This is a genomic window from Deinococcus marmoris DSM 12784, assembly GCF_000701405.1.
In the GTDB taxonomy this organism is placed as follows: domain Bacteria; phylum Deinococcota; class Deinococci; order Deinococcales; family Deinococcaceae; genus Deinococcus; species Deinococcus marmoris.
Genome location: NZ_JNIV01000039.1, coordinates 1 through 41,005 on the forward strand (window position 1 = coordinate 1; position 41,005 = coordinate 41,005).

Annotated in this window: 30 protein-coding genes and 1 pseudogene; 20 read left to right on the forward strand and 11 right to left on the reverse strand. The window is 63.5% G+C overall.

The window, feature by feature from the left end; all coding sequences use genetic code 11:
• Positions 1-1,350 (forward strand): UDP-glucose dehydrogenase family protein (locus Q319_RS0111000; protein WP_051655301.1); only part of this gene is annotated, 1,350 nt, incomplete at its 5' end.
• 50 nt (positions 1,351-1,400) lie between these two features.
• Here the strand turns inward: Q319_RS0111000 and Q319_RS0111005 are convergent.
• The 5 genes from Q319_RS0111005 to Q319_RS27075 all read right to left on the reverse strand — a co-directional run bounded on the left by Q319_RS0111005 (position 1,401) and on the right by Q319_RS27075 (position 8,855).
• Positions 1,401-2,603, reverse strand: a complete 1,203-nt coding sequence (locus Q319_RS0111005; RefSeq protein WP_029482552.1) for an MFS transporter — start codon at positions 2,601-2,603, stop codon at positions 1,401-1,403.
• Positions 2,604-2,687: 84 nt separating this feature from the next.
• Complete coding sequence (locus Q319_RS25540) at positions 2,688-4,199, reverse strand: 3-keto-disaccharide hydrolase (protein ID WP_051655302.1); 1,512 nt, start codon at positions 4,197-4,199, stop codon at positions 2,688-2,690.
• A gap of 197 nt (positions 4,200-4,396) precedes the next feature.
• Positions 4,397-5,794 (reverse strand): FAD-binding oxidoreductase, encoded by a 1,398-nt coding sequence (locus Q319_RS0111015; protein ID WP_081845995.1) that lies wholly within the window; start codon positions 5,792-5,794, stop codon positions 4,397-4,399.
• 201 nt (positions 5,795-5,995) lie between these two features.
• Positions 5,996-8,542, reverse strand: coding sequence for a DNA mismatch repair protein MutS (gene mutS, locus Q319_RS0111020; protein WP_034414719.1), 2,547 nt, complete (start codon positions 8,540-8,542; stop codon positions 5,996-5,998).
• A 142-nt stretch (positions 8,543-8,684) separates the two neighbouring features.
• Entirely contained in the window at positions 8,685-8,855 is a 171-nt protein-coding gene (locus tag Q319_RS27075) for a hypothetical protein (RefSeq protein WP_156039296.1), read from the reverse strand.
• A gap of 191 nt (positions 8,856-9,046) precedes the next feature.
• Between Q319_RS27075 and Q319_RS24465 the strand changes: the two genes are divergently transcribed.
• From Q319_RS24465 to Q319_RS0111045, 4 genes are all read left to right on the forward strand, one after another.
• Positions 9,047-9,388, forward strand: coding sequence for a 4a-hydroxytetrahydrobiopterin dehydratase (locus tag Q319_RS24465; protein WP_029482556.1), 342 nt, complete (start codon positions 9,047-9,049; stop codon positions 9,386-9,388).
• A complete protein-coding gene (locus tag Q319_RS0111035) occupies positions 9,385-9,882 on the forward strand; it encodes an acyl-CoA thioesterase (protein WP_029482557.1) in 498 nt (165 codons plus the stop codon). Before Q319_RS24465 ends, Q319_RS0111035 begins: the two co-directional genes overlap by 4 nt.
• Before the next feature lie 182 nt (positions 9,883-10,064).
• Positions 10,065-12,464 carry a hypothetical protein gene (locus tag Q319_RS0111040; protein WP_029482558.1) on the forward strand — a complete coding sequence of 800 codons (2,400 nt, stop codon included), beginning with the start codon at positions 10,065-10,067 and terminating at the stop codon, positions 12,462-12,464.
• A 57-nt stretch (positions 12,465-12,521) separates the two neighbouring features.
• Positions 12,522-14,132, forward strand: coding sequence for a S8/S53 family peptidase (locus tag Q319_RS0111045; RefSeq protein ID WP_029482559.1), 1,611 nt, complete (start codon positions 12,522-12,524; stop codon positions 14,130-14,132).
• Positions 14,133-14,198: 66 nt separating this feature from the next.
• Here Q319_RS0111045 and Q319_RS0111050 read toward each other — a convergent pair whose 3' ends face one another.
• From Q319_RS0111050 to pdxY, 4 genes are all read right to left on the reverse strand, one after another.
• On the reverse strand, positions 14,199-16,232 hold the full coding sequence (locus Q319_RS0111050) for a DNA topoisomerase subunit B (RefSeq protein ID WP_051655303.1): 2,034 nt from the start codon (positions 16,230-16,232) through the stop codon (positions 14,199-14,201).
• Positions 16,233-16,577: 345 nt separating this feature from the next.
• Entirely contained in the window at positions 16,578-20,783 is a 4,206-nt protein-coding gene (gene rnr, locus Q319_RS0111055) for a ribonuclease R (RefSeq protein WP_081845996.1), read from the reverse strand.
• 337 nt (positions 20,784-21,120) lie between these two features.
• Positions 21,121-21,789, reverse strand: coding sequence for a hypothetical protein (locus tag Q319_RS27080; RefSeq protein WP_029482562.1), 669 nt, complete (start codon positions 21,787-21,789; stop codon positions 21,121-21,123).
• Between the two features lie 117 nt (positions 21,790-21,906).
• Positions 21,907-22,815: a pyridoxal kinase PdxY gene (gene pdxY, locus Q319_RS0111065; protein ID WP_029482563.1), complete on the reverse strand. Its 909-nt coding sequence runs from the start codon at positions 22,813-22,815 to the stop codon at positions 21,907-21,909.
• Positions 22,816-23,125: 310 nt separating this feature from the next.
• Here pdxY and Q319_RS0111070 point away from each other — a divergent pair, with 310 nt between their 5' ends.
• The 13 genes from Q319_RS0111070 to Q319_RS0111130 all read left to right on the forward strand — a co-directional run bounded on the left by Q319_RS0111070 (position 23,126) and on the right by Q319_RS0111130 (position 37,936).
• Entirely contained in the window at positions 23,126-24,631 is a 1,506-nt protein-coding gene (locus Q319_RS0111070; protein WP_034414722.1) for a SulP family inorganic anion transporter, read from the forward strand.
• A 227-nt stretch (positions 24,632-24,858) separates the two neighbouring features.
• Positions 24,859-26,214, forward strand: a complete 1,356-nt coding sequence (locus Q319_RS0111075) for an ArsB/NhaD family transporter (protein ID WP_029482565.1) — start codon at positions 24,859-24,861, stop codon at positions 26,212-26,214.
• A gap of 149 nt (positions 26,215-26,363) precedes the next feature.
• Entirely contained in the window at positions 26,364-27,647 is a 1,284-nt protein-coding gene (locus Q319_RS0111080; protein ID WP_029482566.1) for a cation:proton antiporter, read from the forward strand.
• A gap of 263 nt (positions 27,648-27,910) precedes the next feature.
• Positions 27,911-28,951 carry a polysaccharide biosynthesis protein gene (locus tag Q319_RS0111085; protein WP_029482567.1) on the forward strand — a complete coding sequence of 347 codons (1,041 nt, stop codon included), beginning with the start codon at positions 27,911-27,913 and terminating at the stop codon, positions 28,949-28,951.
• Positions 28,952-28,962: 11 nt separating this feature from the next.
• A complete protein-coding gene (locus Q319_RS26215) occupies positions 28,963-30,177 on the forward strand; it encodes a glycosyltransferase (RefSeq protein WP_156039297.1) in 1,215 nt (404 codons plus the stop codon).
• Between the two features lie 49 nt (positions 30,178-30,226).
• On the forward strand, positions 30,227-31,342 hold the full coding sequence (locus Q319_RS0111095) for a polysaccharide biosynthesis C-terminal domain-containing protein (protein ID WP_029482569.1): 1,116 nt from the start codon (positions 30,227-30,229) through the stop codon (positions 31,340-31,342).
• Positions 31,339-32,505, forward strand: a complete 1,167-nt coding sequence (gene wecB / locus Q319_RS0111100; RefSeq protein ID WP_245619129.1) for a non-hydrolyzing UDP-N-acetylglucosamine 2-epimerase — start codon at positions 31,339-31,341, stop codon at positions 32,503-32,505. The genes Q319_RS0111095 and wecB overlap by 4 nt, the downstream gene beginning before the upstream one ends.
• A gap of 9 nt (positions 32,506-32,514) precedes the next feature.
• Positions 32,515-33,855, forward strand: coding sequence for a glycosyltransferase family 4 protein (locus Q319_RS0111105; protein ID WP_081845999.1), 1,341 nt, complete (start codon positions 32,515-32,517; stop codon positions 33,853-33,855).
• A gap of 13 nt (positions 33,856-33,868) precedes the next feature.
• Positions 33,869-34,447, forward strand: a complete 579-nt coding sequence (locus tag Q319_RS0111110) for a sugar transferase (RefSeq protein ID WP_211252351.1) — start codon at positions 33,869-33,871, stop codon at positions 34,445-34,447.
• Between the two features lie 20 nt (positions 34,448-34,467).
• Complete coding sequence (locus Q319_RS0111115; RefSeq protein WP_162178646.1) at positions 34,468-35,406, forward strand: methionyl-tRNA formyltransferase; 939 nt, start codon at positions 34,468-34,470, stop codon at positions 35,404-35,406.
• Positions 35,399-36,076, forward strand: a complete 678-nt coding sequence (locus Q319_RS0111120) for a PIG-L deacetylase family protein (RefSeq protein ID WP_029482574.1) — start codon at positions 35,399-35,401, stop codon at positions 36,074-36,076. Before Q319_RS0111115 ends, Q319_RS0111120 begins: the two co-directional genes overlap by 8 nt.
• Before the next feature lie 34 nt (positions 36,077-36,110).
• Positions 36,111-36,734 carry an acetyltransferase gene (locus Q319_RS0111125; protein ID WP_029482575.1) on the forward strand — a complete coding sequence of 208 codons (624 nt, stop codon included), beginning with the start codon at positions 36,111-36,113 and terminating at the stop codon, positions 36,732-36,734.
• Complete coding sequence (locus Q319_RS0111130) at positions 36,731-37,936, forward strand: DegT/DnrJ/EryC1/StrS family aminotransferase (protein WP_029482576.1); 1,206 nt, start codon at positions 36,731-36,733, stop codon at positions 37,934-37,936. Before Q319_RS0111125 ends, Q319_RS0111130 begins: the two co-directional genes overlap by 4 nt.
• A 39-nt stretch (positions 37,937-37,975) precedes the next feature.
• On the opposite strand, the gene Q319_RS0111135 is transcribed toward Q319_RS0111130, so the two are convergent.
• Positions 37,976-39,082: an LptF/LptG family permease gene (locus Q319_RS0111135; RefSeq protein WP_029482577.1), complete on the reverse strand. Its 1,107-nt coding sequence runs from the start codon at positions 39,080-39,082 to the stop codon at positions 37,976-37,978.
• A 151-nt stretch (positions 39,083-39,233) separates the two neighbouring features.
• Complete coding sequence (locus Q319_RS0111140) at positions 39,234-40,280, reverse strand: LptF/LptG family permease (RefSeq protein WP_029482578.1); 1,047 nt, start codon at positions 40,278-40,280, stop codon at positions 39,234-39,236.
• A gap of 118 nt (positions 40,281-40,398) precedes the next feature.
• Between Q319_RS0111140 and Q319_RS0111145 the strand changes: the two genes are divergently transcribed.
• Together Q319_RS0111145 and Q319_RS27085 are read left to right on the forward strand one after the other, a co-directional pair.
• Positions 40,399-40,656, forward strand: a complete 258-nt coding sequence (locus tag Q319_RS0111145) for a transposase (protein WP_029482579.1) — start codon at positions 40,399-40,401, stop codon at positions 40,654-40,656.
• A 59-nt stretch (positions 40,657-40,715) separates the two neighbouring features.
• A pseudogene (locus Q319_RS27085) lies at positions 40,716-41,005 on the forward strand (hypothetical protein); the annotation flags it as partial.

Below are 41,005 nucleotides of genomic sequence, written 5' to 3' on the forward strand. Positions count from 1 at the left end.
GCCGCCCTGCTCGCCTATTTCGGTCATCAGGTGATGGGTCTGGACATCGATCAGGGCAAGGTGGACATGCTGGTGCGCGGCGAACTGCCGATCTACGAGCCGGGGCTGGGCGAACTGATGGCCGAGTGCGGGGACCGCTTGCAGTGGACCACCGACTACTCGGCGGCCATTCCGGGTGCCGACGTGATCTTTATCTGCGTGGGCACGCCGCCGCTGCCGGGCGGACAGCCGGACCTGCGCTATCTGGCAGCGGCGGCGCAGGATGTGGCGCGGCACCTGAACGGCAAGATGCAGGTGGTAGTCAACAAGAGTACGGTGCCGGTGGGCACAGGGGACTGGGTGGCGCGGATCATCGAGGAGAACGCCCCGGATTACAAGCAGCACCAGTACAACGTGGTCAGCAACCCTGAATTCCTGCGGGAAGGCACGGCGCTGTTCGACAGCCTGTACCCGGACCGTCTGGTGCTGGGTGGCAACGACGGGACCGGCGTGGCGCGGTTGCTGGAGCTGTACGCCCCACTGATCGAGCAGAATTTTCAGGCCCCGGCGCATGTGCCCCGGCCCGTGGGCTACACCCGCCCGGAAGTGGTGGCCACCAGCCTGAGCAGCGCCGAGATGATCAAGTACGCCGCCAACGCCTTTCTGGCCCTCAAGATCAGCTTCGCCAACGAGATTGCCGGGCTGTGCGAGCGGGTGGACGCCGATATCGAGGAAGTGGCGCGCGGCATCGGCAGCGACGCGCGCATCGGGCGGCAGTTCCTGTCGGCTGGGGCGGGCTGGGGCGGCTCGTGCTTTGGTAAAGACACTTCCGCGCTGATCAGCACCGGCGAGGAATACGGCTACGACATGCCCATTCTGCGCGCCGCCGTGGCGGTCAACCAGCGCCAGCGGCAACTGGTGATCGCCAAGCTGCAAAAGCATCTGCACCGGCTTCAGGGCAAGCGCGTGGCCGTGCTGGGCATGGCCTTTAAGCCCAACACCGACGATCTGCGCGACGCCCCGGCCCATGACGCCATTGCCCGCCTGAACGAGCTGGGCGCGACGGTGGTGGCGCATGACCCGGTGGCGATGCCGCGCGCCCGCCGCGAGTGGGGCCACCTCAAGTACACCGAGGCCAACTCTGCCGCAGACGCCCTGATCGGCGCGGACGCCGTGCTGCTGATGACCGAGTGGAAGGACTACACCGAGCTGGACTGGAACGGCGCGGTGCGGACCATGCGCCAGCCGCTGGTGATCGACACCCGCAATGCCCTGCGCTGTGCCCTGCCCACCGCCACTCTGGAGCAGATCGGACGGCGCGGCCAAGGCCAGATGGGCCAGAACCAGACTATGGTGCAGATGATGGAATGATACGGACTGTCAGTTTAGAGTGATGGCTCGGTTTAGAAGGATGGGCCAGTTCAAGCAGCAGTCCGCATTTGTTTGCCCGTGAAGCTGAAGGCCAGCAACGCCGCACCCACCACCAGCGCCGCGCCTGCGCCCCACACGAAGCCATTGGCCGGGTGATCGGCGGGTGCGCTCAGCAGCAGCGGGCTGAGGAACTGCCCCAGAAACACGGCGCTGCTCATGCCTGCCACGATACGCCCGCGCCACGTGGACGGCGTGATGTCGGCCAGCCAGGTGTACAGGTTGGGCAGTACCAGTCCGCCGCCCAGCCCGGCCACGATCAGGCCCGGCACCACGGCGGCGACGCTTGGCCCCTGCGACACGATGGCCCAGCCCCCTGCCACCAGCCCGAAGCCCAGCGCCGCTGCCCTGCGCGCATCGAAACGGCCCGAGAACCGCGAGTAGGTCAGCGAGGTGATGGCCGCCGTCAGCGTGAACGCGCCCAGCAGCAGGCCAGTGGCGGCGGGCGAGGCCCCCAGGAATTTCATCAGGAATGGCCCCTGCGCGGGCATCAGGTAAAAGATGACCATGTAGGCCAGGGCCAGCGCGTAGACCAGCCCGATGGCGCCCCAGGCGGTCTTGCCCTCTGGCTCGTGGCTGATTTCTGCCACATGTCTGCCTCTGGGCAACCGCAAGACCAGCGGCAGGATCAGCAGCGCGATGAAATAGATGGCAAATGGCGCACGCCAGCCCACCCCCGCCAGCAGGCCGCCCAGCGGCAGCAGCACCGCGCCGCCGAAACTGGTAAAGGCCGCCTGCTGGCTCAGAAATTGACCACGCGCGGGGCCAGTGAACAGGTCATTGACCAGCGCTCCGCCCGCCGTCATGGTTCCGGCCACCGCCAGTCCCAGAATGACCCGGCCCACCAGCAGCGCCCCCAGCGAGGACACGATCAACCCGCTGGCCCCGCCCAGCGCGTACAGCAGCAGCGAGCCGATCAGCACCGGCCTGCGCCCGAAACGGTCCGCCAGCACACCGCTCAGGGGGGCAGACAGGGCAATCGCCAGCCCCACGATGGTCAGCGCCAGTTTGACCAGAAGTTCGGCGTTCGGCTGATCAGCAAAGTGCGCCTGCATGGCGGGCAGCGCGGGCGCGATGGTGGCCCCGGACATGATGGTCAGGGCGGCCAGCAGCAGCAGCGTCAGGCGGGTGGAGAAGTCAGGTGGGGCCGCGCCTGACACGGAAGGTGGCGCAGAGGCAGGGGCGACGCGGGTCATGGGCGTGACTATAACTTCAAAAAGTCAAGCGGTGTGTCGATTGAAGTTGAAATTGGCACTGCCGATCAGGGGAACAGTTCTGGCTCACGGAGCTGCTGGCGGCTGTGGAGGCAGCTCCGCCCCTGGCAGCACCCAGACGTTCCTGAAACTGACCTTGCTGCCGTGGTCCTGCAACACGATGGGTCCGGGCGAATCGGCCTCGGGATCGCCCAGCAGGGTGGAGGCGCTCAGGGCCACGTCGTCCTGCACCTTCTCGCCGTTGAGGTACACCGTGGCGCGGGCGTCCGCCGTCTTCTGTCCATTCTCCCAGCGCGCGGCACGGAAGTTGATGTCGTAGCTCTGCCATGTCCCGGACGGCAGGGCGGCGTTGCTGCTGGCGTCGTGCTGGCCGTAGACGGCCCCCAGATCATTCTGGCCCTCCAACTTCGTCCCAAAGGAATCGAGAATCTGCACCTCGTAGCGGCCCTGGAGGTACACGCCGCTGTTGCCCCGGTCCTGCTCGGCCAGACCCGCGCGGCTGGCGGGCACCCGGAATTCCAGATGCAGCCGGAAGTCCCCGAAGTTGCCGCGCGTGCGGATGTCATTGGTGTCCTGGGGGTCGCTGCTGGGCTGAACGGTCAGAGTGCCGTCCTGCACGGGCCACCTCACGTCGCCCCCGCGCCGGTCCTGCCAGTCGCTGTTGACACTCTGTGCCCCCAGCAGCACCTGCGCGTCCGGGGGCGGGAGCAGGTACGCCAGCGGGCGCAGTTCGATGTCGCGGTAGGACACGGCTGCGCCCTCGGCCTGCAATGCGATGCGGCCTGCGCTCAGGGCCGAGCCGTCCGGCGCGCGCAGGTTCGTGGCCTGCGCGGCGAGTTGCCCGTTGACGATCTGCGTGGCCTCGTCGCCGGACACCACCAGCTCCAGCGTGTTCCAGTCCGGCAGCTCCTGCACGCCGCCTGCGCGGATCATGCGCCGGTAGCTGTCGGCCCCGTTGCGGGTGGTCACGGGCTGGCCGAAGGGGTCATATTGCAACTCCTGCGCCCCGGGATCGCGGACGGTGGAAGTCAGGTTGGTGCCGCTCAGTTGCCACAGGTCCCCGGTGCCCCCTTCCAGAATCTGGAACTCCGCGCTGGCGGGCCAGACCTTGTCGGGGCCAGCGACGTGGTACAGCACGCCCGAATCCCGTGCGTCAGCCGCACGCGGAGCGAACTTCTGCTGGTCCCAGCGGTATTGCAGCCGCAGCCGGTAGTTGGCGTAGCGTTGATTGGTCAGCAGGTAGCCGAACTCCCGCTCCCCGGCGGTGGGTGCAACGTCCAGCACACGAAGCTCGCCGCCCTGGACCTTGAACACGCCTTCTGGATCATTGCCCGCGCCGCGCGACGGCAGCCAGGTGGACCAGCCGCTCAGGTCCGTGCCGTTGAACAGCGGGGTCCAGGCGGTCTGGGGCTGAAGGGCGGGGGCCAGGGCATCTGCCGACTCGGGAAGTGCTGCCGTCCCCGACACCCCGGCGCAGGCCGAGAGTGTTCCGCCCAGCAGCAGGCCCAGGCCAATGCGGCGAATGGTCGGCCAGGGCTGGCAGCGGACCGGGGCGGGTGGAGGGCAGGCGTTGGACATGGAACTCCTTGTCTGGGACTGGATGTCTGGGAGGGGGCATGTGGGAATGGGCGGATGGCGTGGAAAGTGGACCGGCGGGTGCGACTGCCCGTCCATGATTTCCCACGTTGGTGAGAGGCGCGGCCCAGTGCGGCTCAGACCGCGTTGATCTCCCGGTCATCTTTTCCCCCAGGCATCTTTCGCCCCACCCCTGAAACTCAGGGCAGAATTTTCCCCGGATTCAGCAGCCCTGCCGGGTCCAGCAGCGCCTTGATGCCACGCATCAGCCCCAGCGTGTCGGCGTGTTCGCGGGCCAGATAGGCGCGTTTGTGCAGCCCGACGCCGTGTTCGCCCGTGCAGGTGCCGCCGCGTGCCAATGTTTCGGTGATCATGGAGTCATAGACGGCATTGACCCTGGCCCACGTCTCCGTATCGTCCGGCAACGCGTGGAACAGCACATGAAAATTGCCGTCCCCGACATGCCCCACGATGCTGGCGTCCAGTCCCGCCGCGTCCGCCTCTCGCCGGGTGAATTCCACCACTTCTGGCAGTTGATGCAGCGGCACGCACAGATCCGTGGTCATGTTGATGTGGCCGGGATTCAGCGCGGTGATGGCGTAGTAGGCGTGGTGACGGGCCTCCCACAGTTTCGCGCGTTCCTCGGCGCTGTGGGCGGCGTGCAGGCCGACGCCTCCGCCGTCCGTGACCAGTTCACGGCACAGCTCCAGCGCCTCGGCCAGCGCCGCCGAACTTGGAGAGGCCAGCTCAATCCACAGCGTCGGCGCTTCGGGAAAGTCGGTTCCCTTGTGGACGTTGACCGCGTGAATCTGGCGCTCGTCAATCAATTCCAGCCGCTCGGGTTGCAGCGCCGCGCCCATGATATCCACCGCGCAACGGGCGGCGGCCCCCAGCGAAGCAAAATTGGCCCGCAGCACCACCAGATTCGCGGGCAACGGCCACAGCTTGACCGTCAGTTCGGTGATCACACCCAGCGTGCCCTCCGCGCCGATAAACAGGTTCTTGAGGTCATACCCGGCGCTGGTTTTCCTGGCCTTGCTGCCCACCCGGATCACCTCGCCGGAGACGAGGGCCACCCGCAACTCCAGCACGTTGTCGCGCATGGTGCCGTAACGCACCGCCGCCGTGCCGCTGGCGTTGGTGGACGCCATGCCGCCCAGACTGGCCTCCGCGCCGGGATCGACGGGAAAGAATAGGCCCAGATGGCGTATCTGGCGGTTCAGTTCCGGGTAGGTCAGGCCCGGCTGCACGGTGGCCTGAAAGCCCCCTGCCGCCACCTCCAGCACGGCCTTCATGCCGCTCACGTCCAGCGACAGCCCGCCGTTTACCGGCACCACCTGTCCTTCCAGGCTGCTGCCCACCGCGAACGGCACCACCGGAAAGCCGTGTTCGGAGGCTAGCTTTAGCGCGTCCACCACATCCGTTTCATTCTGCGCGAACAGGACGGCGTGCGGCAGGGCAGATTCCTGCCGGCTCTCGTCGCGGCCATGCGCGTCCAGCACGGCCTGTGCGGTGCTGAGCTGTTCACCGAAACGGGCTTGCAGGGCGGTCAGGGCAGTGGGGGACAGGGTGTCGGGGCGGGGGAGAGTGGGAATCATGGTCGGCTCCTTTGGACGAGGGCTATTTTGTTCTGGGGCGCTGTGAAGGCGTTTGCGGTTCCCCCTCTGCTAGCGCAGCTCTACAAGTTCCAGCCTCCCCCGCAAGCTAAAAATTACGCTCGTCGGCGTCGCTGTCTTGATTTCAAGAGTAAGGCAAAAACCCTGTTCCACCCTGCATTTTGGCCCTTATTCTCTTGACCCTTAGACCTTCTCCGCCCCCACAACGTCCCGCTGCCAACTGTTCAATAGCTCCAGCGCCTGCATGGGCGTGACTCGGCCCAGGTCCAGCGCGGCCAGTTCGCGGGTCAATCGTCCATCGTCGCTGCCGGTGTTCAGGGCGGTCAGCAGGCGGGCGGCGCGGGCGGTCACGGGGGCGGGAAGGCCCGCCAGCCGCGCGACTTCCACGCCGTAGCTCTGGCGGGCCGCACCGGGAATCACCTGATGATAGAAGGTCAGGCCGCCGCGGCCATCGTGGGCGCTGGCATCCTCTTCAGCGGCGACATGCAGGTTGATCAGGCCGGGATGCTCGCCCTCCAGCCGCGTCAGCTCAAAGTAGTGGGTGGCGAACAGCGTATGCGCGCCCGTGGCGTGCAGATGTTCCAGCGCTGCCTGCGCGATGGCGAGGCCGTCCAGGGTGGAGGTGCCGCGCCCCACCTCGTCCAGAATCACCAGACTGCGGGCCGTGACGCCGTGCAGGATGGCGGCCAGCTCCGACATCTCCACCATGAAGGTGCTGCGCCCCCCCGCCAGATCGTCCGACGCGCCGATGCGGGTATGAATGGCGTCGTACACGGGCAAGTCGGCCCCATCCGCAGGTACAAACGAGCCGATCTGGTGCAGCAGCGCGCAGATGGCGACGGTTCGCAGGTAGGTGGACTTGCCCGCCATGTTCGGTCCGGTCAGCAGCAGGGTGGTGCGGCCCGCGCCCAGGGTGGCGTCGTTGGGAACGAACTTGCCGCCCGTGGCCTGTTCCACCACCGGATGCCGCGCCTGAACCAGTCTGGCCCCGCCGTCCGCCGTGTGCGGGCGTGTCCAGCCGCAGTCCACGGCGATCTCGGCCAGGGCCGCCAGCACGTCCAGCTCGGCCAGCGCCCCCGCTGCCTCGGAAAGCGCTTCGGCGTGCGCGGCCAGACCGTCGCGCAGTTCGGTAAAGACTTCCAGTTCCAGCCGCCCCGCCGCCGCTTCCAGCCGGGCGATCTCGCGCTCGCGTTCGCGCAGATCGGGGCGCGTGAAGCGGGCGCGGTCCTTGAGTGTGGCAATCTGGCGGTAATCGGAGGGAACCTTGCTCAGGTGTGGCCCGGTCACTTCCAGGAAATAGCCGAAGACGTTGTTGAAGCCGACTTTCAGGTTGCCGATGCCGGTGCGCACCCGCTCTGAAATCTCCAGTTCGGCCAGCCAGGCGCGGTGGCCCACGGCCCCGTTTCTCAGCTCGTCCAGTCCACCGTGGAAGCCGTCACGGATGAGTCCACCGTCCCCGGCGCGGATAGGCGGATCGTCCACCAGTGCGGCGCGGATGCGGGTCACGACTTCGGGCAGTCCGGCCAGGCGGGCACGCACGCCGCCCAGCAGCCCGTCCAGTCCGTCCAGCAAACGCACCGCTTCCGGCAGCAGCTCCAGCGTGCGGGCCAGCGAGGCGACTTCGCGGGGGGTGGCGCGGCGGGTGGCCACCCTTGCCGAGAGGCGTTCCAGATCGTGCGCGCGGTACAGCAGCGAACGCACACCGTTTCGCAGATCAGCAGCGCGGGTCAGGGTTTCCACGCTGTCCAGGCGGGCGCGGATGCTCAATTCGTCCAGCAGCGGGGCGCGCAGCCACGCCCGCAACCGTCGCCGTCCCCCCGCCGTGCGCGTCTGAGACAGCACATCCATCAGCGTGACGCCCCCCGGAGCCTGCGCCGTGAACAGCTCCAGCGCCCGCACCGCTGCCTCGGGCAGGCGCATGTGCGCCCCCGGCTCAAAGCGCACCGCGCGGCGGACCATGCCCAGCTCGCCCTGTTGCGTCACCCGCGCGTAGCCCAGCACGGCTCCGCAGGCCCGCCGCAGCGCCGCCGAGGTCAGGCTGCCCGGAATCTCGCCCAGCACGGCCTTCAGCTCGTCGCAACAGCCCGCCTCCTCAAAATTGGCGGGGGAGAGCATCACCGGAAAGCGGGTCTGAAAATCCGAGAGCAGCGCCGGATTCCCTGACAGTTCGGGGGCCAGCAGCACCTCTCGCGCCCGCCAGCGCGACAGTTCGTCGTACAGCGCCGAGCGGGTGTGGAAGGCAGCGCAGCGGAATTCGCCGGTAGACACGTCCAGCAGGGCCAGCGCGTAGCCGTCGCCCGTCGCCACCGCTGCCAGATAGTTCTCGTCGGCGCTCAGGTGCCGCTCCTCAGTCACGGTGCCGGGGGTCAGCAGTTGTGTGACCTTGCGCTCTACTAGGCCGCTGCCGGGTTCCTCCACCTGATCGGCCACCGCCACGCACACGCCCGCCGCCAGCAACCGCTCCACGTTGTTGTCCAGCGCCCGCAGCGGAATCCCGGCCATCGGCGTGCTGAAGTCCCGACTGCTCTTGTGGGTCAGCGCGATTCGCAGCAACCGGGCGGTGCGCTCGGCGTCCTCGCCGAATGTTTCGTAAAAGTCACCCACCTGAAACAGCAGGATGGCGTGCGGGAGCTGCGCGGCCACCTCGTCGCGCATTTTCACGTACTGCTCCAGCATCGGCGGCAGCGCCCCGTTCCCGGTTCCCTTCAACACGTTCTGAGCCACCCGCATATGGGGGGCAGCATAACGGGCGCGGCTGGCGGGCATGGAGAGTTGGGCGGCAATAGCCCGAAAAAAACCCGCACCGAATGGGAGCGGGATGCGCAACTGAAGTTGTGGCCCGGAAAGATCCGGGGTCAGGATTTCCGCAGGTTCACACGTCGCAGCCGAAAGCCCGCAGCAGATCAAGCTCGGTGATGGGGGGCGCGCTGGAACGGAGTGGGGTGGCCGGGCTGCTGGACTGGGTCAGCAACACAGGAACCATGGGGACGGCGGCGCGGTTGGGACTGAGGAGGGAACGAAAACGGCGAATCCAGACATTCATGTCAGACACCTCGCTAAATTGGACCTGGAACAGACTGTAGTTGGAAACCTCTCAAAATTTTCTGACTGTGTGAATTTTACGGCTCTCAGTCACTGTTTTACTGTGGGTGTTCTTTCACTGGTGACCACTGAGCATTGGTATTTCGATCACGCGTTTCTCAAAGCGGCTCAAGTCCCGTAAAATGCGGGATCATGGCCTACGATTCCCGCATGGGGTACGACCCGGACCGCAAACTGACCGACGGCGACGTGCATGACCTCAAACCCGCCGGATGGTGGGGCGACGACGGCCTGCTGTTTCGCGAATTCACCTTCGACAGCTATCAGGCCGGGGTGGATTTCGCCATGCAGGTGGCGGCGCTGGCCGAGGATCAGGGGCACCATCCAGACATCCACATCTTTTACAAACGGGTCAAGCTCAACTACTTCACCCACGATGCGGGCGGCGTTACCGGAGCGGACATCGCGGGCGCGCAGGCGGTCAACGATCTGTTTGATCTGGCGGCCAGACCCGAGGGCGGCGCGGAGGGTTGAAACTCAGTATTCCTGACGCCGATACCCTGTGGGACAGTCTGCTGCCCACGCGGCGGCACCAGCAGATGCTGACCGTGGGGCCGGAGCATCTCGACGAGATGGATCACGTCAACAACACGGTCTATCTGGTGTGGTGTGAAGGGGTGGCCCGCGCCCACGCGGACCGGCTGGGCATGGGCACCGAGGCGCTGCGTGCGCTGGGGACGGTGCCAGTGGCGCGCCAGCATGTCATCAACTATCACCGCCCGGCGCTGCTGGGGGACCAGGTACGTGTCCGCACGGCCCTGACCGTTCACGCGGGACTGCGGAGCGTGCGCGCCTACACTGTGGACCGATTAAACAGCAGCGATCCACCAGACCTGGGCGTGCGGCTGGCCGAATGTCAGACCGAGTGGGTCTGGGTGGACCCCGTCACGGGCCGCCCCCGGCGCGCTCCCCCAGAGGTCATAGACCGCTTCGGTTTCGGCGTCCAGGGACGGCACCCCGACAGTTGATAGAAAATGAGGCTTTTGTCACGTTACTGGTCAGTTCTGGGAAGGTATTGCGCGAATTCTGCTCATTGATGATTCAGCACTTTCTTTTGCCAACATGTCAGACCGTAGTCTTTGTTCGGGCTGATTAAGAGTAACTGGCATTTTGTTGCATTTTCTACATTTAGAGTTCACAATAAGGGTCTATGAAATTGCGGACGCTGGGAACACTGTCCGTGGAGGGCGTCCCTTTCCGCAGGCAGAAGGTGCTGCTGCTCTTGGCGTATCTGTGTACCGAGGGACCGCAGCCGCGCCGCCGTCTGGCCGATCTGTTCTGGCCGGAAGCGGCCAATCCCATGAACAGCCTGGCGCAGCATCTGGTGCATCTGCGCACCCTGCCCGGCGCGGTGCAGGAGGACGGCAGCCGGGTCGAGGCGGGCGCGCAGGTCTGCTGCGACGTGCAAGAACTGCGCCAACTGGCCCAGGGCGGCGATCTGGTGGGGGCCACGGCGCTGTACGGCGGCTCCTTTCTGGACACGCTCAGTATTCCGCTGGGCGCGGATCTGGAGGAATGGATCTATGAAACGCGCGAGACACTGGCCCGCGAGGTCCGGGGGCTGTGGCTGAATCTGGCGGCAGCGGCAGCGGCGCACGGGCGCGCGGCACAGGCCGGGGAGCTGGCCGCCCACGCCCTGAACGTGCCGGGCGCGCCGCCCCCCGACGAACTGGAATTGCCCCGCCTGCATCACCTGCTGCATCTGGCCGGGCATCCACTGGCCGGGGGCATCGAGCGCGAGGCGCATTCGCTGGGCCTGACGCTGGGCGTGGCCCCCGGACTGGCGGCGGCCCCGTTCATGGGCCGGGAACAGGAACTGGAGCAGCTCGCGCGGCTGGGGGCCGGGGACGTCGCCTGGATCAGCGGTTCCGGTGGCATGGGCAAGAGCGCGCTGCTGCTGGCCCTGGCCCGCGCGGGCGGCTGGACCGTGCTGACGGCCAGCGCAGACCGCCCCTACGGCACGCTGGAGCCGCTGGCCGGAAAAGCAGGGGTCAATCCCGCCGCTCCCCTCGCTCCGTTGCGCGCCCCGTCCCTGCGCGTGGCCGTGGACCACTGGGAGGGCATGGACAACGCCACGCAGGCTGCCCTGGCCCTGGCCGCCCGCCAGCGTCCCGGCGCGGCCCTGGTGATCGTCTCGCGCCGCCATCCCCCCTTCGACGTGGACCTGCACCTGGAACTGGGGCCGCTGCCCCCAGAAGCCCTGACGGAGCAGCCGGGGCTGCACGCCCTGACCGACGGTCACCCGCTGCTGGTGGGCGCGGCGCTGGCCGGTGAGGCGCTGGACGGACGCCAGGGGGCCAGAATCCGCGCCCTGCCCACGGCGGCCCGCGACGCCTTCCTGCTGCTGGCCTTGCAGGAAACGCCGGACCTGCGCGCCACGTCCCGCGCGCTGGGCCTGAACGCCGCCGACTTCGCCCTGATCCTGAGCCGCCTGACCCTGGAGGGCCTGATCCGCGAGAACGGGCAGGTCTACGCCGCCGCCGTCGCCCGCGAGAAGATCGGGCGCATTCACGTGCAGGCCCACCTGCTGCATCTCAAGCTGGCCCGCGCCATGCCGGAGGAAACGGCCTGGCCCCACTACGTCGTCGCCCGTGACCTGTGGGAAGACGCCGATGAGGAACGAGCCGCCCACGCGGCGGCCCAGCGTGCCGAACAGGTGCTGGAACGCGGCTATCCCGGTGAAGCGGTGGCCCTGCTGGACTCTTTTCCCCACCGCCCTGAACTGGCCGTGCCGCACGCCTGGGCCTTGCTGGGCGCGGGCCGTTCCGCCGAGGCGCTGACCCGCCTGCAAAAGCTGGAACCTGCCCGGCAGGCCGAGGGAGCCGTGACCGTGGCGCGCGCCACCGCCCTGGTGCGCCTGGGACGCCACGAGGAAGCCGCCGCGCTGGCCCATGAAGTCAGGGGCAGCGGACCGGAAGCGGCGCGGGCGGCGAGCGTGCTGGCCAATGCTGCCAACATCCGGGAAGCCTGGGATGAGGCGCGGCGGTATGCCCAGATTGCCTCTGACCTGTGGCAACTCGGCGGAAACGAAAAGGAGCGACTGGGCGAGCTGGTGCTGGTGGCAAAGATGAAAGTTCGCCTGGGCGCTGCACCTGCCGAGGCTTTCCGCGACGTGCTGGAAAGTTCCAGGGGGCTGCCCAGCATTCGGGGAACGGCGCTGGTCAATTACGCCCAGGCACTGATCGATGTCGGTCAGGCCGAGACCTCTGACGGCGTCATGGAGGAGGCGATTGCGGAGCTGACGGCGGCAGGCGACCGGCTGGGCCTGGCCTCGGCGTATATCAATCTGGGGGTGCGCCGTCACCTTCAAAGCCACCTCACGGAGGCCGCAGTCCACTACCGCCAGGCACTGGGCGTCCTTGCTGGAACAGGCGGTATCCGGCAGATGGGCCTGGCCCTGGGAAATTTAAGCGAGATCGAGGGCGATCTGAGCGCCTTCGAGGACACCCTGGCAATGCTGGGCCGGGCTGGCCAGCATGAACTGGTGGACCACATCCGGCGCAACGCCAACGTCGCCACCCTGTCCCCTGTCCGCTCCCTGCGCTCCTGATCCTGGTCACGGCCTGATCATGGTCCTGGGCGCACCCTGATTCCCGTGGAGGTACGAATGACTGGACTGAAGAGATTCGCCGTGTGGCGGTGGCTGGTGGCGGGCTTGCTGTGTGTGCTGGGCGCGGTGATGATGGCCTGCGGAAGCCCGGGCAACCCGGGCGTGAAACCGCCCGAAGAGGGACAGGCCCGCGTGTTTCCCCTGATCGCCGCTCCGGGCGATCCGGTCTGGTTGCTGGACGCGCCGCGCGCCGCATCACCACAGGGCAGGGTCCGGGTGGGCGGCCAGACGGCGGAGTACACCACGGACCCGGTCTCGGGCTGGCTGCGTTTCGAGGTGCCGCAAAAGGCGGGCGGCGGTCCCCAGCCCGTCGAGTTCGTGGGTCTGCCGTCGCCGGGGCTGAACCTGAACCTGACGGTGTTGCCCCCGGAGTCGGCCTCGCAGGACACCGTGCTGTACGCCGCCGCAGCTGATCTGGCGGACATTCAGAAGACCTACCGCGACCGATTGAACCGGCTGCTGGCCGACTGCAAAGGCTCCTGCCCGCCAGAGTTGACCAACACTATCGAGCGCCTGTCTGCCCTGAAATTGCCAGAATTTCAGCCGTTGCTCTCAGGCCGCACGACCGGCAAGCAGGCCCTGGCCTCCACCTCGCGTCCAGAACTGAACATTTCAAAGTTTCCTTCTCCCGCCCCCCAGCCCCAGCCCAGCCAGTTCTGTGGACAGGTGGCCGGTGTGCTGCCGTCCTCCGGCTTGCGTACAGGACAGGTCATCTCGCTGCTGAACCTGCTGTTTGGGGGACGTCTGGGCACCGATCCCTCCACGTCCGGTCATCCCACCCAGGCCCCCTATCAGAACGAGCCGCCCAGCGCCATCATCAAGAAATTTCTGGACGGCCCCACGGGCAACGGCAAGGGCGTGGTCATTCATGTGCTGGATACCGCCAGTAACGCGGCGGACCCTTTCGTGATGACCGGGGACGTGAACTACTACAACACCATTTATAAGAACCGGCCCTACCACGGCTCTATCGCGGGTCAGGTGGCGCAGGTGGTTTCCCCCGGCGCGGCGCTGGACTACCAGCAGGTCTGCGACAAGAACGGTGACTGCTCCACCCTGGCAACGGTCAAGGCCCTGTGTGCCGTGGCCGAGGAAGCCCGCAAGGGCGGCAGGCATGTGGTTAACTTCAGCGCAGGCGGGCCGTACCCGGCGCTGGGCCTGCTGTGGGCGCTGCGTGAAGTGGCGGCGGCGGGTGTGCCCACGGCGGCCTCGTACGGTAACAGCGACGACTGCGCCGGGCTGGTGCCGGGGGACCGTTGCAACCATTTCCCGGCGGACTGGAGCGGAAGCTTTGCTACCTCGTCCGCTCTGAATGCCCCCACCATGCTCCTGAGCGTGGCGGGCTGGGACATCGGCACGCTGCAAATGGCGACGTACAACCGGGGCATGCTGTCGCCGGGTGTGATCACGCCGCTGCCCAGTGTGCAGGCCCCCGGCGAGTTCTGGTTTAACCGGCTGCCCTATTTCGGCTCCAGCTTCGCCGCGCCCGTGGTTTCAGGTGTGCTGGCGAACTGGATGGCCTGCAAGCCGGGTGTTCCCGTCATGCCCTTCGTGAATACGCCGGGGCAGTTGCCCCTGCCGCTGAGCGTGGTGCGCGCCTGTCCTTAACCGGAGAGTAGACCAAGCAGAAGGCCCCTCTTCCGATCTGGAAGAGGGGCTTTTTGGAGGGAAACTCTAGACGCTGATCTCGGCGAAGCGGGCGTTCTCCTGAATGAACAGCTTGCGCGGGGCGACTTCATTGCCCATCAGGTCCTCGAAGACCTCGTTGGCGACGATCAGGTCCTCGATGCCCACGCGCTTCATGGCGCGGGTTTCGGGGTTCATGGTGGTGTCCCACAGTTGATCGGCGTTCATCTCGCCCAGGCCCTTGAAGCGCTGGATGTCGTACTTCTTGCCTTCCTTGTTGGCGGCGGCCACCGCCACTTTCAGGGCACCCTCGTCGTACAGGTACGCGCCCTTCTTCTCGCGGCCCACCGTGATGCGGTACAGCGGCGGCTGGGCGATGTACAGGTAGCCGGCCTCCACGACGGGGCGCATGTAGCGGTAGAAGAAGGTCAGCAGCAGCGTGGCGATGTGCCCGCCGTCCATGTCCGCGTCGGTCATGATGATGATCTTGTGGTAGCGCAAGTTGCTCAGGTCAAAGTGCATCCGGTCCCCGGTGCCTTCCACGCCCGCGCCGATGGCGGCGATCAGCGCCCGGATTTCCGCGTTCTTGAGAATCTTGTTCAGCTCGGCCTTTTCCACGTTCAGGATCTTGCCGCGCAGGGGCAGGATGGCCTGGAAGCGGCGTTCGCGTCCGCCCTTGGCGCTGCCACCCGCGCTGATGCCTTCCACGATGAACATCTCGGACTCGGCAGGGTCCTGAGAAGAGCAGTCGGCCAGCTTGCCGGGCAGATCGTCGTTTTCCAGCGGGTTGCTGCGGCGCACGATGTCTCTCGCCTTGCGGGCAGCCTCGCGGGCGCGGGCGGCCTCGGCAGCCTTCTCCACGATGGTCTTGCCCACCTTGGGGTTCTCTTCCAGGAACTCGGAGAACTTCTCGCCCACCACGGCGTTCACGGCGGTCTGGGCCTCGCTGTTCAGCAGCTTGACCTTGGCCTGAGACTCGAACTGCGGCTCACCGAGCTGCACGCTGACCACGCAGTAGATGCCTTCCAGCAGATCGTCACCGCTGGGCACGGGGTTGCCGGACTTGATCATGTTCTTGTCTTTGGCGTACTTGTTCAGGATGCGCGTGTAGGCGGTCTTGAAGCCGGTCAGCGGCGTGCCACCGTCGCGGGTGCGGATCATGTTGGCGTAGGTCAGGATGTTGTCTGACGCATAGGTGTTGGCGTGGATAAAGGCCACTTCCACCACCACGTCGCTGTGCGTGCCGCGCATGACGATGGGCTGGTCATACAGCAGCTTGGTGTCGTCGGTGACGAGGGCGCGGGCAAAGTTGGCGATGCCGCCCTGCTCGTAGAAGACTTCCTCGCGGACCTCTCCGGCGTGCAGTTCGCGGCGCTCGTCGCGGACCACGATCTTCAGACCCGTCAGGTACGCCAGCTCCCGCAGACGGCCCCGGATGCGGTCATAACTGAACTGGTTGTCGAACTCCTTGAACACGCCCGCATCGGGGTGGAAGGTCACTTTAGTGGCCCAGCTCACGTCACCGGGGGTATTGCCCAGCACTTCCAGCGGCGTGGTCACCACGCCCTGCTCGAAGCGGATGTGGTGCAGTTTGCCGCCCTTGTTGACGGTCACGTCCAGATACGTACTCAGCGCGTTGACCACGCTGGAGCCGACGCCGTGCAGGCCGCCGGACACCTTGTAAGCGCCCTGGCCGAACTTGCCCCCAGCGTGCAGCTCGGTAAAGATCACCTCGATGGCCGGGCGGCCCTCAGATTCCATCATGTCCACCGGAATGCCGCGCCCGTTGTCAGTGACGGTGGCGCTGCCGTCGGCGTGCATGATGACGTGGATCTCGTCGGCGAATCCGGCGGTGCCCTCGTCGATGGCGTTGTCGATGATCTCGGTCAGCAACTGGTGGTAGCCGTCGACGCCCGTGCCGCCCTGCACGTACATGCCGGGGCGTTTGCGAACGGCTTCCAGGCCTTTCAGGACGGAGATGTCGGCGGCGGTGTACTCGGCACCCGGCCCGCCCACGACGCGCGACTGGGTTACTGAGGTTTGGGCAACTGGAGCAGTGTTCTGGTCTTCAAGTTTGGTCATTTGACTCCTGCGGCGCGGACCCGTTTCTGAGGCGGGCTTACGCTGAATTGAGAGGAGAGGGTTGTTTGGGACTGATAGGCGCTCAGGGACGCCCTTTCTCGCTACTCAGTATACTACAGCAGTTGAAATAGGTCAACAAAATTACGTACATAGCATAATAGAGCTGCGACGTTTAGAGGACTCGAAAAAGCTGTGCTGGCGGCAGGTTCTGGAATTTATCGGGGCGGGTGGGGCGGTCTTCTGGACTGCTGCCGCGCCTGCCTTTTTTGAGGCCATAAAAAACGCAGCTCCCGAGTCTCCGAAGAGGGTGGGGGCCGCGCTATGGGTGGGGTGATCTGGCTGGTCTTACTCCGGGCCGCCCGTTCCTCTGCGGCCCCGGCGGCGGCGACGGCGTTTGGCATCGTCACTCTGGGCGGCGCTGGTCTGGGCGGGCTGCGGGGCGGCGGTCTGGGCCTGCGCGGGCGGCGCAGCCTGACCCTGTGGGTTGCTGCTTCCCTGTGGACTGCTCTGGCCTCCGCGCTGTCCCTGCGGGCGTCCGTTGGGGCGCTGAACTGCCCCCCGGTCACTCCCGCCCCGCGTGTGGCCGCGCTCGCCGCGCGCCGCGCTGCCCCGGTTGTTGCTGCCGCGCTCCTGCACGCCGCGCCCACCCCGGCCAAAGTCCCGGCGGCCACCGCCGTCATTGCCATCGTCGGCGGGCATGTTCTCCAGCGTCCAGTCGCCGAAGTACATGCGCTGCACGGTGATGTTCACGGGGCGCAGGTGTTCGTTGCGGGGACGCTCCAGCGTGACCACACGCCGTGCGCCGCGCCGGGGGCCAGAACTGGTGCCGCCATTGCCGCCACCACCTTCGCCGCTGTCCATGCTGACCCCGCCGAAGGTGCGGCCCTGGCTCCTGTTCTGGTTGCCCTGGCCCGGATTGCCCTGCCCTCCGCGCCCACGTCCGCCCTGGCGGGGAGAGGCGTCGGCAGAGGACGAGGCGGCGGGGGCCGGGTCTTCCAGCGTGAACTTGCGCGGCTCGCTGACCGGGACGCTCTGTAATTTCTCGCGCTTTTCCTGCTCGCGGTCGTCGCGGCGGCGGGCGCGGGGTTTGACGGGTGAATCCATGTCGTTCTCCTCATTGAAGTTGCCGGGCTTGTATTCCGGGTCGGTAGGGTCGGCCAGCGTGAAATCGGTCTGGCGGGCCAGCGGTTTGACGGTGCTGATGGTGACGTTGACGCTGTCGCCCAGGCGGAAGCTCTTGCCCCGGCTGCGGCCCTTGAGCATCTGCGCGTCTTCCAGGTACATGTAGTAGTCGTCGTCCAGGTTGCTGATGTGCAGCTTGCCTTCCACGCCGTTGTCCAGCATGACGTACAGCCCACTGGCCACCACCCCTGACACGTTGCCGGGGAAGGACTCGCCCAGGTGTTCCTGCGCCCACTTGGCCTGGTAGTACTTGGTCAGGTCCCGCTCGGCCTCGGAAGCCGTGCGCTCGCGTTCGCTGGTGTGGTCCCCCATGCCGGGCAGACGGCCCTGGAGCAGCGCCACCTCGCGGTTCCCCGCCTTGAGTTCGCCGCTCAGAATGCCCTTGATGACGCGGTGGACCAGCAGATCGGGATACCGGCGGATGGGCGAGGTGAAGTGCAGGTACTCGTCGAACGCCAGTCCGAAGTGGCCCAGGTTCTCGCCCGAATACTTGGCCTGCTGCATGGACCGCAGCAGCAGCGTGTTGACCACGCTCTCACGGTTGGTGCCGCGCACTTCCTTGAGAACCGCCTGATACGCCTGCGGGGTAGGCTCGCCGCCGGGAAAGGCGAAGCCCAGCCGCCCGATGGCCGCCGTCACGTCCTGGAAGCGTTGGAGGGTGGGTTCCTCGTGGATGCGGAACAGGGCGGGAATATCGCGCCCGATCAGGAAGCGGGCCACCACCTTGTTCGCCAGCAGCATCAGGTCCTCGATCATGCCGCGCGCGGTTTCCTCACGGATCGGGATCAGCTCCATGCGCCCGTCCTTGCCCACGTCTACCTTGACCTCGCGCATCTTGAAGTCCAGAGACCCCTCGCGCAGCCGCTTCTGACGCAGCTTGGAGGTGATCTTGAGCAGCAGGTGCAGGTCTCCCTCCAGATTGCGGGCGGCCTCGGGCAACGTGGCGATGGCCTCGCTGTACGCCTGAACCTCGTCGTAGGTCAGCCGCGCCTTGGAGTTGATGACGCTGGGCGCGATCTTCACGTCCAGAATCTCGCCCTCGGCGGACAGCTCGATCAGGGCAGTCAGGGTCAGGCGGTCCTGATCCGGCACCAGGCTGCACACGCCGTTGCTGAGGTGTTCAGGCAGCATGGGCAGCACGCGGCCCGGCAGGTACACGCTGGTGGCGCGGGCGAAGGCTTCCTCGTCCAGCGGCGTGCCCTCGGTGACGTAGTGGCTGACGTCGGCGATATGCACGCCCACCACGAAGTTGCCTTCGGGCGTGGGCTGGATGTGAATGGCGTCGTCAAAATCCTTGGCGTCGCGCCCGTCCACCGTGAAGATGTTGTATCCGCGCAGGTCCAGACGGCCATGCAGGGCAGCGGCGGGAATCTCGACGGGGATGGCCTCGGCCTGTTCCAGCACGGGTTCGGGGAACTCGCCGCGCAGACCGAACTTGACGATGACCGCCTCGGTCTCGGTTTCGGGATCGTCCTCGGCTCCCAGCACGCGGGTGACCTGGCCAAAGACCTCGTCCTCGCCGGTGTTCTCGGGCCAGAACAGCTCGGTCACGACGCGTGCGCCCGCTTCCAGTTCTTCGATGCCTTCCGGCAGCACCAGGATGCGGTGGCGCGCGCGGTGGTCATCGGGCTTGAGAATCGGGTGGCCGTGGCTGTATTCCAGCGTGCCGACGAGCTGCTTGTACGCACGCTGCACGATGCGGACCACGCTGGCGCGCGGGCTGCCGTCGCCCTTCTGGCCGCGTCTGGGGCCACCGCCGCCGCGCCCGTTCTCGTTGCGGCCCGTATCGCCCCGGCCTTCCATCCTGACCAGCACGATGTCGCCGTTCCAGGCTTCCAGCGTCTGCTCGGCGGGCACGTAGAAGTCGTCGCCGCCGCTGTCGGGGATGACGAAGCCGAAGCCCGCCGCCGACGCCTGGAATCTCCCGCGCACCAGGCTCATGGCCTCGGGCAGGCCGTAGGTCTTCTTGCGGGTGCGGATGACCTGGCCCTCGTCGGTCAGGGTGTCCAGCAAGTCTTCCAGCTCGCGCCAGCCGCCAATGCGGTTGATGGCCTGCCGCGTGAAGGTGCGTTCCAGATCGCGCACATGCACGGGCCGTCCCAGCTTGCGGAGCTGGGCGATGACCAGTTCGCGTTCAGGGCTGAGGGGCTGGAATTCTTCCTGTGCCTCTTGCTCCTCAGCCGCCGCTTCCACCACTTCTACTTCAGACTGGACTGTCTCAATGGGAGCTGTCTCAACTGGAGTCGGCTGGGCGCGTTTGCCCCGGCCCCCGCGTCCACGCGACTGTGAATGTGGTTGCGAACGCGGCTGGGGGTCCGGCTGCGTCTCGGAGGCTTCCTGCACGGCCACCACCGAGTCCACGGCGGGCACGGCCTCGGAAGCGGACACCACCTGCACAGCGTGGGTGGCTCCCGACTCGATTTCCACCGCTTCCACACCGTCCAGCACTGCGGGCAGGGAGGTGTCGGGCAGCGCCTTCCTGCGGCCCCGCGTCTTCCTGGGAACTTCCAGAATCAGTGGGCTGGTTTCCACCTCAACTGCTTCTGGCGCAGTCGCAGCCTGCCTGGGCTTGCGGCCCCGTCGGGCAGGCTGAGGCTCGGGGGCTTCAGCTTCGGGAGCGGCTTCGTCCGTCACGGCTTCCACCACAGGCGTTTCCATCACGGGAGGCTGGGCGGGCACTTCAATCTCCGGCACAGGCTGAACCTGCGCGGCGGGCTTGCGTCCACGGCGCTTGGGGGCTTCGGTCTGAGCTTCAGGGGTCTGGATTTCTGAGACTTCTGGCTCGATCTGAACTTCGGGAGCGGCCTGCGCCTTCGCGGCGGGGGCCTTGCGCGTCTGCCTGGGCTTTCCGGGAGGCGTGGCGTCGGCGACAGGCTGCTCGTTCACTGTCTCAGGGGCAGCCAGAGCCTCAGCCACAACCGCCATCTCAGGCACAGTCGCCCCGGCCTGAGCGGGAGCTTCCTGAGCCGACGCCTTGCTGGACTTCCTGCCCTTCCGCGCCGCAACAGGTTGAGGCTGTTCCGCCTGAGCAGATTCGCTCTGGACCGGCTCGCTGTGAACGGCCATGTCCTGAATCGGCTCGGCCTGGGCCACTGCCGTTTCAACAACGGCAATTTCAGGGGCCGCATTTTCAGTTGGCAGTGCTTCCGCCACCGATACTTCGGGCTGCGCCTTGGGTTTGCGGGGCGTGGCTTTCTTGCCAGCTCCCCTGGGGGTCTTCGGTTTGACTTCTGTCACTTCGGGCGCGGCATCTGCCGCCTGGGGCACGGTCTTTCTGGACCGCTGGCCTGTCTTCTTCGCTGACTTCTGGACTTCGGCGCTGGGCTGCTGTGCTTCCCCTTCCGCGTCCTGCTTTTTCACTTTAGGCATTCACGCACCTGGTTACTCAGGACGTGCCCGTGGGGTTATGTCGTGGGCGCACGTTGATCCGGCCAATTTCTGTGTTCTGGCGTTCAGCATCAACGCGCGCGGCCCGCCCACGGGCAACTGGCTATCGCTTCCTCGGGTTTGCGCCTTTGTGTGCCACGGTCCTCTTCTCGGGACCAGTCTGGCGGCGCTGTCCTGAAACCCGGCAGCAAGCGCAGCATAACACGCCGCACCTGACCCCACCCTCATGCAAAGCTGATTTTGAATGCAGCAGGAAAGGGAATGAGAAAAACGCCCCCACCTCATCGAGAGGCAGGGGCGTTCATTGCGTTGCTCTGTTTTACATGCGGCGCGCGTCGATGGTGTTCTCGTCCACGAACTCGCCGCCGTGACGCTTGGCGGCCTCGGCCACCACGTCGTAGGGCACGGCGTCTTCCACAGCCACCGCGCGCCCACCAGCGTTCACGGTGTCGTGCATGCGGCCATAGTAATCGTCGTTGACGCCGTAGGAGCCGTAGTCGTCATCCGCCGTGCGGCCATCGTGGTTCTCGTCCACGCCCGCCGCGCCGCCGGTTGCGCCCACTGCCGCGCCCACACCTGCGCCCAGCGCGGCCATGCCCAGAATCACCGGAATCGCCAGGCCGCCCGTGGCGACGGTGGCCCCGACGCCTGCCACCGTACCTATCGTGCCCAGCAGACCCGCGCCCGCACCGACAACTGCGCCCACGCCAGTGCCCTTGACTGCGCCTGCACCCGCATCTTCAGCGGCGGCGCTGGGCTGGCCGTCCATGTTGTCGTAGGTGCGGACGTCGCCGCCCGCGCCAGACGTGTTGTCCATTCCGCTGCCGTAGGTGTCAGCCATGCCGTTGTCCGTGGTGCGTGCTCCGCCCGTTTCGCTGTGACGGCTGTAGGAGGAGGTGCCCAGCGTCGGGGCCACCACGTTCTTCTGCTGCATTTCGGCAATGAAGGCGTCGGCCTGTGCGGTCGTCGGGAAAAGAATGTGTTTCATGACACTCAGTCTGGCCGGATGTCCCCAGCGCCGCATGAGACGACCTCCAACGGGCGTTGTGGTGATCCTGAAATGACCTGTAGGTCGGTCTCATCTGGACAATTGTGCTGGGCCGATTCAGGCGATCTTGCTGGCCTCGTAGACCTGAGAGGGCCGGGCGAATTCCTCCTGCGCGGCCACCAGCATGATCTCGCGGCTGTTCTGCTCGTGTGTCAGCTTGAGCAGGCCGTACAGCGCGCTCATGGAGAGACTCAGGGCCGCCGACACATCACGCGTTTGCAGGTAGTGCCCGAAGAACAGCGCGGCAATCGCGTCCCCGGTGCCGTTGCGCGGCGGGTCCAGCGGCAGCAGCGGCGTGCGGCACAGCCACGCCCCGTCGTCCGTGACCACCAGCGTCTCGATCTGGTCTGCCGGGGCGTCCTGGCGGACCAGGCTGGTCACCACCACGATCCGGGGGCCAGCGGCGTACAGACGCCCCCGCAGCTCGGAGGCCGCCTCCAACGCGTCGTTCAGGGTGCGGACCGTGCGCCCGGTGAGCAGCTCCAACTCAAACTGGTTGGGCGTCAGGATGTCGGCGGCCCCCAGGGCCTGCGCGGCGATCAGGTCCGGCAGTTCCGGGCGCACGAATACGCCGCGCCCCACGTCGCCCATCACCGGATCACAGCAGTACAGCGCCGCCGGGTTGGCCCCGCGCACGCGCCGCACCGCCTCCACCACCGCCGCCACCGTGCCGCCCGAACCCATGTAGCCGCTCAGCACGCCCGCGCACCCGCCCAGCACGCCGCGCGCCTCGATGCCGTCCACCAGTTCGGCGATCTGCTCAGGGGGAAACACGGCCCCGGTCCACGCGCCGTAACCGGTGTGGTTGGAAAACTGCACGGTGTGAATGGCCCAGACCTCGATGCCCAGGCGCTGAAGCGGGAACACGGCGGCGGCGTTGCCGACATGCCCGAAGCTGACCCACGACTGGATGCTCAGGACGTTCAGGGGCGGCACGTGCGGGGGCTGCGGAGTGGGCGAGGTCATGCCCAGCAGCATAGGGCGTGGACCGGGTGGGGGAGAGGGACGGAGCCAGCAGTTTCCGTTGTGCGGGGTTGGATTGAACGGCGTTTCAGGTCTGGCCTAAGTGTCAAGTTCCGGGGACATTCGCCGTCTACCGTGACCCTTCACCTTGCGGCCTGCCCCCGCCGTCCGGCATACTTTCCGACGCCGCAGGCTGGCGCGTTGGAAAGTCCAACCGTCGCCCCCTGACGATAATTGCGTCCCTTCCACCGCCCCCGGCCATGTCAGGCCGAGTTCACAGCGGCGTGCGCCACGCGCCCAGCAGAGGTTCCTTTTGACTGTCCTCCCCAAACCTTCCGCTCCCAAATTCGACTTTCAGGCTTACTGGCACGAGTGGTTCCAGAACCCGCGCGGCGACATTCTGGCCGGGATCGTGGTGGCGCTGGCGCTGATCCCGGAGGCGATTGCCTTCTCGATCATCGCCGGAGTCGATCCCAAGGTGGGCCTGTACGCCTCGTTCATCATCGCGATGACCATCGCCTTTATCGGGGGCCGCCCGGCCATGATCAGCGCGGCTACTGGGGCAATGGCGCTGCTGATGGTGGGCATCGTCAGGGACCACGGGCTGGACTACCTGTTCGCGGCCACAGTGCTGACCGGCGTGCTGCAAGTCGTCTTCGGCTGGGCGCGGCTGGCCCGCTACCTCAAATTCATTCCACGCCCAGTGATGGTGGGTTTCGTGAACGCGCTGGCCATCCTGATCTTCTCGGCGCAACTGCCGCAGTTCGTGGGCGCGGGCTGGCCCATGTACGCGATGGTGGCCGCCGGGCTGGCGATCATCTACCTGCTGCCGCGCGTGTTCAAAGCGCTGCCCAGTGCGCTGGTCGCCATCGTGGTGCTGACCGTGGTGGCGATCTTTGGCAAGGTGGACGTGAAGACGGTGGGCGACATGGGCGCGCTGCCGGGTGCCCTGCCGCCGCTGCACCTGCCCAACGTGCCGCTGACCCTGGAAACCCTGCAAATCATCTTTCCGGTGGCGCTGACGCTGTGTCTGGTGGGCTTGATCGAGAGCCTGCTGACCGCCCAACTGGTCGATGAGCGCACCGACACCACCAGCAACAAGAACACCGAGTCGCGCGGGCAGGGCGTGGCGAACATGATCACTGGCTTTTTCGGCGGCATGGCTGGCTGCGCCATGATCGGCCAGAGCATGATCAACGTGGGCAACGGCGGGCGTGGGCGGCTGTCCACCTTCGTGGCGGGTGCCTTTCTGCTGCTGCTGATCCTGGTCCTGCAACCGCTGCTGGTGCAGATTCCGATGGCCGCGCTCGTGGCCGTGATGATCGTGGTCAGCGTCAGCACCTTCGACTGGAACAGCCTGCGGACATTGACCGTCTTTCCGAAGGGCGAGAGCATCGTCATGCTGGCCACCGTGCTGACCACCGTGGTCACGCATGACCTGTCCAAGGGCGTGCTGGTGGGCGTGGTCCTCAGCGCGCTGTTCTTCGCGCGGCAGGTCTCCAAGATGTCCACGGTCACGCACAGCGACGGCCCCGAAGGGCGCACCTACCATGTCGGCGGTCAACTGTTCTTCGTCAGCACGCACGACTTCGTACACGAGTTCGACTTCACGCACGCCAGCGGCAAGGTCACCATCGACATGAGTGCCGCGCACATCTGGGACGGGTCTGCCGTGGGGGCGCTGGACAAGGTGATCCTCAAATTCCGCTCCCTGGGCATTCCGGTAGAAGTGGTGGGCCTGAACGAGGCGTCGGCGCATCTGCTGGACCGTCTCGCTACACATGACAAGCCCGGTGCAGCAGGTGTTGAGCTACACTGAACATCAACAATCCTGTGAACATCTGCACGGGTTCCGGCGGCCATACGCCGAATTGGGGGAAGTCTGTGACCGGGGCTTCTTCCCATTTTTTGAGGTTTTTCCAGCCGCCCCGGCCTCTGCTTTTCCGTTTCCGCCCCTCTCCAGCCCCCCTTCCCAAAGGAGTCTCCTCTTGAACGATCTTCCTGCCAGACCCGGCCCTGCCCCCACGCCAGACCCGGTGAACCCCCATGCATGAGGCGGGCGGTGAGACCCTCAACCTGCTGACCAGCCTGGGCCTGAACCTGTCGCCGGGGACGCTGACCATTCTGGCGATCGTGCTGTTCGTGGCCACCTACGCCATGATCCTGCTGGAAAAGTATGTCCACCGCACGGTGGCCGCGCTGCTGGGGGCCTGCGCCGTGATGGTGGTGGGCATCCTGACGCCCACCCAGGCGTGGGCCAGCATCGACTTCAACACCATCTTTTTGCTGTTCGGCATGATGAATATCGTCAACGTGCTGAGCCGCAGCGGCTTTTTTGACTTGGTGGCCCGTCGCGCCATGATCGTGACGCGCGGCGAACCGGCGCGGGTGCTGTGGATCTTCTCGATCCTGACCGCCCTGTTCAGCGCCTTTCTGGACAACGTGACCACGGTGCTGTTCATGGCTCCGGTGGTGGTCACGGTGGTGGCGCGGCTGGGGCTGCGGCCCATGCCGTACCTGATCGCGGTGATCCTGTCCAGCAACACCGGGGGCACCGCCACGCTGGTGGGTGACCCGCCCAACATCATCATCGGCTCGGTGGCGGGCAAGGGCTTCGGGGACTTTCTGGTCAATGTCGCCCCGTTCGCTGCGGTGGCCACGGTGCTGGGCATCGGCCTGATGCACCTGCTGATGAAGGTGCGCGGCGATCTGGCCGGGGCGGGCAACAGCGAACGCCTACGGGCGGCGCTGACCGACACCACGCCGATCAAGACCAACCCCAAACTGATGAAACAGGCGCTGGGCGTGTTCGCCGTCACGCTGCTGCTGTTCATGATCGGGCACCCGCTGGGCCTGGAGGCCGGACTGGTGGCGCTGACCACCTCCACCTTCCTGATGTTGATCGCGGACCTGACCCCGGTGGAACTGTTCGAGCAGGTGGAGTGGACCACGCTGCTGTTCTTCATGGGCCTCTTTATCGTGGTGGGCGGCCTGGAGGAAGTCGGCGTGTTCCAGACGGTGGCGGCTGGTCTGACGGGGGCCATCGACGGCAACATCGGCACCGGGATTCTGGCGGTGGGCTTTGCCAGCGCGATCATCAGCGGCTTTGTGGACAACATCCCCTTTACCATCAGCATGGCCAGCGTGCTGCGCGAGTTGCAGGTCACCCTGGGTCCCGCGATGGACCCGCTGTGGTGGGCGCTGTCTCTGGGCGCGTGCCTGGGCGGCAACCTGACCCTGATCGGCGCGTCGGCCAACATCGTGGTCGCAGACATCGCCGCCCGTGAGGGCCATCCGATGGGCTTCGTGGAGTTCATGAAGTACGGCACCCCCGTGGCGCTGGTGACGGTCACGGTGGCGCTGGGGCTGTTCTACGCCACGTTCATTCTGCGGGGGGGATAGGGAGTAGACCCGAGAAGGCAAGGGGCTGAAGATGGGGCCTGTGCGGGTTTGCCGCTGAATTGCCCCCTTACCTGCGCTGACCTGACTCCGTCCTCTTCCGTTAGAAGAAACGTTTTTAGACCCCCAGACCTCCCAGGAGCCACCCTTAAATGCAAATCCTCGATCTCGCCACCCTGCTGGTCTGCGTGACCGCCGCGCTGGCTTTTGTGAATGCCCGCTACTGGAAACTGCCCGCCTCGATTGGCGTGACCGTGGGCGGCCTGGGGGTCAGCCTGATCATCTTCGGTCTGGTCAGCCTAGACGTGCCGTTTGCGCGCGAGGCGGTGACGCTGGTGCGCGGCATCGAATTCAGCGATTTCGTGTTCCAGGGCGTGCTGTCGTTCCTGCTGTTCGCCGGGGCGCTGGGCGTCAACTCGTACGCGCTGTGGGGGCTGCGCGGGCCGGTGCTGACGTTTGCGCTGCTGTCCACCGCCATCTCGATTGCGCTGGTGGGCGGGGCCACCTATGCGCTACTGGGGCTGTTCGGACTTCAGGTGTCGTTCATCTACTGCCTGCTGTTCGGGGCGCTGATCAGCCCCACCGATCCGGTGGCGGTGCTGGGGATGCTCAAGCAGGCTGGGGTGCCCAAGCGCATCGAAACTCTGGTGGCGGGTGAGAGCCTGTTCAACGACGGCGTGGGCGTGGTGGCCTTCGCGGTGCTGGCGGGAATCGCGGCGGCCAGTGGCGGAGGTGCGGAGGCCCACGGCCCCGCCATGAGCGCAGGCGGCATCGCTCTCTTCTTCGCGCAGGAGGCGCTGGGCGGGCTGGCGCTGGGGCTGTTTCTGGGCTGGGTAGGTTGGCTGGCCCTGCGCTCGGTCAGCGATTTCGTAGTGGAGGTGCTGGTCACCTTGAGCGTCGTGCTGGCCTGCACCGCCGTTGCCGCCAACCTGCATGTGTCCGCGCCGCTGGCCGCCGTGGCCGCCGGGCTGCTGATCGGCTCGCTGGCGGACCGTGCCCCCGCCGGGCTGTCCTCACGCGAACGCTTCGAGAGTTTCTGGCATCTAGCCGACGAACTGCTGAACATCTTCCTGTTCGCGCTGCTGGCGCTGGAGGTGGTGGTGGTGCGCTTCAGCGGGCAGTCGCTGCTGCTGGGGCTGATCGCCATTCCGCTGGTGCTGCTGATCCGCACCATCAGCGTGCAACTGCCGGTGCTGCTGCTAGGGCGGCGGCGCGACTTCAACCCTTATACCCGCCGCCTGATGGTCTGGGGCGGGTTGCGCGGGGCCATTAGCGTGGCGCTGGCCTTTACCGTGCCTGCTGGACCGGAGCGGGACCTGTTTCTGGTGATGACCTACGTGGTGGTAGTGTTCAGCATCATCGTGCAGGGGCTGACGGTGGGGCGGCTGGCAGCGCGGGCAGTGGAGGCGATGGATGGCGAGGGGCATAGGGGATGACTGAGAAGCCCTTCGCCTCAGATACAGCGTCCTGATAATGGTGTCCTATTTGCAAACCCAACACCCAAAAAATCAGACCTTGCAAATTCCTATTCCACTAGTAAACCATCGACCCCGGAGAGCCGAGTTTTTCTGACTGCGGATTATTTCTCCAGTTTTTTGGTCTGCACGTTCTAGACTCTGATCGGAAGATCATCCGTATGTCTGCTTAAGATCATCACGTTCACTACGAACACTTCATCTCAAGAATAGGAGAACATTCAGTGCAATCTAACCTCAACGACAAGACCATTCTGATCACGGGTGGTACTGGTTCATTCGGCAATGAGCTCCTTCAACTCGTCAAAGACACAGAGGTCAATGAGGTTCGGATCTTTAGCCGTGATGAACTGAAGCAGGAGCAGATGCGCGTGCGCCTGAACAACCCCAAGGTCAAGTTCTACATCGGCGACGTTCGGGATCGTGCCAGCGTGGACGCAGCGATGGAAGGTGTGGACCTGGCTTTTCACGCTGCGGCGTTGAAGCAGGTTCCGTCATGCGAGTTCTTTCCCATGCAGGCGGTCCTGACCAATATCGTGGGCAGCCACAACGTGGTGGAATCGGCCATTGCCCACCACATCCAGTCTCTGGTCTGCCTCAGCACCGATAAGGCCGTGTTTCCAGTCAATGCGATGGGCATGACCAAAGGGATGATGGAGAAGGTGGCGACGGCGGCGGCGCGGCGACTGGGACGAAACGATACTGTGGTTTCCAGCGTGCGTTACGGCAACGTGATGTACTCGCGCGGCTCGGTGATTCCGCTGTTTATCGAACAGATCAAGCAGGGCAAGCCGCTGACGGTCACGGACCCGGACATGACCCGCTTCCTGCTGTCGCTGCGGAGCGCCATTGACCTCGTGCTGTTCGCCTTCGAGAACGCCGGACAGGGCGATATCTTCGTTCGAAAAGCCCCAGCGTGTACGGTGGAGGATCTGGCCCAGGCCCTCAAGAATCTGTTCAAGTCCGATGTTCCTGTTCAGATCATCGGCACCCGCCACGCCGAGAAGCTGTTCGAGACGCTGGCAACGGCGGGAGAAATTGCCAAGGCTGAGGACATGGGCGATTACCTGCGCGTCCGCATGGATGACCGCGATTTGAATTACGCCAAATACTTCACTGAGGGCCGCCCTGAAGAAGCTATATTGGAGGATTACACTTCACACAACACCCAGCGCCTGACCGTTCCTGAAGTTGAAGAATTGCTGCTGGAATTGCCAGGAGTGAGACAGGAACTGAAGTTGGACAAAGATTCTAATCTCAGATAATACTTCTGATCTTGAGAGCCGAAATGGGTTGGGCGGTTAGGGGAAACATGGACAGGAATGAAGTCTCGAAACCAAGAATTGCAATCTTCACAGACGGCTACCTGCCAGGCAGCAAGGGTGGCGGTCCAATCCGTTCCATTGAGGCCATTGTGAGCGCTCTGGGAGACCGTTACGAACTTTTTATCTTGACCCGTGACCGGGATCTCGGAGACGAGCAGCCGTATCCAGACCGGGAGCAAGACACCTGGCTTACAGGTGACAATTGTTCAATCATGTATCTCTCTCCCGGCAGTTGGACAACTCAAAATCTGTACCAACTTATTGATCGTCTTTGCCCACATCTCATTTACTTGAATAGTTTTTTTTCGACAACCTATGTTCAGAAAATCTATCTTCTGAAATTATCTGGTAGGATTAAAGCTAAAATTTTGCTCAGCCCAAGAGGAGAATTTTCTGAGGGTGCGCTTAAGCAAAAGCCATTGAAAAAATCGGTATATCTGGCGGCTTTCAAACTTATATATAAGCCAGAGTTGGTGAATTGGTTCACTTCAACTGACTACGAGAAAAACGACGTGCGGCGTGTTCTCCCCTCATCGCAGAACATATTTGTTGCCGAGAATATTCCCAATACAAAATCATTAGAAGAATATCTGACGCGAGAAAAACCAGCCGACGACACAGTAAGGCTGGTCTTCATCTCCAGAATCTCCCCCAAGAAAAACCTTCTATTTGGTTTGAACATGTTAAAAGACTATAGAAATAAAGCAATCATTGATATTTATGGTCCAACCGAAGATGAGAGGTACTGGAAGCTCTGTCTTGAAGCCGCAGAGAGTCTTCCAGACAACATAAAGTTTAGGTATAAAGGTCTTCTCGAACACTCCGAAGTGCAAACGACTTTTTCACGCTACGACATTTTCCTATTCCCCACCTATGGGGAGAATTACGGTCACGTTATTGTCGAGGCCCTGTCTTCCGGCTGTCTGGTGATGACGAGCACGGAAACGCCCTGGAGTGACCTCAACCAGCGAAAAGCGGGATGGACACTTGCATTAAACGAGAAGAAATTCTTAGACAGTCTATATGAATATGACGCCCTGGACCACAGTGAAAAAACTGCGTTGAGAGGAAAAGCTGTGGACTATGCACAGTCAAAGTTTGACCGAGCCGCTGCGACGCGAAAAACGGCGGCGGTTTTCGATGCAGTTCTTGGAGATTCCAGATGACACACGGCAAAAATCAAATTGGATCGGGTATTTTTTCTGTGGTAAAGGCATGACCGAACCCACTAAGATAGGGATCACTGGCGCAGACGGCCTGCTGGGCACACACGTTCGCGCCTACTTCCACGGCCTAGATGATCTGGAGGTCCGCGCCGCCAACCGGCAGACCTTTGAAGTGGGCAGGCTGGCCGAATTTGTGGACGGTTGCGACGCCGTGCTGCACTTGGCAGGCATGAACCGGGGCGAGGACGACGTGGTGGCCCGCACCAACCTGGAGCTGACCCGGCAACTGATCGAGGCATTGGAAGAACGCGGCAGCACGGCGCATGTCCTGTTCTCCTCGTCCACCCACATTGAGCGCGACAGCGCCTACGGTACGTCCAAGCGTGAGGCGGCGGCGCTGCTCTTGGCGTGGGCGGAGCGCAATGGCGGCAAGTTTACCAATATCATCCTGCCCGGCGTGTTCGGCGAGGGCGGCAAGCCCTTTTACAACTCTGTGGTGTCCACCTTCTGTCATCAACTGGCGAGCGGTGAGACGCCCACACCGCATAACGACGCGCCTATTGAGCAGATTCATGCCCAGGAAGTGGCGCGGCGTTTTGAAACCCTGCTGCGTGAGGGTACGGTGGGCGACGTGCGCGTTCAGGGCAAAGACATGACTGTGTATGGCCTGCTTGAAACCCTGAGTGGTATGCGCGATCTATATGCTCAGCACATCATCCCCGACTTGCGCGAGGACATCCGGCGCGATCTGTTCAACACCTACCGCTCCTACCTGTATCCGGGGCATTACCCGGTGGCACTGACCTTGCACACCGACCCCCGCGGCAGTCTGTTCGAGGCCATCAAGAGTCCCAACGGCGGCCAGAGCTTCATGTCCACCACCCATCCGGGCATCACGCGCGGCAACCATTACCACACCCGCAAGGTGGAGCGGTTTCTGGTCACGGGCGGCGAGGCCGAGATCAAACTGCGGCATCTGTTTGGCAGCGAGATTCAGACCTTCCGGGTGTCGGGCGAGCAACCCAGCTACCTGGATATTCCCACGCTGCACACGCACAAGATCACCAATATCGGAGACAGCACCCTCACCACGCTGTTCTGGACGCATGAATTGTTTGACCCGGCCCAGCCCGACACGGTGGCCGAGGCCGTGGAGCGCGCATGACCCAGACACCGATGACTGAGATTCCAGAGAGACAGAAAAAACTGAAGGTCATGTCCATCGTGGGCACGCGCCCGGAGATCATCCGCCTGTCGCGCGTGCTTGCAAAGCTGGACGAGTACACAGAACACGTCATCGTGCATACTGGCCAGAACTACGATTACGAGCTGAACGAGATTTTCTTCTCCGATCTGAGCGTCCGCAAACCCGATCATTTTTTGAACGCGGCGACGGGCACCGCCGCCGAGACTATCGGCCACATTCTGATCAAGGTGGACGTGGTGCTGGCCCAGGAGCAGCCCGACGCGGTGCTGATCCTGGGCGACACTAACAGTTGTCTGTCGGCCATTCCTGCCAAGCGGCGTAAGGTGCCTATTTTTCACATGGAGGCGGGCAACCGCTGCTTCGATCAGCGCGTGCCGGAGGAAACCAACCGCCGAATCGTGGATCACACCGCCGACATCAACATGACCTACAGCGACATTGCCCGCGAATATCTGCTGCGCGAGGGCCTGCCGCCAGACCGCATTATCAAGACGGGCAGCCCGATGTTTGAGGTGCTGACCCACTACCTGCCCCAGATTGAGGCGTCGGACGTGATGGCACGGCTGGGCCTGGAAGCCGGGGAATACTACGTGGTTAGCGCCCACCGCGAAGAAAATATCGACTCGGACCCCAATCTGGACGGGCTGGTGCTGTCGCTGAACACGATTGCCGAAACTTACGGGCGGCGCGTGATCGTGTCCACGCACCCGCGCACGCAGAAGCGCATCGACGCGCGAGGCATCAAATTTCACTCGAAAGTGGAGCTGCTCAAGCCGCTGGGCTTTCACGATTATGTTCATCTGCAAATGCACGCCCGCGCGGTTCTCTCGGACAGTGGGACGATTACCGAGGAATCCAGCATTCTCAACTTCCCGGCCCTGAACATCCGTGAGGCCCACGAGCGGCCTGAAGGGATGGAGGAGGCCAGCGTGATGATGGTGGGCCTGTCGCCAGAGCGCGTGATGCAGGGCCTGCAAATTCTGGAGGACCAGCCGCGTGGGGATGAACGTTTACTGCGGCAGCCCGCCGACTACAGCATGCCTAACGTCTCTGACAAGGTGCTGCGAATATTGATCAGCTATACGGATTATGTCAACCGTGTTGTCTGGCACAAGAGTTAAGGCCGGGCCGTGCGAATTTTACTTATCACCCAGTGGTTTGATCCCGAACCCAGTTTCAAGGGGCTGCTGTTTGCCCAAGAGCTACGCCGACAGGGGCATCAGGTTGAAGTTTTGACCGGGTTTCCTAACTATCCAGGCGGCAAGGTCTACCCCGGCTACCGCATTCGCCCCTTTCAGCGCGAGGTCATGGACGGCATTCCCATTCTGCGCGTTCCGTTGTATCCCAGCCACGACGGCTCTGGGGTTAAACGCGCCCTCAACTATCTGTCCTTCGCGGTATCAGCCTCAATTGGAACGTTGTTTATCAACCGCCCGGATGTGGCCTATGTGTATCATCCGCCCGCCACAGTCAGTCTTCCGGCCATCGTGTTGCAGGCGCTGCGGGGCGTACCATTCGTCTACGACATTCAGGATTTGTGGCCTGACACCCTGGCTGCGACGGGCATGATGCAGAATCCAAAGGTCATGAGCGCCGTCGGATTGTGGATGAGACAGGTTTACAAACATGCCGCGCATATAACCGTCCTCTCGGAAGGCTTCAAACAGCGATTGATTGAGCGTGGAGTGCCCGAGAAGAAGTTGACCGTGATTCCCAACTGGACCGACGAAGGACAGATCAACCTGACCGAACTGGACATGCAGCGCATCCACGCACTGGGATTTGGGAATCACTTCAATGTGGTCTTTGCGGGAACAATGGGCAAGGCGCAGGCATTGGATACGGTTCTAGATGCTGCCGACTTACTTCGGGAATCTCAACCGGACGCCCGTTTCATCTTGATTGGTGGTGGTGTAGAGGTTGAGAAATTGCAGATGGAAACACAGCGGCGCAATCTGTCCAACGTGGTTTTTCTTCCGCGCCGTCCTCCTTCAGAAATCGGGGAGATTCTGGGCGCAGCAGATGCGCTTCTGGTGCATCTTAGAGATGACCCTCTCTTCGCAATTACTATTCCTTCCAAAACTCAGGCTTACATGATGGTGGGCAGACCCATTCTGATGGGTGTAAGGGGTAATGCAGCAGATATGGTCGAAAAAGCGGGTGCGGGTTTCGTTTTCGAGCCAGAGAAGCCGCAGGCTCTGGCCGATGCGGTCGTCCGTCTGATGCAAATACCGAAGACGAAACGGAGTGAGATGGGAGAGGCAGGCCAAGATTTTTATTGGAAGCACTTATCGCTCACAACAGGTACGAAGAATTTTATTGATTTATTTTCAGATGTATCAGAAGCTAATTTTCAGAAATCCTTAGATGAGTATAGGGATTTGAAATACTGTAAAAGTTTATACGTAATTATTGCTATTATGCTCCTGTCCGTTTTTAAATATCTAGGCCAAAAAAAATTCTCCCGATAGGTGAAAAGCCAATATGATCTACAAAATCTTTAAGCGAGTCATGGATATTATTTTATCTGGGTCACTAATATTAATGACGTTACCAATTCTAGTTCTTGCGGCTACATTAGTAGCTTTAGAAAGTTCGGGTCATCCTATTTATACACAAAAACGCCTTGGCTTTAGAGGCAAAGTCTTTCGATTATTTAAACTCAGATCAATGCGAAATGATGAAGAGCGTGATTTAAATGTTCAGATTGGTAATGGAGACTTGTCTGTAACCAGGGTAGGAAAACTTATCAGGCGCACCAAGATCGATGAACTGCCTCAGATTTTTAATGTACTTAAGGGTGATATGTCATTTGTTGGCCCCAGACCATGCCTGCCACAGCTTCAGAGTGAGTTCAACGATGATGGCAGGGCGAGACTTCTGGTGCGCCCAGGCATTACGGGGCTGGCCCAAGTGAGCGGTAACATTCACCTGAGCTGGGAAGAACGCTGGAAGCTGGATCGGGCTTACGTGGAACATCTCAGTTTTGACCTGGACTTAGAGATCATCTTGCGAACGATTTCTGTTGTCCTGATGGGCGACAAATGGGGAGTGAAGAAATGAGAGTTGGTCTTGTCGGTGGCGTGGAATCTTCCCGGATTCTGCTTGAAAAACTGGTGGAGCATAGCTTCCATATCGTCAGGGTCTACGCTTATGCACCCAGAAAGATTGAACTGACCAGCGGCTATGTTGATCTCTCGGAGTATTGCGAAACTCAAGGCGTCGCGTATCGGAAATTTCAGAAAATCAATGATCACGCTGACGGAATCACGGAAGATAAACTTGATGTGCTTTTTGTGGTGGGCCTGTCGCAGATGGTTTCGCCCGAAATCACGGAAGCGCCTTCCCTGGGCTGCGTCGGGTTTCATCCAACGGCCTTGCCTCGTGGTAGGGGCCGTGCGCCTCTCGGTTGGCTCACCGCAAAGCAGGAAGACGGCGCAGCAACGTTCTTTGAAATCTCCGAGATGGCTGACGCTGGCGGCATCTTTGTCCAGGAACCTTTCTCAGTTTCGGAAGACGACAATGCCAAAACAGTTTATGACAAGCTGCTGGTCGCCATGAAAACCGCGCTTGATCGCTGGCTGCCGCAGCTCAAAACTGGTCAATGGAAGCCAGTAGTACAGGACGAGGCGGCGGCGACTGAATACGGTATTAGAAAGCCGGAGGATGGTTTAATTGGCTGGGAACGCCCCGCGAATCAGATTTACAGGCTTATTCAGGCCGCCGCCAACCCGCATCCGGGCGCGTTCACGTTTTTTGGACTGGACAGGTTGATTGTCCTAGCCGCGAGGCGTGAGCTGGAGCTGCCGATTACTGGCATTCCCGGCAGGGTCTTGAAGGTCAGAGGGGAAGAGCTTCTTCTACAGACTGGCAACGGCCTGCTCTGGCTCACTGAGTATGTGGGCAACAGCAAGAAGATCAGGGTAGGGGACCGTCTCGGCTATCTACCGGAATTGGAAATTTACAATATGAAACGAGAAATCTCAGATCTCCGGAAAATGATAGAGGCCCACCATGACTAGGGTTCTGGTTCTTGCGCCACATGCAGATGATGAAGTGCTGGGTTGCGGTGGCACGATGGCCCGGCACATCAGCCGAGGGGATCACGTTTCGGTTTGTGTGCTGACCAACGCATCTGTTGGTTCGCCTGAACTCTTTTCAGCCGAGCAAATCGTCTCCATCAGGGAAGAGGCAAAACAGGCCCATAAAGTTCTTGGAGTCTCGAAAACTGACTTCATGGAGTTGCCAGCGCCCCAGCTTGACCAGTACCCGCAATACAAGATTGCCCAGGTGATCGGCATGGTACTCCGGGAATCGGGGGCTGAGTTGCTCTATATCCCCCACCGAGGCGATTTGCATATGGACCACGGGGCCGCCTACAACGCTGCTCTGGTGGCAGCGAGGCCACTGGCCGGGCAGACTGTAAAGAAGATACTGGCCTACGAAACGCTCTCGGAAACGGAATGGGGCCACCCCACGCCGGACGCCGCGTTCATTCCCACGGTTTTTTCAACGTTCGGCAAAGCAGAGATGGATGCAAAACTTGCCGCAATGGCCTGCTTTGCGTCCCAGGTCAAGCCACCGCCTCATTCCAGATCACTGGAGGCCATTGAGAGCCTTGCCAAACTGCGTGGGGCCACAGTCAGCCACCATTTCGCGGAGGCGTTCATGCTTGTCAGGGAAATCGACTGATGCCCCCCATCAAGGGCTGCCCGACAAACGAAGCATGAGTGGCGTGCTGGTTGTGGGTGCGGGCGGACATGCCAAGGTGGTGATTGCCACCCTACGCGCGGCGGGAATGGACGTGGCCGGGGTGCTGGATGACCGCGCCGAGTCCTGGGGCGGATCGGTGCTGGGCTGCCCTGTGCTGGGCGGACTGGAACGCCTGGAGCAGTCAGCAGACCGAGCCGTCCTCGCCATCGGCAGCAACGCGGCGCGGCGCGATCTTGCCGCCCGGTTTCCAAATGCGACATGGGCCACGGCCATTCACCCGGCAGCTACCGTGCATGAAAGCGTGAAGCTGGGACCGGGGACGGTCATCTTCGCGGGCGCGGTGATCCAGCCGGATACGGTGCTGGGGCAACACGTTATCGTCAACACGGGCGCGACGGCAGACCATGACTGTGTGCTGGAAGATTTCGTTCATGTAGCCCCCGGCGTTCATCTGGCGGGCGCGGTTCATCTGGAGGAAGGTGTTTTTTTAGGCGTCGGCTGTGCGGTCACTCCAGGTATAAGTGTGGGACGCTGGACGACAGTAGGCGCGGGCGGCGTGGTGGTTCGGCCACTGCCTGCCAACACTGTAGCGGTGGGTATCCCTGCCCGCCCAAAAGAGGAGAGAATAAAACCATGACCCATACCGTCCCCAAGCAACTGGACCGCACCCTGGCCCCCTGGCCCGTCTTTGAATCCGACGAGATCGAGGCCGTCTCGGCAGTCATGCGCTCCGGCAAAGTCAACTACTGGACGGGCACCGAGGGCCGCGAGTTCGAGAAGGAATACGCCGCCGTGTTGGGTGTGCCCTATGCCATTGCCCTCCACAACGGCACGCAGGCGCTGGAGCTGGCGCTCTACGCCCTGGGTGTAGGCGCGGGCGACGAGGTCATCACCACACCGCGCACCTTCATCGCCTCGGCCAGCGCCGCCGTGATGCGCGGGGCCGTGCCCGTGATGGCTGACATTGACCGGAACAGCGGTAACATCACTGCCGAGACCATCCGCGCCGTGCTGACCCCGCGCACACGGGCGATCATCGTGGTGCATCTGGCCGGTTGGCCCGCCGATCTGGCCCCGATCATGGAACTGGCCCGCGAACACAACCTGTATGTCATCGAGGACTGCGCCCAAGCCCACGGCGCGAAGTACCACGGGCAACATGTGGGCACCATTGGGCACATGAGCTGCTTCTCGTTCTGCCAGGACAAGATCATGACCACTGGCGGCGAGGGCGGCCTGCTGGTGACCCATGACGAGAATCTATGGCGCAAAGCCTGGGCCTTCAAGGACCACGGCAAGAGCTACGATGCCGTGTACAACAAGGAACACCCGCTGGGCTTCCGCTGGCTGCACGAGTCCTTTGGCACCAACTGGCGCATGCTGGAAGTGCAGGCCGCGATTGGACGCCTGCAATTGCATAAGCTGCCGGGCTGGACACAGCAGCGGCAGCGCAATGCGGCAGTGCTGAGCGAGCGCCTGTCACGTCTGAGCGTCCTGCGGATTCCCGTGGTCCCCGAAGGTTCAGAACATGCCCAGTACAAGTTTTACGTCTATGTACAGGCTGAATATTTGCGCGCGGGTTGGGATCGAGACCGCATCATGGCGGAGGTGGTGGTGCGCGGCGCACCGTGCTACACGGGCACCTGCTCCGAAATCTACTTAGAAAGGGCATTCGTGGACGCTGGACTTGGACCGAAGGAACGTTTGCCGGTGGCGCAGGAGTTGGGCGAAACCTCGTTGATGTTCCTAGTTCACCCTACACTGAGCGAGGCCGACATGAATGCTGTTGCGGATGTAGTGGAAGAAGTGGTGCGGGAGGCCATGCGCCCTAACGCTTGATTGCTGCGCTGGCGCAGTAGCTCTACGGCACGATCTCTCTCACCGTCGCCCCGTCAGCCACAGCAGCGCGCCCCCGGCCACCACCGCGATCAGGTTCGGGGCGTAGGCGGCCACCACGCCGGGCACCGCCCCGTTCTCGCCCATCACCCGGAACACGCTCCAGGTGGCGTAGTACGCGAACGTCAGCAGCAGCGCCCAGACCAGCCCCAGGTCACGCCCGCTGCGGAAGCTGAACACCGCCAGACTGACCGCAAAAAAGGCCAGCGCCAGGGCGGCCAGCGGCTCGGCAAACTTGCGGTGTAGTGCCGTGAAGTCGGCGGGCGAACGGATGTTCTGCTGGCGGTACAACGCGGTCTTGGCCCACAGCTCGCGCAGCGGCGTGTAGATGGCCTTCAGCTCGCCACCGCCCGCATCCAGATCGGCCTGCACGTCCTGCACGGGCAGGCTGCCCGTCTTGAAGGTCAGCACCGTCACGGGGCGCGCGTCCTGGTAAGTCACGCGGCGGCCATCGCGCAGTTCCAGCACGTTGCTGCCCGGCAGCAGGCGGCCACTGGCAGCGGTGATGACCTCGCGGGGGGGCAGACCGTCCTGCATGGTCACGATCCGCAGGTCTTCTAATACTCCGCCAGGACCGATCTTACCTACGCTGATGGCCCGGTTCAGGGCGTCGCGTAGCACGATGCTCTGGCCATCTGTACCCGTGCCGTCCAGGCCAATCACGCGCGGGTTGTCGAAGACGATCTCCTGCTTGACCTTGCGCTCCTGCACCTTGGCGCGCGGCACCAGCCCCTCGCCCAGCGCAAAGGCCAGCACGGTCACCCCCAGGCCCAGCGCCAGCACCGGCCACAGCAGCCGGGTGGCCGGAATCCCGGCGGCCAGTGCGCCCTTCAGCTCCGAATCGCTGCTCAGGCGCGACAGGCCCAGCAGCGTGGCGAACATCAGCGCAATCGGCAGTGCGCGGGCGGCAGCCTCCGGCACGTTCAGCGCCAGCACCCGCGCCACCAGCACCGGATCGGCTCCTTTGGCCAGCAGCGGCGCAATCACCTCCTGCAAGGCCGCCAGCACCAGCAGCACGATCACGGCGGCCAGCGCCCCCAGCAGCAGCGGCAGAATCTCGGACAGGACGTAGCGTTCAAAGAGTTTCATGGCTGGCCCTGGCTCTTCGGGCGTCTAAGGGTCAAAGGGTATGAGGGTCTGAGGGCGAGGGATTGGAACGTAAGGTTCTGGGGTTGTCCAACCCGGCCTCCCGCTGGAAGATGCAGCGATCTACTCAGTGCGCCTATCATCGCAACTCCCATCAGCGGAGTCTCCAGGCCAGCCCGCCCGCCAGCAGCAGAAAGGCGAGATTGGGAATCCAGGCGGCCAGTGTGGGGTTCAGTGCCCCGGCCCCGGCCAGCCCTGGCATGGTGGTCCACAGCACGTAGAAGCACACGATAAAGACCAGCACGGCGGCGAAGGCGGCGGCGCGGTTGCGAATCAGCAGGCCCAGCATCCCGGCAGCCAGGGCAAAGACGATGGGCGTGACGGGGTCTGCGATACGGGCGGCCAGTTGAAAGGTGTAGTCGCGCACGCCCTTGCGGCTCAGGGTATTGCCAGTCAGCGCGGCGCGCAACTCGGCGTTGCTGACCTGCTGGGCGGCAGGCGGCGGCGGGCGCAGGGCGTCGTTTTGCGGCACTACCACGTCGCCAGAGGACCGCTGCGGATTCTGGCCGGGGCGCGTGATCCACGGGTTGCTGAGGGTCCACGTCTGCTTGCCCGTGTCCCAGGTGCCGAACTGAGCCGTCAGGGTCTCGCCCCTGCGCTGGACCATCACGCCGTCGAGCTGGGCCACCTGACCGCCACCACTGTCACTGTTCACGCGGCCCGCGTAATACAGCGCCTCGGGCGGGGCGTAGGTGTACTTCTCCTGCTGGGGCGGCGGCGGGGCCATGTCATAGATGCTGTACCACGAGCGGTCCCAGTTCGCCAGCCCCGCCGGAACCAGGGTGCTCGCGTTGAAGTACGCCAGCACGCCCACCAGCGCAAACGGAATGGCCAGCGGCCACACCAGACTCAGCGGACGGATGCCACTAGCCAGAATGGCTTTCAGCTCATTGTCGCGCTGCATCCGCGAGAAGGCCAGCAGGATCGAGAACGGCACCGCCAGCACCAGCGTCTTGTTCAGGTTCTGCGGCAGGATGGACAGAAAGGCCGCCACCGCCTTGATCACAGGCGGGTGGTAGATCAGCAGTTTGCCCACCGTGCTGCTCAGGGCGTCGGTCATCAGCAGGATCAGAAACAGCGCCACGCCTGCCAGATACCAGCGGGCGATCTCGCCGAGTACGGTTCGGGTCAGGATGGGCACGGCCAGGATTCTAGCGACCCAGCATGAGGAAAAGGGGGCGGAAGGCGGGTTTTGCTGGGGTGATCTTGCTAGGGTTTAGTGGAGGGGAAGTTCAGTCTGATTCATACTGGAGACTGACATGGCACATCGCACCATCCCCCACACCGCAGAATTTAAGCAGGAAGCCGTTCGACTCGTGATCAGCAGCGGGAAAAGCTGTGCCCAGATTGCCCGTGATCTCGGAATTGCCCCGCACTTGGTCGTTCGCTGGAAAAAACTGCATGACCAGCACACCGCCGCAGGACGCCCCGTGAACACGGGGCGTGGGGTCGCAGCACTCTCAGAGCAGGAAGCCCGAACCAAACAACTGGAGCGAGAACTCGAAATCACCCGTTAGGAGCGGGATATTTTAAAAAAACTACGGTGGCAAAATCAGCTTGCTAGAATCTGATCATTATGGCCCGTCAATATCGCCGTCACGCACTAGACCGAGAAGAAGCGCTGCACCGATTGGCTCCGGTCTGCCCGATCTGTGGCGAGTTTGCCCCACTTGACTACCAGAACAGCCGTTCGCTCATCGGGATGCAGGAACAGGTGAGGTATGTCCTCAAAATCCGCCGCTGTCAACATGAAGTATGCCCGTGGTTCCGTAAGCCACTTCGTCCAGAAGCAGAAGGCCGTTTGGCGCTGCCGTACAGCGAGTATGGCTTCGACGTCCTGGCTTTCATCGGTCAGGAACGCTTCGC

Excerpts from the sequence above, each read along its gene's own strand:
- Q319_RS0111040 (WP_029482558.1), top strand. The coding sequence starts at position 10,065 with ATGAAATTGCGGACGCTGGGAACACTGTCCGTGGAGGGCGTCCCTTTC.
- Q319_RS0111075 (WP_029482565.1), top strand. The coding sequence starts at position 24,859 with ATGCATGAGGCGGGCGGTGAGACCCTCAACCTGCTGACCAGCCTGGGC.
- Q319_RS27075 (WP_156039296.1), bottom strand. The coding sequence starts at position 8,855 with ATGAATGTCTGGATTCGCCGTTTTCGTTCCCTCCTCAGTCCCAACCGC.
- wecB (WP_245619129.1), top strand. The coding sequence starts at position 31,339 with ATGACCCAGACACCGATGACTGAGATTCCAGAGAGACAGAAAAAACTG.
- Q319_RS0111005 (WP_029482552.1), bottom strand. The coding sequence starts at position 2,603 with ATGACCCGCGTCGCCCCTGCCTCTGCGCCACCTTCCGTGTCAGGCGCG.
- Q319_RS0111015 (WP_081845995.1), bottom strand. The coding sequence starts at position 5,794 with ATGATTCCCACTCTCCCCCGCCCCGACACCCTGTCCCCCACTGCCCTG.
- Q319_RS0111110 (WP_211252351.1), top strand. The coding sequence starts at position 33,869 with ATGATCTACAAAATCTTTAAGCGAGTCATGGATATTATTTTATCTGGG.
- rnr (WP_081845996.1), bottom strand. The coding sequence starts at position 20,783 with ATGCCTAAAGTGAAAAAGCAGGACGCGGAAGGGGAAGCACAGCAGCCC.
- Q319_RS0111050 (WP_051655303.1), bottom strand. The coding sequence starts at position 16,232 with ATGACCAAACTTGAAGACCAGAACACTGCTCCAGTTGCCCAAACCTCA.
- Q319_RS0111095 (WP_029482569.1), top strand. The coding sequence starts at position 30,227 with ATGACCGAACCCACTAAGATAGGGATCACTGGCGCAGACGGCCTGCTG.
- Q319_RS0111045 (WP_029482559.1), top strand. The coding sequence starts at position 12,522 with ATGACTGGACTGAAGAGATTCGCCGTGTGGCGGTGGCTGGTGGCGGGC.
- Q319_RS24465 (WP_029482556.1), top strand. The coding sequence starts at position 9,047 with ATGGCCTACGATTCCCGCATGGGGTACGACCCGGACCGCAAACTGACC.
- Q319_RS25540 (WP_051655302.1), bottom strand. The coding sequence starts at position 4,199 with ATGTCCAACGCCTGCCCTCCACCCGCCCCGGTCCGCTGCCAGCCCTGG.
- mutS (WP_034414719.1), bottom strand. The coding sequence starts at position 8,542 with ATGCGGGTGGCTCAGAACGTGTTGAAGGGAACCGGGAACGGGGCGCTG.
- Q319_RS0111135 (WP_029482577.1), bottom strand. The coding sequence starts at position 39,082 with ATGAAACTCTTTGAACGCTACGTCCTGTCCGAGATTCTGCCGCTGCTG.
- Q319_RS27080 (WP_029482562.1), bottom strand. The coding sequence starts at position 21,789 with ATGAAACACATTCTTTTCCCGACGACCGCACAGGCCGACGCCTTCATT.
- Q319_RS0111130 (WP_029482576.1), top strand. The coding sequence starts at position 36,731 with ATGACCCATACCGTCCCCAAGCAACTGGACCGCACCCTGGCCCCCTGG.
- Q319_RS0111120 (WP_029482574.1), top strand. The coding sequence starts at position 35,399 with ATGACTAGGGTTCTGGTTCTTGCGCCACATGCAGATGATGAAGTGCTG.
- Q319_RS0111145 (WP_029482579.1), top strand. The coding sequence starts at position 40,399 with ATGGCACATCGCACCATCCCCCACACCGCAGAATTTAAGCAGGAAGCC.
- Q319_RS0111080 (WP_029482566.1), top strand. The coding sequence starts at position 26,364 with ATGCAAATCCTCGATCTCGCCACCCTGCTGGTCTGCGTGACCGCCGCG.
- pdxY (WP_029482563.1), bottom strand. The coding sequence starts at position 22,815 with ATGACCTCGCCCACTCCGCAGCCCCCGCACGTGCCGCCCCTGAACGTC.
- Q319_RS0111125 (WP_029482575.1), top strand. The coding sequence starts at position 36,111 with ATGAGTGGCGTGCTGGTTGTGGGTGCGGGCGGACATGCCAAGGTGGTG.